The sequence below is a fragment of the Humibacillus xanthopallidus genome, assembly GCF_006716675.1.
In the GTDB taxonomy this organism is placed as follows: domain Bacteria; phylum Actinomycetota; class Actinomycetes; order Actinomycetales; family Dermatophilaceae; genus Humibacillus; species Humibacillus xanthopallidus_B.
Genome location: NZ_VFPM01000002.1, coordinates 1,486,540 through 1,542,619, shown reverse-complemented (window position 1 = coordinate 1,542,619; position 56,080 = coordinate 1,486,540). Strand labels below are relative to the sequence as shown.

The following is a 56,080-nucleotide window of genomic DNA, read 5'->3' as shown; positions in this document are numbered from 1 at the left end:
CGCGACGAGCGCCGCCTTGGAGGCGTCGCGCACGGTGTGGAACATCGACTCGCCCGCGAAGAGGCCACCGATGGCCACCCCGTAGAGGCCGCCGACGAGACGGTCGTCCTGCCACGTCTCGACGGAGTGCGCCCAGCCGGCCTCGTGCAGCGCGGCATACGCGTGCGCCACCTCGGGAGTGATCCAGCGGCCGTCGCGGTCGGGGTCGGCGCACGCGGCCACGACGGCCTCGAAGGCGGTGTCGACCCGCACCTCGAGGTGGCGCATCGACTTGCGCAGCGACCGGGGCACCCGGAGGTCGTCGAGCCGCAGCACGCCCCTGGGGTCGGGCGACCACCACCCGATCGGCGGGGCGCCGTGCTCACCGATGCCCATCGGGAAGACGCCCTGCGTGTAGGCGGCGTAGAGGGTGCTGACGTCGAGGTCGGCACCCACGCCGATCAGGTCGTCGCCGGGCGCGACCTGGTCGAGCGCGAAGTCCCAGTTCGTCGGGGGCGGCGGGATGGGCACGTCGTGGCGCGAGGGCGGCGGACCGGGGCGACTACGGCCGGTGGCAGACGATGTGCGGCTCGATCTCGGCGGCCGACTCCGGGCCGTAGGCCTCGGCGAGGCGCGCGAGGAAGTGCGCCTTGCTGAGGACGTACTCCTGGGTGCCCACCGTCTCGATGACGTAGGTGGCGAGCATCGAGCCGAGCTCGGCGCACCGCCGGGTGGTGAGGCCCGCTGCGAGGCCGGTGATGAAGCCGGCGCGGAACGCGTCGCCGACGCCCGTCGGGTCGGCGCGGCGCACCTCGCGGGCGACGGGGACGGTGATCGTCTCCGCGTCCTTGCGGTGGATCGTCACCCCGCCCGAGCCGCGGGTGATGACCCGCGTGCCGACCCGGTCGAGGATCTCGTCGTGGTTCCACCCGGTCTTCTGCTCGGTGAGGTGCGCCTCATACTCGTTGGTGAAGAGGATCGTCGCGCCGTCGATGAGGCCGCGGATGCCCTCGCCGTCGGAGAAGGCGAGCTGCTGGGAGGGGTCGGCGATGAAGGGGATGCCCCGCGAGCGGCACTCCTCCGTGTGGCGGGCCATCGCCTCGGGGTCGTCGGCGCCGACGAGCACGAGGTCGAGCCCTCCGACGCGGTCGGCGACGGGAGCGAGCTCGATGTCGCGGGCCTCGCTCATCGCCCCGGCGTAGAAGGTCGCGATCTGCGCCATGTCGTTGTCGGTCGTGCAGATGAAGCGAGCCGTGTGCTGGCTCTCGGAGTAGTGCACCGACGTGCAGTCGACGCCGTGGCGCTCCAGCCAGGACCGGTAGTCGGCGAAGTCCTCACCGACCGCGCCGACGAGGATCGGGCGCAGCCCGAGGCCGGCCATGCCGAAGGCGATGTTGGCGGCCACTCCCCCGCGCCTCACCTGGAGGTCGCCGGTGAGGAAGGAGAGCGAGATCTTGTCGAGCTGCTCGACGACGAGGGAGTCCTTGAAGGAGCCCTCGAACGTCATGAGGTGGTCGGTGGCGATGGATCCGGCAATTGCGATCTGCACACCGGAAACCTAGCGCGCGAAGGGCCCGACCGTGACGGTCGGGCCCTTCGGGAGGTGCTGGTGGTGCTGCTCGATCAGCTGAACGAGTCGCCGCACGCGCAGCTGCTGCCCGCGTTGGGGTTGTCGATCGTGAAGCCCTGCTTCTCGATCGTGTCGGCGAAGTCGATGGTCGCGCCCTCGAGGTAGGGAGAGCTCATCCGGTCGACGACGACCTCGACACCGTCGAAGTCGCGCACGAGGTCACCGTCGAGGCTGCGCTCGTCGAAGTAGAGCTGGTAGATCAGGCCGGAGCAGCCGCCGGGCTGCACGCCCACGCGCAGGCGCAGGTCGTCGCGACCCTCCTGCTCGAGCAGGCTCTTGACCTTCGTGGCGGCGACGTCGGTGAGGACGACACCGTGGGCGGGAGCCTCGGTCTGCACCTCGGCGGGAGAAGCGTTCGTCTCGACACTCATGTGTTGGTCCTTCACGTCGTGGAGCGTGGGTCAGGAGTGACAACCCACGCACTACCGGAAGTGTTCCCGGCTCGTTCAGGATACGACGCAGCCCGACAGATCGGTGCATCACCACCACGTGGGCGTGCTCAGGCGGGGCGGGGTGACCACGTGCGGGCCACCCGGGCGGCCCGGGCCGCGAGGGTGCCCACGGGGTCGGCGAGCGCGTCAGCCACCTGCTGCGGGCGTTCGGCGACGGCATACACGCCGGAGAGCCCGGCGGCCATCGCCTCCCGGCGACCGACGAGCGACTGGCCGGGGATGGCGATGGCGGGGATGCCGAGCCGTGCGGCCGCCTCGGCGACGCCGACGACGACCTTTCCCTGAAGCGACTGCCAGTCGAAGCGGCCCTCCCCCGTGACGACGAGGTCGGCGGTCGCGAGCACGTGGCCGAAGCCGACCGCGTCGAGCACCGCCCCGACGCCGGAGACCTGACGCGCGCCGAGCAGGTGCAACGCGTAGCCGAGCCCACCCGCGGCTCCGGCCCCCGGCTGGCGCTCCGGCCTGATGAGGGTGCCCGTCAGCAGGTCCTTGGCTGGCGGCCTGACCCGCGCGATGATGCTCGCGAAGTGGCCCAGGGCGTTCTCGAGGCGCTGGGCGTCCTCCTCCGAGGCACCCTTCTGCGGCCCGAAGACGGCGCTCGCTCCCTTGAGCCCGAGCAACGGCGAGTCGACGTCGCTCGCGACGACGAGGTCGGTGCCGCGCAGGCGCCCCCGGGCGGCGTCGAGGCCCTCGACGTCTCGCTCCGCGACCTCGGCGAGCGCGAGGCCGCCGAGGCCCAGTCGGTCGACCGGTCCGACGCCGAGCGCCGCGAGCAGTCCGGCTCCGGCGTCGTTGGTCCCCGAGCCGCCGAGCCCGATGACGACGCGCCTCGCGCCGGCGTCGAGCGCGGCGAGGAGCAGCGTGCCGACGCCGAGCGTCGTCGTGCGGGTGGGGTCGCGCTCCTCGGGGGCGAGCAGGTGCAGCCCCGCCGCCTGCGCCGACTCGAGGTATGCCGTGGGGCCGCCCTCGTCGTCGACGAGCAGGAAGGTCGCGGGCACCTCCCGTCCGAGCGGGTCGGTCGTCACGACGGCTCGCACCTCGCCGCGCAGGTTGGCGGAGAGCACGTCGACGAAGCCGGGGCCGCCGTCGGAGAGGGGGATGCGAGAGAGGACGTCGTGCGGCGCCGTGCGGGCCCAGCCCTCGGCGATCGCGTCGGCGGCCTGTCCGGCGGTGAGCGATCCCGTGTAGCAGTCCGGGGCGATGACGACGTGCACGAGCCGCATCCTCCCATCCCGGACGCCCCGGCGGTTCGAGGTGATCCCGCAGGGGACCCTGCTCCCGGGATCACCTCGAATCGGGGGTGGGGGCCGGACGGCATACGATCTGAGGATGAGCACCGACACCGCCTCGGCACCGGCCCCGCTGCCCCTGCTCGTGCTCGGGCAGGGCACCGACCTGCACACGGAGCGCGGTGTCGAGTGCCCCGGCGAGCTGCCGTCACCGTCCGACCCGGACCTCGTGGCGCGAGCCCGTGCCGCCAAGGCCGCGCTCGGCGACCGGGTCTTCGTGCTCGGCCACCACTACCAGCGCGACGAGGTCATCGAGTTCGCCGACGTCACCGGCGACTCCTTCAAGCTCGCGCGTGACGCGGCGGCCCGTCCCGACGCGCCCTACATCGTCTTCTGCGGCGTGCACTTCATGGCCGAGTCCGCCGACATCCTGACGAGCGACGAGCAGACCGTGATCCTGCCCGACCTCGCCGCCGGGTGCTCCATGGCCGACATGGCCGCCATCGCGCAGGTCGAGGACTGCTGGGAGCAGCTGAGCGCCGCCGGGGTCGCCGAGCAGACGATCCCCGTCACCTACATGAACTCCTCGGCCGCGATCAAGGCCTTCACCGGCCGCCACGGGGGCACGATCTGCACGAGCTCCAACGCCCGCACCGCCCTCGACTGGGCGTTCGAGCAGGTCGGCGGCGTCGACGGCACCGGCAAGGTGCTCTTCCTGCCCGACCAGCACCTCGGGCGCAACACCGCGGTGCGCGAGCTCGGACTCTCGCTCGACGACTGCGTCGTGTGGGACCCCCACCGCCCCAACGGCGGCCTCACCGGCGAGCAGCTCGGTCGCGCCCGGATGATCCTGTGGCGAGGGCACTGCTCGGTGCACGGCCGCTTCTCGGTCGACGCGGTGGAGACCGCCCGACGTGAGATCCCGGGCGTCAAGGTCATCGTCCACCCCGAATGCCAGTACGAGGTCGTCGAGCTCGCCGACGAGGTCGGCTCGACCGAGAAGATCATCCAGACCATCGCCGCGGCGCCGGCCGGCACCTCCTGGGTCGTCGGCACCGAGCTCAACCTCGTGCGCCGCCTCGCGACGCAGTTCCCCGAGCAGCGCATCGCCTTCCTCGAGAAGAACGTCTGCTACTGCTCGACGATGAACCGCATCGACCTGCCCCACCTCGTGTGGGCGCTCGAGTCGCTCGTCGACGGGCGCGTCGTCAACCCGATCCGCGTCGACCCGACGGTGGCCGCGGAGGCGCGGGCCGCGCTCGACCGGATGCTCGCCCTGCCCGGCACGACCCACAAGGACTGACTGCCTCGATGCCCGGCCGCATCGCCGTCGTCTCCGACGTGCACGGCAACACGACCGCGTTCGAGGCAGTGCTGGCCGACATCGAGGCGCGCGGGATCAGGCGCATCATCAACCTCGGCGACGTCGTCGGCAAGGGGCCGCGCGGCTCAGAGGCGATCGCCCTCACCCGGGCGCACTGCGAGGTCACGGTGCGCGGCAACTGGGACACCTTCATCGCGCGCGACGAGACCCAGCTCTGGCCGGCCGCGCAGTGGACCCACGACGAGCTCAGCCCCGACGACCGGGCCTGGCTGCTCGCCCTGCCGAACACCCATGACCTCGTCATGAGCGGTCAGCACGTCCGCTTCTTCCACGCCTCGCAGGTGCACGAGTTCCACCGCGTCAACTATGACCACACGCCGGAGGAGTTCCGGGGGATGTTCACCAACACCGACTTCACCGGCGACGGTCCGACGCCGACAGTCGTCGGATACGGCGACATCCACGGCACCTACCTCGAGGTCGACCTCGGCCTGACCCTCTTCAACGCCGGGTCGGTCGGCAACCCGCTCGACGCACCGGGAGCGCCGTACGTCATCCTCGAGGGCGACCCGGACACCGGGCCGGACAGCTTCCCGGGCACCTTCCCGGGCAGCTTCCCGGGCAGCGGGCCCGAAAGCGGGCCCGCTGTGGCGGCGCCGGGAGGCAGGGCCGGGCCGTCGATCACCTTCGTGCGGGTGCCCTACGACGTCGAGGCCGAGATCGCGGTCGCCCGCGAGCTCGGCATGCCCGACGTCGAGGCCTACGCCCTCGAGCTGCGTGAGCAGGTCTACCGCGGATCGGCCTTCCCGCCGCCGTCCTGAGCCCGCCGTCCTGAGCCCGCCGTCCTGAGCCCGCCGTCCTGAGCCCGGCGGCCATCAGGCGTGCAACGCGGCCACCAAGCATGCAACGCGGCCGTCAGCCGTGCAGCGCCCCCACTCGGGCGAGGAAGACTGCCTCGGCGACGCACACGTTCTCGAACTCGCCGAGGTGCAGCGACTCGTTGGCCCCGTGCGCGCGGGTGTCGGGGTCCTCGACGCCGGTGACGATGATCGCCGCATCCGGGAAGCGCTCGACGAAGCTCGCGATGAACGGGATCGACCCGCCGACGCCGATGTCGACGGGGTCGACGCCCCAGGCGTCGGCGAAGGAGGCCCGCGCCTCGTCGTAGAGCGGCCCGTCGGCCTGGGCTGCGAAGCCGGGACCGCTCTCCTCCAACGCCACCTCGACCTCGGCGCCCCACGGGGCGTGGCTCTCGAGGTGCGCCTTGACCAGCTCGAACGCCGCCGCGGGGTCCTGCGTCGGCGCGAGGCGCACGGAGATCTTCGCAGCGGCCGAGGCGGCGAGCGTGTTAGACGCCTTGTCGATGGACGTGGCGTCGATGCCGATCGTCGTGATCGACGGCTTGGTCCAGAGCCGCGACAGGATCGAGCCGGTGCCGATGAGCTCGACACCGTCGAGCAGTCCGCTCTCCTCGCGGAAGCGTGCCTCGTCGTAGTCGAGGTCGGCTGCCTCGCCCACGTCGAGCCCGGCGACGGCGACCGACCCGTCGTCGTCGTGCAGGCTCGCGAGCAACCGCACGAGCGCCGTGACCGCGTCGACGGCGGCGCCGCCGTACATGCCCGAGTGCACGGAGTGGTCGAGGGTGCGCACCGTGACGACGGCCCGCAGGCCGCCGCGAAGGGTCGTCGTCAGCGCCGGCGCGCCGACGGCCCAGTTGGTCGAGTCGGCGATGACGATGGCGTCGGCAGCGAGCCGGTCGCCGTGGCGCTCGAGGATCGTCTCGAGCGACGGGGAGCCCGACTCCTCCTCGCCCTCGACGAAGATCGTCAGACCGACCGGGAGGTTGCCCGAGTGCGCGCGCAGCGCCGCGATGTGGGCCATCACCCCGGCCTTGTCGTCGGCCGCACCGCGGCCGTAGAGGCGCCCGTCGCGCTCCGTCGGCTCGAAGGGCGCGGTGTGCCAGTCGGCCTCGTCACCGGGCGGCTGCACGTCGTGGTGGGCATAGAGGGTGACCGTCGGCGCGCCCTCGGGTCCGTCGACGTGCCCGATGACCGCCGGCCGTCCGCCTTCGGTGACGACCTCGACCTCGAGCCCCTCGGCACGCAGCAGCTCGGCGACGGCATCGGCGCTGCGGGCGACCTGTGACTGGTCGAAGCTGCTCGCCGAGACGCTGGGGATGCGCACGAGTGCCTCGAGGTCGGCCCGCACCTGCGGCATGAGCTCGGCCACGCGGGCGCGGATGGCCTCGATCTCGTCGGGCGTGAGGGCTGGGGTGCGGGCTGCGTCGGTCACACCGGTGACCCTACCGAGGCCGGCGGGCACCGACGAGGAGCCCGTATGCCGTCTGCCTCGTGTCAGGGGCCGCGGGTAGTTTCGGGGTCGTCGCCGCCAACTCCTTCCTCGCCGGACAGGACGCCTGGCTGCGCCGGCTCGGCAACCTGCGCAACGTCGTGCGGCAGGAGGTCGTGGCCCGACAGCTGGCGCAGCACCTGCCCGCGCCGCCCGCGACCGTGCTCGATGTCGGGGCGGGCCAGGGCACCCAGGCCCTGCGGCTCGCTGCCCTCGGGCACGTCGTGACGGCGGTCGAGCCCGACGAGGGCATGCGCGCGGCCTTCGACCGGAGCGCCGCAGACCTCGACCAGGTCGCGCGCGACCGGGTCACCCTCCTGGGCGGCGACCTCGACAGCCTGGCAGCCAGCGTCCGGTCGGCGACCTTCGACGTCGTGCTCTGCCACGGCGTGCTCATGTACCTTCCCGAGAGCCGGTCGGCGATCCGGTCGCTGGCCGAGCGACTGGCCCCCGGCGGGACGCTGTCGGTCCTGGCCCGCAACGGTGACGCACTGGCCTGGCGACCTGCCTCCCGACACGACTGGAGCGCAGCCATCCGGATGCTCGACGAGAGCACCGCTGCGCGAGTCGAGGGCCGAGATGCGTTCTACCGCAACGAGATCGGTGTCGACGCTCGCGCCGACACCCTGGCGTCGCTGACGTCGGCGTGCGCCGACGCGGGCCTCGACGTCGAGGCGTGGGGCGGGGTGCGCGTGGCGTCCGACGACGTGCCCGTCGACGAGCCCGCCCCGCGAGGCGCCGAGCTCGCGGAGCTGCTCGACGTCGAGGAGCGCCTGGGCGCCACCGACCCGTATCGCGCCCTCGGAACCCTCCTGCACGTCATCGCGCGCCGCCCGCGGCAGCCCGCGGGGTCGTAGGTCGGTGGTTCACTGACACGGTGGACGCCGTCGACGACGCCTTCGAGGCGGTCCCGCGAGCGGACTTCCTGCCGCGCGGGGTGCGCCGGCGCGCCGGCGTCGACGGACCACTGCCGATCGGGCACGGCGGCACGTGCTCGCAGCCACGCACCGTCGCCGACATGCTCCGCCTGCTCGACGTCCGTCCGGGCCAGCGGGTGCTCGACGTCGGCTCGGGGTCCGGGTGGACGACGGCCCTGCTCGGCCACCTCGTCGGCCCGGCCGGCCACGTCGTCGGCGTCGAGATCGAGCCCCACCTCGCCCGGTGGGGCGCCGAGAACGTCGCCCGGGCCGGTATGCCGTGGGCGCAGGCTCGCGCGGCCGACCCCGCCGTCCTCGGCCTGCCCGCCGAGGGTCCGTGGGACCGCATCCTCGTCTCGGCGCAGGCTGCTCGCCTGCCACAGGCGCTCGTCGACCAGCTCGCCGACCCCGGGCGGCTCGTCGTGCCCGTCGCCGGCCGGATGGCGCTCGTGGTCCTCGAGGCAGGAGCGACGCGGGTGAGCGAGCACGGCTACTACCGCTTCGTCCCGCTGCAGCCCGGCAGGTCACCCGCGGGCCACCTGATCCACGCGGCGGCGGCTACTACCGCTTCGTCCCGCTGCAGCCCCCGGCAGGTCACCCGCGGGCCACCTGATCCACGCGGCGGCGGCTACTCCAGTCACGGCCCCAGTCACAGCCCCGGTCTCACCCACGCTCACGATGCCGGCGACCCGCCCGCCAGCGCTTAGAGTGTGTCCGTGTTCGGACGCAAGAAGACCCTCAACGAAGAGCTCGCCCCGCCAGTCGAGCAGGACCAGGCGCGCCCCGGGGCCAAGAACCGCCCGACGCCGAAGCGTCGCGAGCAGGAGGCCCTCAACAAGCGTCCCCTCATCGTCACCGACCGCAAGGCGGCCCGCTCGACCGACAAGGCCGTGCGCCGGGAGCAGATGGCCAAGCAGCGAGCAGGCATGCTCGCCGGCGACGAGAAGTTCCTGCCGGCCCGCGACAAGGGGCCGCGTCGGCGCTTCATCCGCGACACGGTGGACGCCCGCTGGAACATCGGCGAGTTCATGCTGCCGATCATGCTCATCGTGCTGCTGCTCAGCTTCGTGCGCGCGAGCTGGGCGCTCATGGCCGTCTTCATCCTCGTCTACGGCCTCATCATCGTCGCGGTCATCGACGCCCTGCTCATGTGGCGGCGCACCCGCACGAAGATCGAGTCGAAGTTCGGCCAGTCCGAGAAGGGCGACGCGTGGTACGCCATCATGCGGGCCTTCCAGATGCGCCGCACCCGTATGCCGAAGCCCCAGGTCGCACGCGGCGACCACCCGTCCTGACCCCGGCTGAGGCCCCCGGTCAGAGCAGGTCGGCGAAGGCGAGCGGCGCGCGCGTCACGGCATACGTCGCGAAGTAGAGCCGGTCGACCGAACCGTCCTGCGCGCGCACCACCTCGAGGAGCTCGCCGCGCTCGCGGCCCTCGACGGCACGGAAGCGGTCGGCCACGACCTGACCGTCACGGCGCTCGGCGGCATACCGCGTCTCCGAGAGCGGGTCATCCTCGCCGAGGCGCGACCACAGCGCGCCGTCACGGACGAAGAAGGTGATGGGCGAGCCCTCCGACCACCAGAGCCCGAGCAGGTGCTCGAGCTCGGGACGGGGAGCCTCTGGCGCCCACGGAGCCGCCAGCGAGGGCTCGGCGTCGAGCACGGCCTCGACGAGGTCGGTGGCGAGGGCGAGCGAGAGCGCCCCCGAGCTCGCGTTCGCGAAGACGACTGCCCCCACGCCCTCGCGGCGGCGCACCCGGAGGCCGGTGAGGAAGCCGGGCATCGCTCCCCCGTGACCGACGTAGACACGCTCGCCGCGCCGGCCCATGCCGAAGCCGAGCCCGTAGGCGCCACCCCAGCTGTCGACGTCGGTCATGATGATCGGTCGGCACATCTCCTCGACCGTCTCGGCCGAGACGACGCGGCCGTCAGGGCGCGCGACGTAGGCCGCATAGCGAGCCATGTCGGCGACCGTCGACCACAGCCCACCGAGCGGAGCGGTCGCGCCCAGCTCGAAGAGGGGCTCCTCGCGGGCGGTGCCGGCGTAGGGGTCGATCTGGTAGCCGACCGCGCGGTCGTGCGCCGGCAGGAGGCCGGTGCGCGTCATGCCCAGCGGCCCCGTGACCCGGTCTCGGACGACGTGCTCCCAGTCCTGGCCGGTGACCCGTTCGATGACCTGGCCGAGCAGGCCGTAGGCGAGGTTGGAGTAGTGGAAGGCGTGGTGCGCGGGCAGCACCTGCTCGGCCTGCTCGACGCCGGCCACGAAGGCCTCGCGATCGGGGGCCTGCAGGCTCTCCCAGATGTTGCCGATCGGCTCGCGCTGGAGGCCGGAGGCGTGGGCGAGCATCTGCCGCAGCGGCACTCTGCCGTGCCGCGTGCCGGGCAGGTAGTCGCCCAGCACGTCGTCGAGGGTGAGCCGGCCCTCGTCACGCAGCGACATGACGGCGAGCGCCGTGAAGGTCTTGGTGACGGAGCCGATCATGAACTGCGTGTCGTCGTCAGCCGGCGCAGCCGACCCCGGCGAGACAGGCGCGCCGGGCTCACCCAGCCGCGCCGACCCGACGTGCGCCGACCACACGAGCTCGCCGTCACGGACGACACCGGCGCTGACGCCGGGTGAGCGCCACGAGCGCTGCGCCGTCAGCACCCGTCCGAGGAGGTCGCGCCCCAGCGCGTCGGACAGGCGTTCGCTCACTCCGCGGCCCGCAGGCTCATCGGGCCGTAGACGACGGCCTCGTTCTGGCGCAGCGTCACGGCCTCGACCCCGGCGGCGAGCAGCTCCTGCCACGACTCCCCGAGGAAGTTCTCGGCGTCGCTCTGGGTCGGGAAGCCGGCCGTCGGCAGACCCTCGCCCTCCATCGTGTTGCCGTGGGCGTCGAGGAACAGCCAGGACCAGTCAGCGCTCATGGCCTCACCCTAGCCAGCCGCCACGACAGCGGTCCGGACCGCCGCCCGACGTGCGGTTTGACGAGCGTGGGGGCCACGTGCCACGGTTCGCACGTACCGAAGGACGATGGGGCAAGCCGGTGTGACTCCGGCGCTGACCCGCAACCGTGATGCCGACGGCCGTTCCCCACCAGGGGGCCGGCTCGGGGCAAAGTCGGAAAACCCGCGTCCACTCGGCTCCTTTGTCAGTCTGTCGTGGAATGCGGACCGGAGTCGCCCGAAGGCACGGGGCCCCGGCCCCGCCTGCCCGCACGGTGTCCGACCGCGAGGAGGAAACCGTGTCCCTTGTTCGTCCTGGTCGCACGCCCCTGCGGGTCGTGCTGTCCCTGCTGCTCGCCGGCGCCTTCGCCGTCCTGACCATCGCCCCGGCGCAGGCTGCGGCCTACCGGTACTGGGGCTTCTACCAGCTGTCCGGCGGCGCCTGGGTCTTCGCCCAGAAGGGCCCGGACCAGACCGTGCCCGTCGACGGCAGCGTCGAGGGCTGGCGCTTCGCCGTGGGCGACGAGCAGTCGACCCGCCTCCCCCGCGCCGTGCTGACCTTCGACCAGCTGTGCGGGGCCACCCCCGCTGCTGCCGGACAGAAGCGGGTCGGGCTCGTCGTCGACTACGGCCGTCCGGCCGACTCCGGCGACGGGGCGACCCCGCCGCAGCCGGTCGCGCTCTGCGCCTCCGTGCCGACCGACGCGACGAGCACCGACGTGCTCGCCAAGGCGGGCAAGCTGCGCACCGAGAAGGGTCTCTTCTGCGCGGTCGCCGGCTACCCGGCCAAGGGCTGTGCCGACGAGGTCAAGGAGGTCAGTGCGGAGGCCAAGGCCGCCGACACCCCCGTGACCATCGCCGCCCCGGCTGAGGCGACCAAGACCCCTGCCGCCGTCGCGACGCCGATCTCGGCCCAGCCCGCCGCCCAGGACACGTCGACGAGTGCGGGAACCGTGGCGGCATACGTCGTAGCCGTCCTCGCGGTCCTCGCCCTCATCGGCTACCTCGTCGCACGCTCCCGCCGGGGGGCGGGCACCCGGTCCTGACCGGGCGACCGCGATGCCGCTCCGTCCGAGGCTCCTGCACCCCGCAGCCTGGTGGCTGTGGGGGCTGGGCCTCGCGACGGCTGCCTCGCGCACGACGAACCCCGTCGTGCTCCTGCTCGTCATCGGGGTCTGCATCGTCGTCGTGACGGAGCGACGCGATCCGGCGACGACCAACCCGCTGTGGGGCTTCCTCGCCATCGGAGCGATCATCATCGCCTTCCGCGTCGTCATGACGATGCTGCTCGGCAACGGCGTGCACGGCGAGACCGTCCTCTTCACGCTTCCGCGAGTTCCCTTGCCGGAGTGGGCTTCTGGCATCCGACTGGGTGGCCCGGTCACGCTCGAGTCGCTGCTGTATGCCGTCTACGACAGCCTGCGCCTCGCCGCGGTCCTCGCCTGCCTGGGGGCCGCCAACGCCCTCGCGAGCCCACGCCGGCTGCTGCGCTACCTGCCGGCGACGCTCTACGACGTCGGCACCGCCGTCGTCGTCGGCCTCACCTTCGCGCCCCAGCTCGTGACCGACGCCCGGGCGGTGCGCGCCGCGCGCACCCTGCGCGGCCACGAGGGCACCGGTGCGCGCGAGACGGCGCGGCTCGCCGTGCCCGTGCTCGAGACCGCCTTCGAGCGTTCCCTCGGCCTCGCGGCGTCGATGGAGTCCCGCGGCTACGGCCGGACCGTCCACGCCAGCACGCGCGACCGGCGACTCGCCTCGGGGCTCGCGCTCGTCGGCCTGCTCGGCGTGCTCGGCGGTCTCTACGGACTGCTCGACGCCTCGGCCGGGGGCGCTCTCGGCCTGCCGCTGCTCGCGGTCGGGGCCGCGCTCGCGGCCGCCAGCCTCGTCGTCGGCGCGTCGCGCGAGCGGCGCTCCGGGCACCGCCGGGACCGGTGGCAGTGGCCGGAGACGGTGACCGCGCTCGCTGGTGCCGTGCCCGCGGTCGTCCTCGTCGCCGGCTCCGTCCGGGGCTGGGACGGCATCATCGTCACGCCCGCACCGGGCCTGCCCGCGCTCCCCCTCCCCGTCGTGGCTGCCGTGCTCCTCGCCGCCGTGCCCGCGTGGCTCACCCCCCGACCTCGCGAGGAGGACCGATGATCACTTTCGACCACGTGTCGGTGACGTACGCCGGCGCGCCCGCTCCCAGCCTCCACGACGTGACGCTCGAGATCCCCGAGGGCGAGCTCGTGCTCGTCGTCGGCCCCACCGGCAGCGGCAAGTCGACCCTGCTGCGCACCATCAACGGCCTCGTGCCGCACTTCAGCGGGGGCACCCTGAGCGGGCGGGTCACCGTCGACGGGCTCGACACGGCGCGGCACCGCCCCCGCGACCTCGCGACCGTCGTCGGCCTCGTGGAGCAGAACCCGAGCACCACCTTCGTCACCGACGTCGTCGAGGACGAGGTGGCCTACGGCATGGAGACGATGGGCCTCGACCCGACCTCGATCCGCCGACGGGTCGAGGAGACGCTCGACCTCTTCGGGCTGACTCCCCTGCGCGGTCGGCCCCTCGGGGCCCTCTCAGGCGGCCAGCAGCAGCGCGCGGCGATCGCCGCCCTCTTCGCCGCCGGCCCGCGGGTGCTGGTGCTCGACGAGCCGACGTCGGCGCTCGACCCGGTCGCGGCCGAGGAGGTGCTCGCCTCGCTCCACCGGATCGTCCACGACCTCGGCGTGACCGTCGTGCTCGCGGAGCACCGTCTCGAGCGCGTCGTGCACCATGCCGACCGGGTCGTCCTCGTCGACGGCGGCCACACCTCCGACCTGCTCGACCCCGCCGAGGCGATGCTCGACTCGCAGATCTACCCGCCCGTCGTCGGGCTGTCGCGCCTCGCCGGGTGGGCTCCGACGCCGCTGTCGATCCGGGATGCCCGCCGCCGGGCCTCGGCGCTGCGTGAGCGGCTCGTCGAGGCGAGCTCGCGGTCGGTCCCCGAGCTGCGAGCAGTCGGTCCGGCCACGGCCCTGAGCGTCAGTGACCTGCGTGTCGTGCGGGCCGGCCGGATCGTCATCGACGAGCTCGACCTCGGGCTCGAGGCCGGCTCGGTGACGACCCTCATGGGCCGCAACGGCGCCGGCAAGTCGACCCTGCTCGGCGCCATCGCCGCGCAGCACCCGGTCGCCAAGGGGCGGGTGCGGCTCGGGGCGTCGTCGGTCGACCCGCACGCCGTGCCCCCGCGCGAGCGGGTGCGTGCGGTCGGGCTCGTGCCCCAGCAGCCCGAGCTGCTCCTCTACGCCGACTCCGTCGCGGCGGAGTGCGTGGCGGCCGATGCCGACTTCGGCGCGGCTCCTGGCACGACGGCCGCTCTGCTGCACCGCATCTCGGGAGGCATCGACGGGGCCCAGCACCCCCGCGACCTCTCCGAGGGCCAGCGCCTCGAGCTCGCGCTCGCCGTCATCCTCGCCGGCTCGCCCGAGGTGCTGCTCCTCGACGAGCCCACCCGGGGGCTCGACTACGGCGCCAAGCACCGGCTCGGCGAGGTCCTCTCGGGCCTGGCCGCCGAGGGCACGACCATCCTGCTCGCCACCCACGACGTCGAGCTCGCCGCCGAGGTGGCCGACCGGGTCGTCATCCTCGCCGACGGCGAGATCGTCACCGACGGCAAGGCCCGCGAGGTGCTGTCGGCCTCGCCCGCCTTCGCCCCCCAGGTCACCAAGGTGATGCTGCCGCAGACCTGGCTCACGGTCGCCGAGGTCGCCAACGCGATCGGGCGCTCGGCATGAGCTCCCGGCCGCCGGAGACGCCCGTCGCGACGGCACTCGGCGCCACACCAACCGGCTCGCGACGAGTCATCCCGCTGCGGTGGCCGGCCGTCGTGGCCGTCGCCGTCGTCGGCGTCGTCGGGCTCTTCGCCTTCATCTGGCCCTTCGTCGTCCCGGCCGAGGTGGCCATCGCGCACGGCAACGACGCTCCGTGGTTCTTCGCCGTGCTCATCGCCCTGCTCGCCGTCGTCTGCCTCGCCGAGGTCTCGGCGGGTCGCCTCGACGCCAAGACCGTGGCCGTGCTCGGTGTCGCTGCCGCGGCCGGCGGCGCGATGCGGCTGCTCAGCGCCGGCACGGCCGGGCTCGAGCCGATGTTCTTCGTCGTCATCGTCGCGGGGCGCGTGCTCGGTCCGGGGGTCGGCTTCGTGTCCGGTGCGCTCGCCGTGACGACCGGCGCCCTCCTCACCGGAGGGGTCGGGCCGTGGCTGCCCTTCCAGATGGTCTGCGCCGGCGGTATCGGGCTCGGCGCCGGGCTGCTCCCCGTCGCTGCCGGCAGCCGGGCCGAGCGGTGGGTCGTCGCGGCCTACGCCCTCGTCACCGGCCTCGTCTTCGGGCTCTTCATGAACCTGTGGTTCTGGCCCTTCCTCGGCGCCAACGCACCCACCGGCATGGGCTTCGTCCCCGGCGCCCCGGTCTCGGAGAACCTCGCCCACTACGCGCTCTTCTACCTCGCGACCTCCCTCGGGTGGGATCTCCCCCGCGGCGTGCTCAACGCCGTCCTCGTCGTCGTGGCCGGGCCGGCCCTGCTCCGCGTCTTCCGGCGAGCCGCGAGGCGTGCCGCCTTCGACGCCCCGGTGGCCTTCGAACCCCCGAGCGAGCAGGTGCGCCGGTGAGCCCCGCCACGCGGGCAACGGCGAGGGCCACGGCAAGGGCGTCGAGCACCACCCTCGTGACCGGTCCGGTGCGCAGCGGCAAGAGCCGCCACGCCGAGCAGCTGCTCGCGCACGAGCCCGCCGTGACCTACCTGGCGACGGGCCGTCGTGCCGACCTCGCCGATGCCGAGTGGACCCGTCGCGTCGAGGGCCACCGCGTGCGGCGCCCGATGTCGTGGACGACGGTCGAGACGAGCGACGTCGTGGGCGTCATCCGGTCGGCGCAAGGCCCGGTGCTCGTCGACTGCCTCGGCACCTGGATCACGGCGCTGGTCGACGAGAGCGGGTGGGACGACCTCGACGCCGCCGCCGAGCTCGTCGGGCGGCAGCGGCAGGCGCTCGTCGAGACGCTCTGCGCCACCCGCGTCCCCGTTGTCGTCGTCACCAACGAGGTCGGATGGTCACTCGTGGCGACGACCGCGTCGGGCCGCTTCTTCCACGACGAGCTCGGCCGGCTCAATGCCGCCGTCGCGGCCGCTGCCGCCCGCGTGCACCTCGTCGTCGTCGGGCGGGTCCTCGACCTCAGCGACGCCGCGGTCGTGCCCGAGGCGCTGCCGCCGGCCGTCCCCGATGCGTGACGCCTGGCGCCTCGCCGTCGGCACCTTCACCGCGGTGCCGGTAGGGGCGCCGCGCACCGTCGACCGTCGCAGTCTGGGGGGCGCGATGCTGCTCGCGCCCCTGACGACGGTCCCCGTCGTGCTGTCGTGGGTCGCCCTCGCACTGCTGACGGCTCGGGGCCTGCTGCCGTATGCCGTCGCCGCAGTCCTCGGGCTCGTCGTGCCCGCGCTGCTGTCGCGGGCCCTGCACCTCGACGGCCTGGCCGACCTCGCCGACGGCCTGACCTCGGGCCACGACCGCGAGCGATCGCTGGAGGTGATGCGTCGGGGCGACACCGGCCCGGCCGGGGCCACGGCACTCGTCCTCGTCCTCGGCCTCGACGCTGCCTGCCTCGCGGCCCTGCTCACCGACGCGGTCGGAGCGGTCCTCGCCGTGACCGCCCTCGTCGCGAGCCGGCTGGCTCCCGCGATCTGCGCGCGACACGGCATACCGCCTGCTCGGGAGGAGGGGCTCGGCCAAGGGGTGGCCGGCACCGTGTCGCGGCGAGCACTTGCGGCCCTCGTCCTGGTCGTCTGCGTCGCGGCGGGAGCCATAGCCGCGCTCCCACCGGTGGCGGCCGGGCGCCCGTGGGGGACGACGGCACTCGCCAGCGCGGCGGTCGCGCTGGCGGCCGCGGCCGGAGCGCTGGCGACGCGTCATCACGCCGTGCGCCGCCTCGGAGGCGTGACCGGCGACGTCATCGGAGCGGCCATCGAGATCGCCATGGCGACCGGCCTCGTCGTCGCGTCGGCCCTGCACGCAGCAACCTGACACGAGCGGCGGCGCGGGGCCGCCGCTCAGGCGACGGACGACCGTTGGTCGAGGGTCAGCTCGGGAGGAGCCGGGCCACTCTCGAGGGGAGGCGGTCGCGCCAGCCGGCCGCGGGAACGTCGCGCCGCACCTCCGCGATGCGCTCGCGGCGGGCCCGCTCGACCGCGGGTGACTCGAGCCTCGGCCACGGCTCCTCGCGGGCCAGGGCGCGGGCGAGGACGAGGTCGGCGAGCTCCGGGTTGAGTGCGAGCAACGGGCCGTGCAGGCGCGTTCCGAGCACGTTGCCGGCGAGGACCCCCTCGCCTGCGCCTTCGCCGCGGTTGCCCCGGCCCGCCTCGAGCGTGAAGAGCGGGCGGGCGCCGGGGTGGAGCTCGGTGCGCAGGTCGTTGGCCTCCCACCCGATGAGGGCTGGCAGGTCGAGGCTCGCGTCCGGACGGGTGACGACCGTGCCGGTGGCCTCGTGATCGGGGTGCACGGTGACCGGAGCGAGGCCCAGACCCTCCTGCGCCGCTCCGCCGGCGTCGACCCACGCGTGGCTCACGGCGTCGAGGCCGGCGTCGACGGCGAGCAGGACGGCCTGGCCGTCACGCACCCGGACGACGAGGTCGGTGTCGGCAACGCTGTCGACCAGCGCCTGCACCCCTCCGCGGCCGGTGCCGCCGAGGAGGTAGACGTGGGCGTCGACGAAGGCCCCGGGGCGGTCGACGGTCACGAGCTCGACCGAGACGCCACGGGCCGCGCCGCGGCGCGCCAGCGCAGCGGCATTCGCCTCGTCGGCGGCCGCGACGGTTGCGAGCGGGAAGAGCGTCGCGACGGTGAGGGACGGCTGCGGGCTCAATGGGTGCTCCCTCGGAACTGCTTCGAGATGCGGCGGAAGGCCGGGTAGTTGCAGGCGACGACCACCTCGCCGGGGGCGTGGCCCGTCACGGCCGACTCGAGGTCGGGCGCCTCGCGGACCGTCACCCCCGCGGCGTCGAGGATGGCGAGGCCGTCGGCCCGTCGCCCTCCGGTGACGTAGACCTCGCGCCCGGCCAGGCGGTGGAAGGGCGCCTCCCACATCGTCGCGGTGTCCTTCGGCCCGAAGGGGTCGAGCGCCACGACGAGCGGACGGCCGGTCGACACGGCGACGTCGATGGCCTCGGCCCATCCGGCAGGGTTCTTGAGCATGAGCAGGCGCGCCTGGTGCTCGCCCACGCGGTAGGGCGCATACCGCCCGTCGACGTCCGCGACGGCGCTGATGCGCTCGGCGGCCGCGTCGACGTCGACCCCCAGCGCGTCGGCGGCAGCGAGCGCGAACGCGCCACCGACCGGCCCGGTGCGACCCGGCACCGTGACGTGCAGACGGGTGCGCCCGCCGGCGTGCTCGACGGCCCACCCGTCACCGTCCTGCACGACGGTCCAGTCGGGCTCGGGCCGCGAGCGGTGGCAGCCGGGGCAGCTCCACGAGGTGTCGGTGAAGTCCTGCACCGTGCCGCACGCCGGGCAGACGAGCGCGTCGTCACGCCAGTAGAGCCCGCCGCTGACGCCGATGCGGCGAGGCGCCGTCTCGAAGGCCCAGCTGACGAGGGGGTCATCGACGTTGACGATCGCCACGCAGTCGTCGGGCAGGGTCGCGGCCGTGTGCCGCCAGTGCTCCAGCGTGCTCTTGAGCGAGACGCCGCGGGTGTACTCGCGAGAGGAGTTGAGCACGACGACGGCCTTGGGGCGCGTGCCGCGCGCGACCGGCCCGAGATAGACCTCGTCGCACTCGATCGCGGCCAGACCGCTCTCGCGGTCGGCCGCCATGGCGGTGACGATGCCGTCGGTCATGTTGGCGCCGGTGGAGTTGGACACGACGGCACCACCCGGCGAGAGGGCAGCAGCGACGAGGGCCGTGACCGTGCTCTTGCCGTTGGTGCCGGTGACGACGACGGTGCGTCGGTCGCCCGCCACCGCACGCAGCACCTCCGGGTCGACGCGCAGGGCGAGGCGGCCCCCGATCATCGAGCCGGAGCCGCGGCCGAGCGCCTGGGACAGCCGCCCGGCGGCCTTCCCGGTGGCGAGCGCCGCGCGGGCACGGAGCGGATCGCGTGCGTGAGTCAAAGCGGCTACCCTTCTGGACGGCGTGGGGTCGCCAGACATCTCGGTCGGCGACTGCCCGAGGACATGCCAGATCGTAGCCGCAGGCCGACCGCCGCCCGCGGGTGGATGAGGAGAGACCCCCGTGCGAGCGAGCGACGTCGGCATCGAGATCGGCACCGGTCAGGCCGGTCCCCACAACGCCATCACCGACGTCGCGGGCGTCCGGGTCGGCTACAGCACCATCGTCCACGGCGAGGGCGACCTCACCGTCGGACAGGGCCCCGTCCGCACCGGGGTGACCGTCGTGCGCCCCCACGGGGGTCGACCCTCGACGGAGCCGGTCTTCGCGGGCTACCACCGGCTCAACGGCTTCGGGGAGCTCACCGGCCTCGAGTGGCTCCACGAGTCGGGCATGCTCTCGAGCCCCATCGCCCTGACCAACACCGACAGCGTCGGCGTCGTGCGCGACACCCTCATCCGGCGGGAGACCCGCGTGCCCGGTCGGATGCCGATCATGCTGCCCGTCGTCGGCGAGACGTGGGACGGCATCCTCAACGACATCAGCGGTCAGCACGTCACCGCTGAGCACGTCCACGCCGCCCACGACGACGCCCGCGGTGGGCCGATCGCCGAGGGCAATGTCGGCGGCGGCACCGGCACCCAGTGCTACGGCTTCAAGGGCGGCACCGGCACCGCCTCCCGCGTCGTCGAGCTCGGCGAGCGACGCTTCACCATCGGCGTGCTCGTGCAGGCCAACCACGGCGACCGCAAGCACTTCGAGGTCAACGGTGTGCCGATCGGGCACGTCCTCACCAAGAAGGACGTCCCCTTCCCGAGGATGTCGGAGATCACCCGCGTCCCGCCGCCGGGCACTGGCTCGGTGCTCGCCGTCGTCGCCACCGACGCCCCCCTGCTGCCGCACCAGCTCAACCGGCTCGCCCAGCGGGCGGGGCTCGGCATCGCGAAGTTCGGCGCTCGCGGCGACAACTACTCCGGTGACCTCATGATCGCCTTCTCGACCGCCGCCCACGGCATGCCCGACCAGGGCCCCGGCGCCCGCACCGCGGTCGGGTTGCAGGTCGAGATGCTCGCGCTCGAGTACTTCGACACGCTCTTCGGGGCCGTCATCGAGGCGACCGCCGAGGCGATCCTCAACGCGATGCTCCAGGCCGAGACGATGACCGGTCGCGACGGGCTGACCGTCCACGCGCTCGACGGCGAACGGCTCGCCGGCATCCTCGACCGCTACGGCCGCCGCCGCTTCTCGCTGCGCTGACGACCGTCCCCACCGGGCTCTCGCCCGGCCGGGTCAGGTCAGGGCCGCCTCGACCTTGGCGATGGCGGCCTGCTCGTTGCCCGACGTGTCGTCGGCCGCCGCCGCGGCGTCACGGCAGCTCGCGAGCACCATGGCCCGATAGCCGTCGACGAGGTCGGGAGCCTTGGCGCGCAGGATCGCGACGGCCTGGCCGAGCAGCTCGAGCGTGCGTGCCTCGACCTGCTCCGGCGTGCCCTTGGGCAGCTCGGGAAAGCCGCCCTTGCCGACGAGAGCCGCGATCTGGGGAGGTGAGCCGGCGATCGCCTTCGAGGCCGCGAACGACTCCTTGAGGCTGTCGAACATGCCCTTCTCGGCCCGCGACACCAGCGCGCCGGCCAGCAGGGCGGCCGAGCGCAGCGTGCCGTGCTCGTCGTCGGTGAAGGTGGCGCCCGGTGCGCCCGTCGTGGCGGGCTGGTCCGCGGGGGTCTCGGTCATGGTCAGCTCCTCAGGGTGGGGTCAGGACGGAGGTCGTCCGCCTCCGATCCTGCCCCCTCGAGCCCGCGGTATGCCGTCCGGCGCGCCCCCGATCTCGGTGACGCGCCGTCGTGGTCACCCTCAGGACTCGCGGACCTGCACCTGCACGAAGGGCGGCTTGACGACGGTGGCCTCGACGCCACGACCGCGGACGTCCACGGAGACCGTCTCGCCGTCGGCGACGTCGGGAGCCAGCAGTGCCAAGGCGATTCCCTGCTTGAGGGTCGGCGAGAACGTGCCCGAGGTGACCTCGCCGACGGTCTCGCCGTCGCGGCTGACCACGCAGTGGGCCCGCGGGATGCCACGACCGGTGACGAGCAGGCCGCGGATGAGCCGGGTCGGGTTCGCGCGCTCGGCCTCCAGTGCGGCCTTGCCCCAGAAGGCGTCCTTCTTCCAGCCGACGGCCCAGCCGGCGCGGGCCTGGACGGGCGAGATGTCGAGCGAGAGGTCCTGGCCGTGCAGGGGGTAGCCCATCTCGGTGCGCAGCGTGTCACGCGCGCCGAGGCCACACGGCATACCGCCCCAGGGCTCGAGGGCGGCGACGAGGGCGTCCCACAGCGCGGGGGCGTCGTCCCAGCGGGGCACGAGCTCGTAGCCGCGCTCGCCGGTGTAGCCGGTGCGGCAGACGATGACCGGACGGCCCTGCCAGTCGGCCTCGACGAAGGACATGTAGTCGTGGCCCGTGGGCAGACCGAGGCTGCCCAGCACCTCGTCGCTCTTCGTGCCCTGCACGGCGATGACGCCGTAGTCACGGTGCAGGTTGGTGACGGTGATCCCGTCCGGCGCGGCCGCCGCGAGGCGCCGGACCACCTCGGCCGTGTTGGCCGCGTTGGGGATGAGGAAGACCTCGTCGTCGGACTTGAGGTAGGCGATGAGGTCGTCGACGACGCCGCCCGACTCGTCACAGCACAGGGTGTACTGCGCCGAGCCCGGCTGGATGCGCCGCAGGTCGTTGGTGAGGCAGGCGTTGACGAAGTCGGCCGCGCCCGGCCCGGCCACGGAGGCCTTGCCGAGATGGCTGACGTCGAAGATGCCGACGCGCTCGCGGACCGCGGTGTGCTCGGCGACGACACCACCGCCGGGGTACTCGATCGGCATGTCCCAGCCGCCGAAGTCGGCCATCTTCGCCCCGAGGGCGACGTGGCGGGCGTGCAGGGGTGAGAGGAGCGGGGAGGTCGTCCCCGACTGCGCTGTCGTCATGCTCGCCAACCTACCGTTCCGGCGGGCACGCGACGGCCCGGTTACGATCGAGCGCGCACGCCTGTCGTGCTGCCGCGCCCCGCCTGCCGGCCGGGCACCAGCCCGACGGTCGCACCCGCGCGAGCACCGACACCCCCGCGACGCCACGTCCCACAAGGAGCACTTCCGTGACCACCCTGACTCTCTCCTCCCGCTCGGCGGGAGATGCCGCGGTCGACGCCCTCGTCGTCGCCATCGTATCCGGCGACAAGGGCGCGGCCCTCGCCCCGGGGCACGGACTCGCCCGCCGCACGGTGACGCACCTCGGCTCCGTCATCGGCGACCTCGAGCTCGCCGGCAAGGTGGGCGAGGTCACGGCGCTGGCGTCGGTGCCCGACGTCAAGGCGCGCGTCGTCGTGCTCGCCGGCGTCGGCGCGCTCGGCACCGGCACGCCCGACGCGACCGCCCTCGAGGACGTCCGCAAGGGGATCGGGGCCGCGGTCCGCGGTCTCGCCAAGAAGAAGAAGGCCGCCGTCATCGTGCCGGGCACGTCCGCCGAGCTCGTCGCCGCAGTCGCCGAGGGCGTCAGCCTCGGGGCGTATGCCGTGTCGAAGGCCGGCACGACGAGCACCGACGCCGTCGAGTCCGTCTCGATCATCGGCCCCGGAGACGCCGCCTCGCGCAAGGCCGTCAAGCGGGCCGCCGCACTGGGCGAGGCGGTCGCCTACACCCGCGACCTCGTCAACCTGCCGCCGAACCTGCTCTACCCCGAGACCTTCGTCGACTCGGTCGCGGCGAAGATCAAGGGCAGCAAGGTCAAGCTCAAGTCCTACGACATGAAGGCCCTGCGCGCGGGTGGCTTCGGCGGCACGGTCGGCGTGGGCCAGGGCTCGGCCAACGAGCCTCGCATCGCGGTGCTCACCTACTCCCCCGCCCGTCCCAAGGCGACCCTCGCCTTCGTCGGCAAGGGCATCACCTTCGACTCAGGCGGCCTGTGCATCAAGCCTGCCGCGGGCATGCTGACGATGAAGTGCGACATGGCCGGAGCGGCGGCCGTCGCGGGCGCGGTGCTCGCCATCGCCGAGCTCGGGCTACCGATCGCCGTCACCGGCTACCTCGGCCTGGCGGAGAACATGCCGAGCTCGACCGCCCAGCGGCCGAGCGACGTCGTGACGATGCGCGGCGGCAAGACGGTCGAGGTGCTCAACACCGACGCCGAGGGCCGCATGGTGCTCGGTGACTGCATCGCCCTCGCCTCCGAGACGAAGCCCGACGCGATCGTCGACGTGGCGACGCTCACCGGCGCGCAGGTCATCGCACTCGCCAACACGGCAGCGGTCATGGGCAACGACGACGCCTTCCGCACGCGCGTGCTCGACGCCGCCGAGGCGGTGGGTGAGGCGATGTGGCCGATGCCGCTGCCGAAGGAGCTGCGCCCGGTCCTCGAGTCGATCAACGCCGACCTCGCACACAAGGGTGGGTCCGAGGGCGGCATGCTGACGGCGGGCATCTTCCTCAGCGAGTTCGTCGGCGAGGGCATCCCGTGGAGCCACCTCGACATCGCGGGCCCGGCCTTCAACGACAAGGGCCCGACAGGCTACTGGCCCAAGGGTGGCACCGGCTTCGGCGTGCGCACCCTCGTCGGCCTCGCCGAGTCCTACCTCTGACCGTCCCCCACCGTCGAGGGGCGACTCCTCGAGGGGTGGGCAACGTCGAAGGGCCAGAACGCGCGACGCGTTCTGGCCCTTCGACATGCCGGCGGCGACGGGTCGTGGCGACCCGGCCGGCCCGGGAGCCGTGCTGGTCAGCCGCCGGACTTGCGGCGGAACATCTGCTGCGCCTTGGCCGGCCCGTGGGCGCCGTGGACCTTCGAGCGCTCACCGTCGTCGGAGACGTCCTTGCCGCCGTGCGCGTGCTTCTTGTCGAGTGCGGCGCGGAACTTCGCCTTCATGTCCTCACTCGGGCCGGCCTTGGCTCCATCCCTGGCGCCCTTCTCCTGCGCCGATGTGTCCCCATCCTTCGTGGACATCGAGTACCTCCTTCTCGTTGGTGCCGAATCCGGCGTGGACGGAACGGGTTTCACTGTGTCAGCGACCCGGCATACGTGCCAGTGCTTTTGGCAGTCAGGCATCTCCCTGACGCTTGCGCTTGCTCCACTCACGCATGCGGTTGGGGTAGCCGGTCTGGTTGACGTCGTAGACGGGGATGCCGAGCTTGCGGCTCACCTCGAAGGCCTCCTTGGGAGACGGCACCGCCCGGCGGGTCCACTCGCCGTCCCACGCGATGAGCACGATCGTCGTGTTGGTGACGCTCGTCGCCGGCTCGACGTAGGCCTCGACGCCGCGCTTGGTCGCGACGAACGTCTGCAGGTGGGTCTCGACCTCCTTGCGGTCGATCTCCATCGCGGGCCCGTCGGATCGCCCCGGGAACTTCACGGTCTTCCGGGAGCTGCGGCGAGAGAACCAGCCCATGGCGGCACTGTACGTGCTCCACCCGTCATGACGCCTCGTGCTCGGGTCGGCGTGCCCTGCTTGTGACGTGCCCCTCGATCAATGACAAGATGCTCTTGCAGTCCACCCCGAATGCCCAGCACCAGCGCCACGAGCCCCACAAGGAGCATCAACTCATGTCGGCTGACGCCGCAGACGACTACGACGTCGTCATCCTCGGTGGAGGGTCGGGCGGCTACGCCTGCGCCCTGCGATCGGCAGAGCTGGGCCTCTCGGTGGCCCTCGTCGAGAAGGGCAAGCTCGGCGGCACGTGCCTGCACGTCGGGTGCATCCCGACGAAGGCCCTGCTCCACGCCGCCGAGATCGCCGACGTCGCCCGCGAGGGTGAGCGGTTCGGTGTCCGCACGACGCTCGAGGCGGTCGACATGCCCGGCGTCAACGCATACAAGGACGGCGTCGTCGGGCGGCTCCACAAGGGCCTGCAGGGCCTCGTCAAGGCCGCGGCCATCGAGTACGTCGAGGGCGCCGGTCGCCTCGACGGCCCGCACACCGTCGTCGTCGGCGACCGCCGCCTCACCGGCAAGAACGTCGTCCTCGCCACCGGCAGCTACGCGAAGTCGCTGCCGGGCCTCGAGATCGGCGGCCGCATCATGACCAGCGAGCAGGCCCTCTCGCTCGACCACGTCCCGGACCGCGTCGTCGTGCTCGGTGGCGGCGTCATCGGTGTCGAGTTCGCCTCCGTCTTCCGCAGCTTCGGCTCGGAGGTCACCATCGTCGAGGCACTGCCGCGGCTCGTCGCGGCCGAGGACGAGGCACTGAGCAAGCAGCTCGAGCGTGCCTTCCGCAAGCGCAAGATCGGATTCAAGACCGGGGTGCGCTTTGCCGGCGCGAGCCAGAGCGACGACGCCGTCACGGTCTCCCTCGAGTCGGGCGAGACCATCGAGGCCGACCTGCTGCTCGTCGCGGTGGGCCGCGGGCCCGTCACCGAGGGCCTCGGCTACGAGGAGGCGGGTGTCACCGTCGACCGCGGCTTCGTGCCCACCGACGAGCGACTGCGCACCAACGTCGACGGCGTCTACGCCGTCGGCGACATCGTGCCGGGTCTGCAGCTCGCCCACCGCGGCTTCGCCCAGGGCATCTTCGTCGCGGAGCAGATCGCCGGCCTGTCGCCGGCCCCCATCGTCGAGTCGGGCATTCCGCGCGTCACCTACTGCGACCCCGAGATCGCCAGCGTCGGCCTCACCGAGGCGCAGGCCCGCGAGCGGCACGGCGAGGTCGAGACCTACGAATACAACCTCGGCGGCAACGGCAAGTCTCAGATCCTCGGCACGCAGGGCTTCGTCAAGCTCGTCCGCGCAAAGGGTGGACCCATCGTCGGCGTGCACATGATCGGCGCGAGGATGGGCGAGCAGATCGGCGAGGCACAGCTCATCGTCAACTGGGAGGCGCACCCGGAGGACGTCGCCGGTCTCGTCCACGCGCACCCCACACAGAACGAGGCGCTCGGCGAGGCACACTTGGCCTTGGCGGGTAAGCCCCTTCACGCACACGCTTGAGCCAGTAACTCGGAAGAGGAGAGAACACGTCATGTCAGAACGCGTGACCATGCCGGCCCTGGGTGAGTCAGTCACCGAGGGGACCGTCACCCGCTGGCTGAAGAACGTCGGTGACAAGGTCGAGGTCGACGAGCCACTGCTCGAGGTCTCGACCGACAAGGTCGACACCGAGATCCCCTCTCCCGTCGCCGGGACGCTGCAGGAGATCCTTGCCCAGGAGGACGACACCGTGCCGGTCGGCGCCGACCTCGCCGTCATCGGCGACGGTGACGCTCCCGCCCCGCAGCAGTCCGCGCCGGAGCCGGCGGAGGAGCCGGCGGAGGAGCAGGCCGCAGCACCGGCACCCGAGGCCCCGAGCACCGAGCAGGAGCCCCAGCCGGCCACGAGCGAGCCGGAGGCCGAGCAGGCCGCGGCACCGCAGGCTGCCTCCTCGGGCAGCGCCGGCGGAGGCGGCCAGACGGTGACGATGCCCGCGCTGGGCGAGTCGGTCACCGAGGGCACCGTGACCCGCTGGCTCAAGGCCGAGGGCGACGAGGTCGCCGTCGACGAGCCGCTCCTCGAGGTCTCGACCGACAAGGTCGACACCGAGATCCCCTCCCCCGTCGCCGGCACGCTGACCAAGATCCTCGTCCAGGAGGACGACACGGTGCCCGTGGGTGCCGACCTCGCCGTCATCGGCGGAAGTGCCGACAGCGCCCCCGCGGCGCCGGCCCAGGCCGAGCAGGCCGCCCCCGCGGAGCAGCCGAGGGCCGAGGAGCCCCGGGCAGAGGAGCCCCAGGCCGAGGAGCCCCAGGCCGAAGAGCCCACGGCCGAGGCACAGAAGGCCCCCGAGCCTGCCGGTGCCCCCGCCGACGCCCCGCGGCCCCCGGCCCAGCAGTCGCCCGAGGCCGCCGAGCCCGCCCAGTCCGCCCAGTCCGCCCAGTCCGCAGCTGCGCCCGAGCAGCGTGACGACGCAGCGGCCTACGTCACCCCGCTCGTGCGCAAGCTCGCGACGCAGCACGGCGTCGACCTCGGATCGATCACGGGCACCGGCGTCGGTGGCCGCATCCGCAAGCAGGACGTCCTCGACGCCGCTGAGGCGGCCAAGGCGCCCGCCCCCGAGCCGGCCGCCCCGGTCGCGGCTGCGAGCGCACCCTCTGCCCCGGCACCCGCAGCCGCCGCTCCCGCCACGGTCTCCCCCAAGCGGGGCACGCGCGAGAAGATGACCCGACTGCGCAAGGTGATCGCCACGCGCATGGTCGAGTCGCTGCAGGTCTCGGCCCAGCTGACCACCGTCGTCGAGGTCGACCTGACGAAGGTCGCCCGCCTCCGTGCGAAGGTCAAGAGCGACTTCGAGGCCCGCGAAGGCACGAAGCTGAGCTTCCTGCCCTTCCTCGCCCTGGCCGCCACCGAGGCGCTCAAGGCGCACCCGATGGTCAACGCGAGTGTCGAGGGCGACGAGATCGTCTACCACGGCACCGAGAACCTCGCGATCGCCGTCGACACCGAGAAGGGCCTGCTCGTCCCGGTCGTCAAGAACGCCGGCGACCTCAACATCGCCGGCCTCGCCCGTGCCATCGCCGACCTCGCCGACCGCACGCGCAACAACAAGATCGCTCCCGACGACCTCGCCGGTGGCACGTTCACCATCACCAACACCGGCAGCCGCGGTGCGCTCTTCGACACGCCGATCATCAACCAGCCGCAGGTGGCGATCCTCGGCACCGGCGCGATCGTCAAGCGTCCCGTCGTCGTCACCGACGCCGACGGCGGCGAGACGATCGCGATCCGCTCGATGATGTACCTCGCGCTGTCCTACGACCACCGCATCGTCGACGGTGCCGACGCCGCACGCTTCCTCGGCACGATGAAGGCCCGCCTCGAGGAGGGACGCTTCGAGGCATGATCGCCGCACCCCACGTAGGGTGAGACGCATGGGCAAGCGCGTCGCCGTCACCGGCTCCTCCGGACTGATCGGCGGCGCGCTTAGCCGTCACCTCACCGATCGAGGTGACACGGTGCTGCGCATCGTGCGACGCGACCCCCAGGGGCCCGATGAGATCCGCTGGGACCCCGCGCGCGGCCAGCTCGACGCGGGAGCTCTCGAGGGTGTCGACGCCGTCGTCAACCTCGCTGGCGTCGGCATCGGTGACAAGCGCTGGAACGCCGAGCACAAGCGCGAGGTCGAGCGCAGCCGCACCGACGCCACCGGAACGGTGGCCCAGGCGCTCGTGCGGGTCGCCGAGGAGTCGGGTCGGCGGATCCGCCTCGTCAACGCCTCCGCCGTCGGCTTCTACGGTGACCGGGGTGACGAGGTCCTCACCGAGGAGAGCGCTCCGGGCCAGGACTTCCTCGCCGGCGTCGTCACCCGGTGGGAGGAGGCCACGCAGCCCGCCGTCGACGCCGGGCTCTCGGTCGCGTGGGCGCGCACCGGGCTCGTCATGTCGCCCGACGGCGGCGCGTTCTCGCCTCTGCTCCTGCTCGGCCGCCTCGGGCTCGGCGGACCCATGGGGTCGGGCCGAGAGTGGTGGCCCTGGATCACGATCGTCGACGAGGTGGGCGCCCTCACGCACCTCATCGACCACGACGAGATCGTCGGCCCGGTCAACCTCGTCGCCCCGACGCCCGCGCGCCAGAAGGACATCGCGCGCGAGCTCGGCCGGGCGCTGCACCGGCCGGCCTTCGTGCCCGCACCGCGCTTCGCCCTGCGCCTCGTCATCGGCGAGTTCGCCGACTCGATCATCGCCAGCCAGCGCCTCGAGCCGCAGGTGCTGACCCGGGCCGGCTTCGCCTTCGAGCACGCCGACCTCGGCAGCGCCGTCAGCTGGCTGGTGCGCTGACCGCTGCGATCCGCCACCCCTCGGAGCCGCGCACGAGGGTGAAGTCGAGCACCTCACCCGTCGCAGCCGGCCGCTCGACCCGCTCGCCCGCGCTCACGAGGGTGTATGCCGTCCAGTCCACCCGCGCCCGCACCACGGACCCGGCGCCCTCCGCCGACACCACGGCGGCGTGGGCGACCTCGAGCGACAGACCCTCCCAGCGTGCCTCCGCGGCGCGCAGTCTCGCGATGACGGCCACATCGGCGGCGTGCGCGGGTGAGGAGCGCTCGTCGACCCCCGCCAGACGCCCCGGGTCGCGCCTCACCAGTGCCTCTGCGCGGCGGTCGCTGAGCGCCTGGATGAGGTCCTGGGGAGACGTCCGCGGTGCGTCGACCTGGCGCAGCAGCGCCTCCACACCGCTTGTCGCGGTGGGCGATGCCGGCGACGGGGTGGGTGTCGCGCTGGTGCCCGGCCCGGGGGTGACGCCCTTGCCGATGACCACCGAGGGTCGCGACGATCCCTCGGAGCCCGCTGGCCGGACGGTCTCACTCGCCGTTGCCCTGGACAGGGCCGACACCACCCCGGCTGCGAGCGCCACGACGACCACCCCGACCAGCACGGCGAACAGCGCGGCTGCCCCCGCGGACCGACCCGACCACGACCGACGGGCCCTCGAGACCCGCCACCAGCCCGGGGTGGCCTCGGGCGCGGCCGCGGCAGCCTCGTCGGCGGCCTCGGCGCGGATCCGATGGGTGAGCGCAGAGGCCTGGTCGGCGCCGACGACCACCTCGACCGCCTCGGCCGGGGCCGCCTCGTAGAAGAGCCGAGCGGCCTCGGGCGCGGACGGCCGCCGCGCGGGATCGGGATCGATGCAGGCACCGATCACCTCGGCGAGCTGGCTGCCGACATGACTGCGGATGACCTCCGGGTCGAGCCGCAGCATGGTGTCCGGAGCGCCGTTGCCCGTGAGGCAGAACCATGCCAGCGCACCGAGCGAGAAGACGTCGCTGGCCTCGGTGGGGGCGAACCCCTGCCGCACCTCCGGCGCGAGGAAGCCCTCGGTGCCGTGGATCGGCGCATCCGGCGAGGCCCCGGCGAGGCGAGCCGCTCCGAGGTCGAGAAGGAGGGGCTTGCCGTCGGCGGTGAGCATGACGTTGGACGGCGAGATGTCACCGTGGAGCCCGCCCGCACCGTGCAGGGCCTCGACCGCCTCGCACATCGGCGTGACGACCGTGACGGTCTCGCCGGGCCGGAGCCGGCCCCTCGCGCTCACCGTGCTCCGCACGGAGGCCCCGATGACGAGGTCGAAGACGAGGGCCACGCGGCCGTCGGCCATGGCCACGACGTCTCGCAGGGTGACGAGATGCTCGTGGCGCACCGCCATGAGCACGTGCGCCTCGGTGCGGGTCGCGTCCTCGTCGGCCAGCCAGCCGACCTCGTGGGCCACCTTGATCGCCACGGCCTGCCCCATCGCGTCGCGGCCCTGCCAGACGGTGCCGGAGGCGCCTCGACCGAGCACGGACTCGACCCGGTGCCCGGGCACCTCGGGACGTGCAGGGTTCCTGTCGCTCACCCGTCCATCGTCACAGCGTCGTCGACTCCGGCGCGGGCGTCATCCACAGGGCACCGACGACAGTGCTGCCACGCAGGTCAGGTCGGCGTGACGACCTCGACGACGCGCCCCTCGCCGGCACTGACCCGGGCTGCGTCGATGACCGCGAGCACGTGCACTGCGTCGCGGGGGTCGACAGGCATCGCCGCCTGGGGGTCCTCGGAGGCGAGCGCCGCAGCCACAGCGCGGTAGAAGTCGGACTCGTCGGCGTCGGTCACGACGGGGCCCGGCTCCCGCTCGTCCCCACGCACGATCCAGCCGACCGCATCGCCCTCGTTGGCGAACTCCGTGAACGCGCTGACGTCGTCGAACTGCTTGCCGATGACGTAGGCCCCCTCCGAGCCGTTGACCCGCGCCCGCGGCCCCGGCGCGCCGTTGACCGAGCTCGACCACACGTGGCTGACGACCCCGGAGGCGTGCCGCAGCGCGACGAACGTGTCGTCCTCGGCGACCGTGGTGCGCGCGTCGATCTCGGCATAGACCGTGGCGACCGGGCCGTGCAGGATGACGGCCTGGTCGATGAGATGCGTGTGCAGGTCGAGGAGCAGTCCGCCCCCCTGCTCAGCCGTGACCTTCTCGCGCCACCGCTGCTTGGGCACGGGACGCCAACGGTCCCAACGGTATTCGGCCCGCCAGATCTCACCGATGAGGCCTTCGTCGCGCACCCGGAGCAGCGCCGGCAGTTCGGGGTCGAAGCGCCGGTTGTTGAAGACCGTCAGCGGCACGCCAGCCCGCTCCGCCAGCTCCACGACCTCGAGCGCGAGCGGGGCATCGGTCGCCAGCGGCTTGTCGACGACGAGCGGCAACCCCGCGGCGATGACGGCCTCGGCCTGCTCCCGGTGAACCCCGCTGGGCGAGGCGAGCACGACGACGTCGACGCCTCCGCCCGAGAGCAGCGACTCCAGGTCGCCGACGATCCGTGCCTGCGGATGATCCTCGTGCACCTGCGCCACGCGCTCCGGGTTGCCCGTCACGACGGCCCCGACCTCGAGCCCCGCGCTCGCGATGAGCCGGGCGTGGATGCCGCGCCCGGCGGAGCCGTAGCCCACGAGGCCGACGCGGACGGGTGGGCGAGGCTGCGACGTGGCGGACGGCATACCGCCTTCCTAAGGGGCGGATGCCGTCCGGCGCAACCCGGCCCACCGCTGGCTCCCGCGGCACGCCGTAGGCTGGCGCCATGCGCTTCGTGCACCTCGGCCTCGACCCGGACTTCGTGGACTACGAGCAGGCCTGGCAGGTCCAGCGCGACATGCACGCCAAGGTCGTGAGCGGCGAGGAGCCCGACACCGTGTTCCTGCTCGAGCACGCGCCCGTCTACACGGCCGGGAAGCGCACCGAGCCGCAGGAGCGCCCCACCGACGGCACGCCAGTCGTCGACGTCGACCGCGGCGGCAAGATCACGTGGCACGGGCCGGGCCAGATCACCGGCTACCCGATCGTGCGGCTTCCCGCGCCCATCGACGTCGTCGGCTACGTGCGCCACCTCGAGGAGATGATGATCCGGGTGTGCGCCGACTTCGGCATCGAGGCAGGGCGCGTCCACGGCGAGAGCGGCACGTGGATCGCCGAGGACGACCGCGGCCCGCGGCGCAAGATCGGCGCCATCGGCATCCGGGTCAGTCGTCAGGTCGCCATGCACGGCTTCGCCTTCAACTGCAACCCCGACCTGTCGTGGGGTGAGGTCATCATCCCGTGCGGCATCGTCGGCGCCGGCGTCACCTCGCTGTCCTTCGAGCTCGGCCGTGACGTGCCGGTGACCGAGGTGCTCCCCCACGTCGAGAAGCACCTCGCCGACATCCTCCCGACGCTCCAGCCCAACCGTCGGGTCCTCGAGCAGGCGTAACCCCCGCTGCTGCGCGGGGGAACGGGGCGGCCGGTTCGTTGACCAGTCTCCTCGGGCGGGTCTACCGTCGAGATGCGTCGCCGCGTGCCGATCCACATCCGTGGTCGGCCGGTCTGTTTCTGGCCAGGAGGCGATCGTGCGGAAGCTCGTGGTACCTCTCGCGGTGGCGGCGAGCGTCGCGGCCGCGGGGATGATGACCGGGGGCGCGGCATCGGCCGTGACTCCCATCTACGACATCACCACGCTTGCGGGCAAGGTGGCGTCGGTGAACGGCACGGCCGGGCTGCAGATCCGGTTCTCCTCCTACGTCGAGGAGGAGTCGGTCGACGGTCCCTACACGGGCGCGGTGACCCCACCCATGACGCCCGCTTTCGTGCTGTCGAGCCCGCTCGACGGCACGTCCGTGCAGGGCCCGGCCGTGACGGTCAACCGCGACACGGCGGCGGCACCCCAGAACGAGACGGCGATCGCCGTCGACCCCAACAACTCGCAGCGAGTCGTGGCAGGAGCCAACGACTACGTGACGCGCACCTGGTCGTGCGACGTCGGCGGCACGCCGTGCAGCGCCCTCGGTGACGGCTACTCAGGCACCTACTACTCCAACGACGGCGGCTCGACGTGGCAGGGCGTCTCGTCCGACCCGGCGCACCTCGGCACGCTCATCCCCGGCGTCACCCACCTGACCGGGGGCCCGTACGACGCCGGCGGCGACCCCGCTCTGACGTTCGACAGCCGGGGGGCTGCCTACTTCGCCGGCCTCGGCTTCGACCGAAACACGCCGCCCAACACCGTGACCGTCAACCGCGGCACGTTCAACGGGTCCGGTGCGCTGACGTGGAGCGCTCCGACGTTCATCAACCCGACGACGTCGCCCTCGGTCTTCAACGACAAGGAGTGGATCGCAGCCGACGCCCACGCGAGCAGCCCGTTCCGCGACCGTGTCTACCTCACGTGGACCCGCTTCCTCTTCAATCCCCAGAACGGCGCCTACGTCCAGTCCCCCATCTTCTTCGCCTCCTCGAGCGACCACGGGCACACGTTCACGACGCCGAAGTCCATCTCGGGCACCGTTCTCTACGACCAGGGCTCGAGGCCCGTCGTGGGTCCGGACGGCTCGCTCTACGTGTTCTTCGAAGGGTCGACCCGGCTTGCGACCCACAGCTCGACCTACGTCGTGAAGTCGACGGACGGCGGCGCGAGCTGGGGCAAGCCTGTCGCGATCGCGCAGCTCACGGACAGTGACTCCCTCAAGGACACCGCCTTCCGCGTCAACAGCTTCCCGGCCGCGGCCGTCGCTCCCGACGGACGCCTCTACGCGACGTGGACGACCGCCGAAAGTGGTGCATCGACGGCGGTCTACAGCACGTCGACCGACGGCGGGGCGACGTGGTCGGAACCCAGCCGCGTCTTCGCCGAGGCCAACCGGACTGCGGTCGGCTACCCGGTCACCCAGCCCGGCGGTGGCACGCTCGACGCACCCGCCGCAGCTCCCGTCGAGGACATCTTCCCCGCCGTCGGTGTCGGGCCGGACGGCCACGTCTACCTCGGCGCCTACCGCGGTGACGTCGTGTCGCCGTGGCAGACGTGCACGAGCGCACCGGCCCCGCCCGTCGGGCGCATCAGCTGCGACACGCTCGGCCCCTACGTGCACAACACCCGGCTCGACTACGTCGTGACGGACCTCGACCAGACCCAGGTCATGAGCACGCACCCGATCAACACCCGCTACGGCTTCGGTGGCGCCTTCTTCGGCGACTACACCGACGTCACGGTCGGCGCCGACGGCGAGGCGCACGCCCTCTGGACCGACAGCAACAACGTCCAGAACGTCGTGTGGTTCTACGGTGTCCAGTTCGTCCCGACGCCCATCCACCAGCAGGACGCCGTGATCCGTTCGGCCCACTTCTGACGCCCACCGCACGGCACCCACGTATGCCGCCGGGCCGGGCCCGGCGGCATACGCGCGTCACGTGTCGCACGTGCGGCGCTCGGGGGACGCTGGGGGGACGCTCGGTGCGAGCGGCGACACGAGCGCGCAGAGCCCCGGGCGTCGGCCCCGACCCCTAGGGTGTCGCTGACACATCCCGGGGACCACAGGGGGGTTCATGGACGTCGCCGTCCGCACCGTCAACCTTCGCAAGACCTATCTCAGCCGCGGTTCGAGGCGCGTCGCCGTCGGCGGCCTGACGATGAGCGTGCCCCACGGTGGGGTGCACGGCTTCCTCGGCCCCAACGGCTCGGGCAAGACGACGACGATCCGCATGCTGCTCGGGCTCATCCGCGCCGACTCCGGCACGGCCGAAGTCTTCGGGGAGGAGGTCCCCCGGCGGCTGCCGCACGTCATCGACCGGGTCGGCGCCATCGTCGAGTCCCCCAAGTTCTTCCCCACCTTCACGGCCAGGCAGAACCTCGCGCTGCTCGCGGGCGCCATCGGCAGCCCTGCGGCTCGCGTCGACGAGGTGCTCGAGGCCACCCACCTGCGCGACCGCGGGCGCGACCGGTATGCCGGCTTCTCCCTCGGCATGAAGCAGCGCCTCGCGATCGCGGCGACCCTGCTCAAGGACCCCGACCTGCTCATCTTCGACGAGCCGACCAACGGGCTCGACCCGGCGGGCATCCGCGAGGTTCGCGACACGATGAGATCGCTTGGCGCGCAAGGCAAGACGGTCCTCGTGAGCTCGCACATCCTCGCGGAGGTCGAGCAGGTCGCCGACACCGTATCGATCATCGGGCACGGGTCCCTGCTCGCGGAGGGCAACGTGCGCGACATCCTCGGCGGCTCCGGGGTCTCCCAGGTGCGCGTCGGCGTGGCCTCCCCCGACCGGGCGCAACAGGTGCTCGAAGCCGCCGGATTCGCCCTCACCCGCGACGGACAGCACCTGCTCGTCGGCACCGACGACCCGTCCGCGATCACCCGGGCGCTCGCTGGGCACGGCCTCTACGTGGCGGAGCTCGTGCCGGTGCGTCCCGACCTCGAGTCGGCGTTCCTCGCGCTGACGGCCGACGAGGGGCTCGGCAGCGAGTCCGACCGGTTGGCCGGCGGTCACGCGCCCGGGGGTGCCTCGTGAGCGGCACGCTCCTCACCCCGGAGTCAGGCCCCCGCACCCGGGTGCGACCCACCGGAACGTCCTTCGTCGGACTCGTCGGGGTCGAGCTGCGCCGGCTGTGGTGGCGTCGGATGGCCAAGGTGGTGCTCGTCGCCGTGGTCGCGTTCGTCGGGGTCTCGGCCTACGCCGCCTACCAGCAGACCCGACCCGAGGCGCTCGCCGAGCGCATCGAGGACTACTCCTCCATCGTCGCCGAGACGACGCGGCAGAACGCCTCGATCCCGGCCGACGAGAAGGCAGCCCAGATCGAGGCCTGCCAGCGCGACGAGGCCGCCACCGGCGCAGACACCTCCGGCGGCGCGCCCGTCGACTTCAGGTGCGAGCAGATGTTCGACCCACCGTCACCGGAGTCCTTCGGCATCGTGGCCGCCGAGCGCACCGCGATCACCTCGTCGATCGTCGAGAGCGGCCTCTGGATCTTCGGCTTCCTGGCCTTCATCCTCGGGGCGAGCTTCGTCGCCGCAGAGTTCGCTGCCGGGTCGATGGGCAACTGGCTGACCTTCGAGCCGCGACGAGTGCGGGTCGGCACCTCCAAGCTCGTCGCCGCCGGCCTGGGCGGCCTGGCCGTCGGAGGTCTCGGGGTCGGCCTCGCGACGCTCGGGGCCACCCTCGTCACCACCGTCAACCGGCCGGGCGCGGACCTCCCGGTCGCCGCGGCGCCGATCGTGCCCGGCGACACGGCAGCCCAGTCGTTGCTGCGCGTCGTGGCGATCGTCGGGCTCGGCGGCCTGGGGGGTGCGGTCATCGGGTTGCTCCTGCGCTCGACGGCCGGCGTCATCGGACTGGTCGTCGGTTGGCTCGTCCTCGTCGAAGCCTTCGTCGCCAGTGCCTTCGCGGAGGGCCGGCTGCAGCCGTGGTTCCTGCGCACCAACATCGAGGGCTTCGTGAGCGACGGCACCACCTACTTCGCGACCCGGTGCGGCGTCGACGGGTGTCAGACGGTGTCGATGCCGCACTCCTACACCGCCTCGTGGATCTACCTGCTCGTCGTCACCTCGCTGGGGGTGACGGCAGCCCTGCTTGCCTTCCGCGCCCGCGACGTCACCTGACCGCGCGGCTGCGGAGCCGCGAGTGGCCGCGAGTGGCCGCGCCTGGCCGCGCCTGGCCGCGCCTGGCCGCGCGGAGTCCCGGGAGTCCCGCGGAGCCGGCCGGACGGCATACGCCAGCGGGTGACGCCGGCGTCGAGGGTTGTCCCCGCGGGGGCGTAACCTGTGCGGAGCAGCAAATCCCGACCAAGGAGCCCCTGTGTCTGTCGTTCCCGACGGCCGTCGTCTGCTGCGCGTCGAGGCGCGCAACGCCGAGACCCCCATCGAGCGCAAGCCGTCGTGGATCCGCACGACCGCCAAGATGGGGCCGGAGTTCACCGCCCTGCACTCGATGGTCAAGAGCGAGGGCCTGCACACGGTGTGCCAGGAGGCCGGCTGCCCCAACATCTTCGAGTGCTGGGAGGACCGCGAGGCGACCTTCCTCATCGGCGGTGACGTGTGCACCCGGCGCTGCGACTTCTGCGACATCGCGACCGGCCGGCCCACCACGCTCGACCTCGACGAGCCGCGCCGCGTGGCCGAGTCGGTGCGCCAGATGGGACTGCGCTACTCGACCGTGACCGGTGTCGCGCGTGACGACCAGCCCGACGGCGCTGCCGGCCTCTATGCCGAGACGATCCGCCAGATCCACCTGCTCAACCCCACCACGGGCGTCGAGATCCTGCCGCCCGACTTCGGCGCCAAGCCCGAGCTCGTCAGCCAGGTCTTCGACGCGCGACCCGAGGTCTTCGCCCACAACCTCGAGACGGTGCCGCGCATCTTCAAGCGGATCCGCCCCGCCTTCACCTACGAGAAGTCGCTCCAGGTGCTGACGATGGCGCGCGACGCCGAGCTCGTCACGAAGTCCAACCTCATCCTCGGCATGGGCGAGACCGACGCCGAGATCGAGGAGGCGATCCGCGACCTGCACGACGCCGGGTGCGACATCCTCACGATCACGCAGTACCTCCGCCCCTCCAAGCTGCACCACCCGATCGACCGGTGGGTCAAGCCCGAGGAGTTCGTGCACTGGTCCGACGTCGCCGAGGAGATGGGTTTCAAGGGCGTCATGGCCGGCCCGCTCGTGCGCTCGTCCTACCGTGCCGGGCGCCTGTGGGCCACCGCGATGGGCAAGTGGGGACGCCCGATCCCCGGGCACCTCTCGCACCTCGCCGAGGCTGCGACGGCACCGGCCCGCCAGGAGGCGGCGTCATTGGTGGCGCGCGCCGCTGGCGCCGTATCCTGACCCCATGGCACGCAACCCCTTCGCACGCAACAAGGGCGGCGACAGCACGCCCGCCGAGAAGAAGCAGGGACGACTGTCCCAGATCATCGATGTCTACCGCGTCTCCAAGGAGACCGACCCGGTCATCGGGTGGTGGATGTTGCTGGCCTTCCTCGGCACCTTCGCCGTGCTGCTGGTCGTCGGGATCCTGCTCAAGCTGCCGTGGATCTTCGGCATCTTCGGTGTCCTCTTCGGCATCCTCGCCGCCACCATCATCATGAGCCGCCGTGCCGAGCGTGCTGCCTACTCGCGCATCGACGGGCAGGCCGGGGCCGTCGGCGCCGCGCTCACCTCGATCCGCCGCGGGTGGTACACCGACCGCGAGCCGGTCGCTGCCGATGTCGCCCGTCCCGGTGACATCCGCTCCGCCGCGATGGTCTACCGCGCGCTCGGTCGCCCGGGCGTCGTCCTCGTCGGGGAGGGCCCTTCGGGCCGCGTGCAGAAGCTGCTCGCCGCCGAGAAGAAGCGCGTCGAGCGCGTCGCACCGGGCGTACCGGTGACGACGATGCGGGTCGGAAACGGCGAGGGTGAGGTGCCCCTGCCCAAGCTCGCGAGCAAGGTGCAGCGCCTCAAGGCCACGATCACCAAGGACGAGATAGCCCTCGTCAACAAGCGCCTGAAGTCGCTCGGAGGCATCCGCGCTCCCCTGCCGCCCGGTGTCGACCCGATGAAGGCCCGCATGGACCGCAAGGCCCTGCGCGGCAAGTGAGCCCCGCTCGCCCCTGACCGGTTCGACAACCTGACGGGCCGACAGGCACCCCCCCCCAATCGAAAGAGCAGTTCGTCGTTTCCGGCGAACTGCTCTTGTCGGATATATCCGTCCGACGGAGTGCTCTTTCGATTGGAGCGGACCCGACGGAGTGCTCTTTCGATTGGGGCGAGCCTCTTCGGGTGCTCTCCGGTCTTCGCAGCGGTCTTCTCAGCGGACTTCTCAGCGGACTTCTCAGCGGGTGCGGATGACGACGGTGTTGGGCACCTTGTCGTGCAGGCCGCGCCCGTCGCGGTCCCAGATGATCGCGGGGACGAAGAGGCAGAGGAGGATGGTGCGGACGAGTGCCTGGACGAAGGTCGCCCGCCCACCCATCACCGACTGCACGCGCAGCCCCATGATGCGGTGACCGAACGACGTGCCCACGGTCCCCACGAGCAGGACGTGCATGACGGCGAGCACCCCGAGCACGATGAAACCCTGGCCGCCCGTGGCGGGTGGGTCGGAGAAGGGCAGGGGCACGCCGAAGAGCCCGCGCGCGATGACCACCGCGATCGCCCAGTCGATGAGGATGCCGACCAGGCGCACCCCGAAGGACGCGATCGAGCCAGGACCGCTCTGCGGCAGGCCGAGGCGCTGACCTCGCCACTGCCCGTCAGCCGTGCGCTCGCCGGGCCCACTCAGCCACGACCCGAAATCTCTGCGGTCCACCACGGCACCAGCCTAACGAGACACGCCCCGTCTGCTTGACCAGCCCCTGCCCATCCGTAACACCGCCGAAACATCCGAGTCATGGCCGAGTAATCGGGCCTCGCTAGGGTCATCCCTGACAGCACGAGGCCGTCGGTCACTCCTTCGCGCGATGTGACGCGCGCAGGACCCCCCCACCGACGACCTCGACTCACATTCAGGAGGTTGGATGTTCAGCTCAGCCGACGAGGTCCTTGCTTTCATCAAGGACGAAGACGTCAAGTTCGTCGACATTCGGTTCTGTGATCTGCCCGGAGTCATGCAGCACTTCAACGTGCCGGCAGAGACGGTCGACGAGGACTTCTTCAGTGTTGGCCAGATGTTCGACGGATCCTCGATCCGCGGCTTCCAGGCGATCCACGAGTCCGACATGAAGCTCGTCCCCGACCCCGCCACCGCGTTCATCGACCCCTACCGGGCCGAGAAGACGCTGGTCATGAACTTCTCGATCCTCGACCCCTTCACCGACGAGCGCTACAGCCGCGACCCGCGCAACATCGCGACGAAGGCCGAGGAGTACCTCAAGTCCACCGGCATCGCCGACACCGCCTACTTCGGTGCCGAGGCCGAGTTCTACGTCTTCGACGACGTGCGCTTCGAGACCAAGTCGAACGCCGGCTACTACTACATCGACTCCATCGAGGCCGCGTGGAACACCGGTCGCGAGGAGGAGGGCGGCAACAAGGGGTACAAGACCCGCTACAAGGGCGGCTACTTCCCCGTCTCGCCGGTCGACCACTTCGCCGACTTCCGCGACAAGATCTGCCTCGAGCTCAAGGAGGTCGGTCTCAACGTCGAGCGCAGCCACCACGAGGTCGGCACCGCCGGCCAGATGGAGATCAACTACCGGTTCAACACGCTGCTGCACTCCGGCGATGACCTGATGAAGTTCAAGTACGTCGTCAAGAACTCCGCCTGGGCGCAGGGCCACACCGCGACCTTCATGCCGAAGCCGCTCTTCGGTGACAACGGCTCGGGCATGCACACGCACCAGTCGCTCTGGAAGGACGGCGAGCCCCTCTTCTACGACGAGCGTGGCTACGGCGGTCTCTCGGACCTCGCGCGCTGGTACATCGGTGGCCTGCTCAAGCACGCCCCCTCGCTGCTCGCCTTCACGAACCCGACGGTGAACTCCTACCACCGCCTGGTCCCGGGCTATGAGGCACCGGTCAACCTCGTCTACTCCGCCCGCAACCGTTCGGCCTGCGTCCGCATCCCGATCACGGGCACCTCGCCGAAGGCCAAGCGCATCGAGTTCCGCGTCCCCGACCCGTCGGCGAACCCGTACCTCTGCTTCGCCGCGCAGCTGATGGCCGGTCTCGACGGCATCAAGAACCGCATCGAGCCCCCGGAGCCGGTCGACAAGGACCTCTACGAGCTGCCGCCCGAGGAGCACGCCGCGATCCAGCAGGTCCCCGGCTCGCTGCCGGCCGTCCTCGACGCCCTCGAGGCCGACCACGCATACCTGCTCGAGGGTGACGTCTTCACCGAGGACCTCATCGCGACGTGGATCGACTACAAGCGCAAGAACGAGGTCGACCCGATCCGCTTCCGCCCGCACCCTCACGAGTTCGAGATGTACTACGACATCTGAGCCTCACAGGGCGCTGACGTGCTCAAACGTCATGTGCTCACCTCCTTTGTCCTTGACTTGTCCTCACGGGCAGCCAGAGCCACGGCGACGGCAGCCCGTGAGGACTCGTCTTTGTCCGGCCACATGTGCCCGTAGGTGTTGAGGGTCGTCATGGCCGACGCATGCCGCAAACGCGTCTGCACGACCTTGACGTCTAGCCCGGCGCTGATGAGCAGCGAAGCGAAGTAGTGGCGGCAGTCGTGGAAGCGGAAGCCCTCGGGGAGTGCCTTGATGCTGCCGCGCACCTCACGCATGGCCCGCTCGATCGCCCACGGTGTAGCGGGGCGCATGATCGCATCCGTTACCAGGACGTCGGCACCAGTTCGCGCAACCTCAGCCGAGAGCATCAGTGCGAGCTCGGCCGGGATCGGCACCGCAGTGCGCGACGTGTCCGACTTCAACGGCTTGTCGGGGTACTGAATCGCCGGGTGGACGATGCCTCGCATGAAGTCCATGTCTGTGACGCGCAACGCAGCCGCTTCGGCCAGCCGTAAACCGGCGAACGCGCCGAGCAGCACGGCGGGGCGCAGACCCTCGGGAAACGCTTCGTAGAGCGCCCATATCTGCTCGGTGGTCGCCACGTAGGGCCGCTGCTCCCCCGTCTTTGGTGCTGTCTTACGGGAGCACGGAGAGCGCGGGATGATGCCATCGGCCACCGCGTCACCCATCACCTGAGCCAGCCGTCGATACACGGCGTAGACATAGGACGGCTCATAGCCCTCAGCGGTCAGCCGCGCGGTCCAAGCCTTGACGCTAGACGGCCGCACCGACGACAGCTGCATGGTGCCGAACTCCTGCCGGATCAGACGCAGATGCACCTTCGCCTGCCGCAGAGTGGACGGCGCGCGGGACGCGTAGCCCTCGAGCCATGTGTCGCACCACTGGTCCACCGTCTGGCGCGCGGTCCGCGGGTCGACGTGCGTGCCGGCGACCAGGGCCGCGGTCTGCTCGTCGATCCACCGCTGCCCGTCCACTTTGCGATCGAACCGGCGCGCGTGCTGCTTGCCCGTGCTGTCGTAGTAACGAGCCTGCCATCGGCCGTTCGGCTGCTTCCTGATGCTGGCCACCGCTAGACCTCTTCCCTCTCGCGCTTGCGCGCGCGCCATGATGCTTGGTTGCGGCGTCGCTGCTCCCGTTTGCACTCTGCCCGGTCGCAGTAGACAGCCTCTCCGCCGCGCGGTGGTCTGCTGCGCTGCACGCGGGAACCGCACGAGGCGCACTCGTAGTGCCTGCGCCTCACGTCGTCGACCTGCCGTCCCATTCGGCAGGTCGACGACCCCACCCCACCGGACGCGGCATGACCAACCAGGGGGGATGGCCCTCCCGCCCCTACCGCCTGCGACCCGCCAGTCCACCTGTCGCTCCCCGTGTGACCCGAACGCATCCGAAAAAGTGAGGCCCCTATGTCCGAGAAAGTGAAGATCCCACCGACCCCGCCTGGCACCGGTCCGGCGGGCCGGCGGCTGTGGAGGTCAGTGCTGAGTGACTACGAACTCGCCGAGCATGAGCTGCAGCTGCTCGCGCGCGCGTGCCGTGTCGCGGACACCTGTTCATCCCTGCAGGCGACCGTGGACACCGATGGGCCGCTGACGACGTCGCGGCTCGGTGAGCAGCGTGCGCATCCGGCGCTGGTCGAGCTGCGGCAGCAGTCGGCGCTCCTGGCCCGCTTGATCGTCGCGCTGCGGGTGCCGATCGGTGAGCAGGAGATGGATACGCAGCGCACGCGGCGCCGGGCCACCCGCGGCGTCTACAGGCTCGGGAGTGCGTCGTGAGGCGCCGACACCCCGCCGCCGAGCTGCCCGAGCCGCTGCGGGTGTTCGTCCGCGAGGACTGGCCCGGCCGTGACGACGCCGAGGCATACGGGGCGTTCATCGACGCCCGGCATATCTGGCGGGACGAGCGCGGTCTCGACTTCCTGCCTGACGACCCGGAGGTCTGGGCTGCCTTTCCTGATGGGGAATTCCGAGTGGAGGACATCTGATGAGGCGCCGCAAACCGACCGGCCGCGCGCTGACCCCGGACGAGCTCGTGGCGCTGCGCACCCATGTCGAGACGCGGGTCGCGCACCTGCCGGTCGAGGATCGGAGCGCGGCTATGCGGGCGCGGCTGGCTGAGGCCGGGACGAACTCGCTCGAGTGCATCTGGGCCGAGTACTGGATCCGCCGCGGACGGCCGGCGCACTACTCCCCCGCGATCGAGATGGGGTGGGTCCCGTGAGGCGCCGTCCAAGGCCCCAAACCGGCAACGACCTGCCGCCGACGTTGGCGCACTTCGACGAGCGTGACTGGCCGGATAGCCGACCGGACGGAGCGCCCGGGACCGACCGGCAGTGGGCGCGTCTGCGCTGGAACCGAGCTCGCGGACAGTGGCGCTCTCAACCGAAAGAAGGCTAGGCATGCTCGACATCTCCACCAGCGAGGCCGTGGCAGGACTGAGCGTCACCACGACGACATACGACACAACCTACGGCGGGCGCGACCAGTGCCCGCTCGGATACTGAAAGGAACCCCCACATGGGCACTGACCCTGTTGCGTCCACCTTCTCCGCCGGCGAGAAAGTTGGTGTGGCCGCGAAGTTGAATTTGCTTGTTGCCACGGTGAACTTCGCCAACAACCCGCCGCAGTGCTACGCCTACCAGACAGCCACGCAGACCCTCACGTCGAGCGTGTGGGGACTCGTGCCGCTCGCGGGCGAGTTGTTTGATGTGGTGCAGTCGGGCGACTCCCCGATGCACGACATCACGACGAACAACTCGCGCATCTACTTCCGCACCGCCGGCAAGTACGAGGTGACCGGGCAGGGCTACTTCGTCGCCAATGCGACCGGCACCCGCCTCGCCCAGATCCGGCTGAACTCGGGTGGCAGCGACACCGGAGGCACGCAGGTCAACGTGTCGCAGCAGTCGGCAGGCGGTGGCGCCGCTATTGCGGTTCCGATGCCGTCCCCTGTGATCTCGGTCTCGGCCGGCGACTACGTCGAGATGTTCCTATTCCAGAACAGCGGCAGCAACCTCGCCACGAGCACGCCAGGTCAGGCCGTCAACTTCATGCGCGTCCGGTTCGTGGGGGCGTAGCGGGCCGACTCACCGCAGAGACCGCTAGGGGTCGTCGCCTGGGTCTTGACGCACCCCGGGTGGGTCGGAGGGGTCCCAGGCCCTCTGCGGGGCCGTCGGGCCTACAGTGCCGGTATGGCGTTGAGGCTCGACGAACTGATGACGGAATCGGTCCGAACGAACTTCCATCATGACGTCCAGGTGGTCAATGGACTGCTCAGTGACGATCCGCAGCTCGGGCAGTGGCCAATCCATCCGGATAGTGCGCTGGCCAAGGATGACCTTGCGACTGCCGGCTACGAGCCTATTTCTCACCAAGTTATCCGTCTCGTGCACGCCTCGACCGACTTTCTACACGGAGTCAGTTCGATGATCCTCGAGGCCAAGTCCGTCCACACCTACGCCGAGTACGCCATGATCCGTGGCGGGATCGAGTGCGCCGCGGTCGCGTGGTGGCTGCTGGAGCCTCCCTCACAGCGTGAGCGCGTCTCCCGGTCGCTGCGCGTCTTCTGGGCGGATACGAAGGACATGGGGCTCGTCTACCAAGACGCGTCGTCGTGGCGCCGCACCAAGCGACAGCGGCTTGAGTGGCGGAACGCCGTTGCTCTGGCGAACGGCATCGACAGTGGAACCCTCGACGGTGGCTACAACATGACGAGCGTGCTGACGACGATGTCGACCAAGATGGGGAGCGGCGTGCTCACAGCCTGGCGCGTGGCGTCGGGGATGACCCACGGACGGTCCTGGGCCATGCTCGCGATGAGTGCTCAGGAGTTCGGGGTAGCCGGCGACGACAACACCATCCCAGTGCGGATCAGCGCTGACCTCGACTCGCTGGGGATGATCTTCCACAACGCGGCCGTTGCGATGCAGGACGCCTACAGCATGTTCCACCGCCGCCGAGCCCCCACTCAGCGCACAGCTCTCGGTCTGCCGCTCCAATGACTTAGAAACCCTGTTTCGCTCCCGGAGGGCGGCCGCGCATCTCCTGCGCAATTTCGTGGACCTCGGTACCGTTCCCGGATGGGCGTACCGACGCCCAGCAAATCGCTGATCTTGCCCACCGCAGGTGCGTCCGACCGAAGTCCACTCGCCCGAGCCGCGTGCGCGTCGCTCAACTTCTCTTCGTCTGTGACGTCGTACTCCACTGCCACCAGGATCACCACGCGGATGGGGCAAGTATGCCAACAAACCACGCTTCGCCGTCGGGTGCTAGCGCGAGTTTGGAGTCATTCGAACCTGAGCGTGTGGGTCGCCTCGTGGTGGCCGAGCTCGTCGTCCCAAGTCATCCGGACAGGGATCGGGTCGAGCATGTCCGACTCGCTCAGATCGAACCCACGCCGGTAGGCCGCATCGGGCTCGAGCGTGCCGACCTCGACCACCTCGTCCATCCACTGTGGCTTGACGGCGAGGTCCGCGACCACCACCCGCGCGTTAGTCGCCCTGGCCTTGCCGGAGTTGCGCAGTGTCCACGAACGAAACGCGTTGCCGCCCTCACCGCCTCCAGATATGGACAGCCGTGCCCTACGCAGCTCATCGGCCTGACGCCGTCGGTCATCTAGCTCTTCTTCCCGGCGCGCCTCCTCGATGGCTAGGACGGCCGCAGCGGCGTCAGCTTGCCTCTTGCTGTAGACCGCTGACGCGCCGGCCGCGATGATTGCGACTACTGACAGGACGAGAGCGGCTATCTCCATGGCCAAAGGATCGCAGGTGCTGCACGAGTCCCCGGGGAGTCGCCACCCGACCGGCCGCAACAGGCCGGCGTCGAGCCAACTGCATCACGAGCGCCCCGTCTGACTCGACATGCACGAGCTGGCATCGGCCCCGGGCTGTCGACGCGCGCCATCGCGCCAGTGGTCGGAGTCTCACAGCGGACGGCAGTCAACGACGTCGCTTCTCAGGTGGGAAGTCTTTCCCGCGTCGACACCGGCGAGACCGGCGAGGTCTGCGACGACTGCCCCGCGCCCGAGGTCCTTCTCGCGGGGTTCGGTGAGGCCGCTGTCACCTCACCAACCGAGGGGCGGGTCGAGTCCCCCACTCCCCGCCCCTCGGTCACCGGCATGGGCCTGCACCGAGCGAACCTAGACGGACTCCATGCCTCGAGTCTCATAGACGCTCCCACTCTGTGACACGTCAACCCATCGCCAGTGATGTGGCGAATAGAGCGTCTCAGCGCCATCGGGTGACTTCACGACCAGCACGCCGCCTTCCTCGACGTCCAAGTCGGACCCCTCGTACTCGATGGATTGAACGGCGGTGTGGACGGTGAAGTTCCTCATGACAGGAGAGCGTGCCACCAACACCACCGAATAGGGCAGATCGACTCGCCCCCACGCCCGCTTGCTTGCCGATTTCTAGGTAGCGTGTGAGCACCGTCTGTGTCTCGGGGGGGCTCCCCTGACTGGTCGAGACGCCCAAGCGCTCCCCCGCTCGGGGATTGAGCGGGGGGCGCTTGCCCTCCGGTCGCCCAAAGGCGTCAGCCGCGCTTGAGGTTGCCACTCCCCTCGACGAGCAGAGCCGCATAGTCGTGCGCTTCGTCTGGCGCGCCTGGACCGGCGTCCGGGCACTCATGGGGCCGACGCCTTGACCCACGCCACGGCGTCGTCCCACGCGATGAGACGGCGCCCGCTGTCGTCGTCTTCCTCGCGGTGCGCGAGGCAGCCGGCTGCCATGGCCTGCCTGACGTCGACCGCGGACGTCCCGGCCATCAGTGCCACGTGCTCGGCGTAGAGGTAGCCGTCTGGGGGTGATCCTGCCTGTCGTGCGCCGGCTCGGTAGCCGGTTCGGTAGCCGGCCCGGAATGCCTCGGACTCGTCGCCGTTGGGGGCGGCGTCGTCGATCCGGTTGCCGAGGCGCATGAGGCTCTGACCGAGGTCGCTGATGGCGGAAGCGAGCTGGATTCGGGGGTGCGTGATCCACCACTCGAGGGCCGTTGCGTCGTCGCTCTCGATGTGAGCCGACAGACGGGCGCGCGCTGTATCAAGAGCTGCGTAGGGAAGACTGGTGTGCATGATCGTTCTGCCTTTCTAGGGAAGGTTGTTCGGTCCAGGCCCTGCTCGGCGTGCCCGCGCCGAGTGGGGCCGTCCTGCATTCCTACTCCATGGCTATGGCGGTCGCCACTCCCAGGGCGTTGTCCTTGCGGTGTCCTTGGGACATTCACAAGCGCCCATCGTTTCTCAACGGTCAGAGTCGGAGTTTCTGCACGTCAGACGGCTAATGCCTAGGCGTCCAACGGTTTCCAACTATGCGTGCAGAGTTCGAGATGTACTACGACATCTGATCGACCGTCGGCGCCCCGCGCCAACGGAGCTCGACCCTGAACGGCGGCTGGCCTGCGTCGGTGTCCCCCGACACCCCGCAGCGCCGGTCGCCGTTTCACCGTGTCGGCGCACCGGCGCACCAATCCGCCGCTCGGAGTCGTCAGGCCTCGAGCACGTCGACGCCGCGGCGAAGCACCCGGAGCGGAGTCCCCAGGGCGCGGGCGTCGAGATCGAGGCGGCCCGCGACGACGAGGAGGTCCGCTGCGCGACCGGCCGCCAGCCTGCCCGCCTCGTCGCCGATCTCCAGCGCGTCGGCAGCACGAGACGTGCACATCGCGAGCGCCTGCTCCACGGGCACCCCGACCATCTCGTACGCCTGGAGGACCGCGAGGACGAGCACGTCGTGCGGCTTGGGCGGACCGATGCCGGCATCCGTGGCAAGCACGCAGCGCACACCCGCGTCGAGCATCACGCGGATGTGGGCGAGCAGCGCCGGCAACCGTGCCGCGAGGGCCGGCAGCATCGGCCCCGGGAGGCTTCCTGCCGTCAGCACGACCGGAGTGCCGTATGCGGCCAGCCGGTCGATGAGGGCCTGGTCCTGCGCGACTCCCTCGGCGGTCATGAAGGTGCAGTGCTCGATCGTGTCGACGCCGGCGTCGAGCGCGTTGACCACCCCGCCGGTGCCGTGAGCGTGGGCGGCCACGGGGAGCCCACGGGCGTGGGCCGCGTCGACGACGGCACGCAGATCGGCAGGCCCGAACTGGGCTTCGTGGGGCAGCGACCCCGGCGTGACGTTCCCGCCGGTGGCCATCACCTTGATGACGTCCACACCGGCCTCGGCAAGGCGGGTCACCGCTGCGAGGAGCTCGTCGCGGTCGGCGCACTCGCCACCGAGGAAGTGGCAGTGACCACCAGGGGTCGTCAGGGCCGGGCCAGAGGCGAGGATGCGCGGTCCGGACGACGGGTCGGTGGCGATCCCATCCCTCAGCCCCAGAGCGACGCTGCCGCGCGACCCGAGGTCTCTAACCGTCGTGATGCCGGCGGTGAGGGCACGTCGCGCGTTCGCTCTCGCCGTGTCGAGGAGCGTCGCGTCGTCGTTCGACGCGTGCCAGCCGAGCGGGTCGGGCGAGCAGTCCCAGCTGAGGTGCTGGTGGGCGTCGACGAGCCCCGGCAGGATCGTGACGTCGCCGAGGTCCTCCAGATCCACAGCACTGCCGTGCTCTCGCCACGGCGACACCTCGGCGATGCGCCCTTCGTGGTCCAGGACGACATCGACCGGCCCGATGAAGCGCTCGCCGTCGAACGCCTGGCTCGCCCGCAGCGCACGCATGTGGCCCTCCCGCTCACCGTCTCCATCACAGACTCTGACGTTGGCTCCGAAGTGTCCTCGCCCCCGCGGCAGGGGGTCAAGGACATGGCGCCTTTCACGCAGCGGTGAGGCGGACCCGCCTGCGCCGCAGGCGAGTCCGCCTCTGTGTCACGGACGGGTCACTTCAGTCGCGACCGAGGTTCGCCTTCGCCAGGCCCCAGATGACGAAGACGTTGAGCGCGATGATGACGAGCGCCCAGAGGGGGTAGTACGGCAGCCACAGGAAGTTCGCGATCGCCGAGAGCACCGCCAGTGCGATGCCGACCGAACGAGCGACGATGTTGCCGCTGAGGATGGCCCCTCCGGCGACGGCGATGATGACACCCAGGATGAGGTGGATCCATCCCCACGTCGACGCGTTGAAGGTGAAGACGTAGTTGGGACCCTTGATGAGGAAGTCGGTGCCGTTGACGATGGCGACGAGGCCCTCCACCGCCTGGAAGATGCCGACCATGAGCATGATGCAGGCAGCGAAGGTGCTGGCTCCGACAGCCCAGGCAGAGCCGGGGGCCGGCTTTGCGGATCGAGGTGACGATGAGTTGGCCATGGAAGTCCTCCTGAGGGTGAGGTGCTGATGATCTCGACGCTAGGCACGCGCGAGCTCGCGCACTACACCCGGATGAGGTGAGCCGGTTACCGAGCCGCGTGGCCCGAGCTGTCGGGGTCGGACGGAAGCTGCCCGACCCCGCGGCAGAACCGCACCTGTCACATCTGGGTGATCTCGCCACACGTCGGGCTCCTCCCCTCGCCTCGAGACGCCCGGCGGGGTAGGAACAAGGCATGACGGACCCCTTCGACCTCGAGCGCTTCGTGCGCGCCCAGGAGGACTCGGGCACCTACGAGCAGGCCCTCGCCGAGCTGCGCGCCGGCCGCAAGAGAAGCCACTGGATGTGGTTCGTCCTCCCCCAGGTCGCCGGGCTGGGTCACAGCGCCACGGCGCAGCGGTATGCCGTCTCGGGCCTTGACGAGGCACGCGCGCTCCTCGCGCACCCGGTGCTGGGGCCCCGCCTCATCGAGTGCGCCCGTGCCCTCGAGCAGCTCGACGAGCACGACCCCCGGAAGGTGCTGGGCGACATCGACGCGGTGAAGCTGCGCTCGAGCATGACGCTCTTCGAGCGCGCCGCCGCCGACGCTGCGGACGCCCACCCCGACTCCGAGTCCAGCTCTGACGCTGACGTCCACCGCGCCGCGGCCGAGCTCTTCGGGAGGGTGCTCGACCACTACTTCGACGGGCGACGTGACGACGCGACCCTCGCCATCGTCGGCCGGCCGTCGTGACCGACGACCGGAGGACCCACGTCGTCGACGACGCCCACCCGGCCGCGCAGGACGAGCCGCCGGACCCACGGCGGTGGCGAGCCCTCGCCGTCTGCCTCGTCGCAGGCTTCATGACCTTGCTCGACGTCAGCATCGTCAACGTGGCGCTGCCCTCGATCCAGCAGGGCGTGGGAGCATCGCCCAGCGACCTCCAGTGGATCGTCTCGGGCTATGCGCTCGCCTTCGGGCTCACCCTCGTCGGGGCCGGACGCGTCGGCGACATCGTCGGACGGCGACCCGTCTTCATCGCGGGTGTCGTGCTCTTCGGCGCCGCCAGCCTGGCGTGCGGGCTCGCCTCCAGCAGTGCGGTTCTCGTCGTCGCCCGGCTCGTCCAGGGCGCGGCGGGGGGCATCCTCAACCCACAGGTCTCCGGGCTCATCCAGCAGATGTTCTCGGGCCGCGAGCGCGGTCGTGCCTTCGGCATGCTCGGGGCGACCATCGGCATCTCGACGGCGGTCGGGCCCATCGTCGGCGGGCTCATCATCAACGCTCTCGGCCCTGATGCCGGGTGGCGCTGGATCTTCTTCGTCAACCTCCCCATCGCGGTCGTCGCGGTGATCCTGGCCAGACGCTGGCTCCCCGCGCCGCGCCGGGCAAGGTCGGCGCGTCTCGATCTCGACCCGGTGGGCGTCGTCCTGCTCGGCGGCACGGTGCTGGCCCTGCTGCTGCCGCTCGTCGAGACGGGCCGGGGGTCCGGCCCGTCGGGGTCCCGTTCCGGCGCCATCCCGTGGTGGGTGGCGATGATCGGGCTCGTCCTCGCTGCTGCCTTCATCGCCTGGGAGCGCAGCTACACCCGGCGTGGCCGCAGCCCCCTCGTCGACCTCGACCTCTTCCGCGTGCCGGGATACAGCCCGGGCGCGACCGTCGGGCTCATCTACTTCGGCGGCTTCACCGGCATCTTCTTCGTCCTGACGATCTACTTCCAGGACGCCCTCGGCTACTCGCCGCTGCTCGCAGGGCTGGCGGTCACGCCCTTCGCCGCCGGCTCGGCCGTGGCCGCCGCGATCGGCGGCTACCTCGTGGGGCGTTTCGGTCGCCTGCTCGTCACGGCCGGGCTCACGACCGTGCTCGTCGGGCTCGTCGTCGTCGACCTCGTCCTCGCGCACGTCAGCGGCCCCCAGCTGGGCTGGGCCTTGCTCGTACCGCTCCTCGTCGCCGGTCTCGGCAGTGGTCTCGTCATCTCACCCAACGTGACGCTGACGCTGGCGGCGGTCCCCGTCAAGAGGGCGGGCACCGCAGGCGGGCTGCTCCAGACCGGTCAGCGCATTGGCACCGCCGCCGGCATCGCCCTCATCGGGGCGGTGTACTTCGCGGTCTCGGCGACGCACGACAGCACGAGGGGTGCGGTCTGGGCCCTGCGGGTCGCTGCGGGTCTCGTCGCCGTCGCCCTGCTTGCGAGCGGGCTCGACCTTCGTTCTCGCCGGCGTCAGCCTCAACCCACGCGCGACGACGAGGATGAGGCAGCAGGTGACGCAACGGGTGACGGTGAGGGCGTCGCCACCGGGCCGTAGGCGCGGTCGACGGCCCGGCTGACCCGGTGGTGGGGCCACGTGAGGGCGAGCAGGCCGACGAGCACGACGGTGATGGCAGCGCAGATGGCGACGGCGAGGTAGGGGTTGGCGGTGTGCCGACCGAACCAGCCGGCCACGAGGAAGGAGACGCCGGCCGCGGCGACCGACACCGAGCCGGCGAGGCTGAAGATCCTGCCGCGCAGCTCCGGCTGCGTCACGAGGGTGAAGGTCGCCTGCAGGGGCACCATGAAGGCCTGGAGGAGTCCGCTCACGACGAAGAGGGCCACGACCAGCCAGATCGGCGGGTGGAGCGCCAGAGCCAGCAGCGGCACCGGCATCGCCAGCGCGAGCGGCACGATGAGCTGGTTCTGCCGCTGCACGTGCAGGCGTCCGATGAGCACGATGCCGACGAAGGCGCCGACGATCGGTGCGGCCATGAGCACGCCGCCGAAGCCGCCCCAGCCGTTCTCGTTGGCGATCGGGATGGCCAGGGCCTCCGGGGCGGAGATGGCGAGGCCGGCAACAGCGCTGAGCGTGACGAGCCGAGCCAGCACCGGGTGGCCGGCCAGGTCGCGCGCTGCGGTCTGCAGGTCACGGGCGAATCCACGTAGCCCGCGCCCGCGCACCCCCGACACGGGCACCAGCGGCGCGACGACGAAGATGACGGCGGCAGCGACGAGGAAGGTGACGAGGTCGAAGACGAGGCCCACGCCCGACCCCACGAGGGCGACGAGCCCACCACCGATGGCCAGACCGATCGCCTGGTTGAACTGCTCTGACATGGCCCCCAGACCCACGGCCCGCGCGTAGAGGTGACGGTCCTCGAAGAGGTCGGTGAGCAGCACCATGTTGGACGCCGTCGAGGCGCCCCCGATCGCCTCCAGCGCGAAGAGCACGATGAACAGGCCCCAGATGGGCGACTGCGTCACCGTGAGGCCGATGAGGCCGACCACGCAGAGCGCACGGAGCAGGTGCGACCAGATGAGCACCCACTTGTACGGGAAGCGGTCGACGACCGGCCCGACGAGACTGCGGCCGAAGAAGGTGGGCACGAGGCTGACGGCAAGGGTCGCCGCCGTCGCGAGAGGCGACCTGGTGCGCTCGTAGACGACGGCCGCGACGGTCACGCGAGCGATGTAGTCACCCCAGAGCGACAGCGCGTTCGCGACGAAGATGGGGAGGTAGTGCGGAGCCCGGAGGACGGCGGCATACGTCGGAGCGGTGCCGCTTCGCCCTTGGCTCGGAATCACGTGTTGACGCTACCCCTAGGTGGCGAGTCGTAAAAGTTGAAATCAGTGGCCTGCCTTGCACGCCGCGCGACACGCCGCCACATCTCGCCGAGAGCCGACGCCTCGCCGGCGGGGCGACCCATGATCCGGCCGATCCCCTCGGCGTCACGAAGGTCGGTCGGAACGCTCTCGACGGGGCGACCGCGCCACAGCACACCGGCGTTGCGCATGAGCGAGCCGAAGCGCCAGGCCTCGCGCAGGGCGCGGACGTCCTCGGCCGACAGGAGACCGGCGCTGCCCAGTGCCTCGAGGGCCGCCATCGTGCCCGTGACCCGCAGGGCGGGCTTCGCATGGGCGTGCTGGAGCTGGAGCAGCTGCACGGTCCACTCGACGTCGGTGAGGCCGCCCCGGCCGAGCTTGAGGTGCGTGTGCGGGTCGGCGCCGCGGGGCAGCCGCTCGGCCTCGACCCTCGCCTTGAGCGTGCGGATGTCTCGCACCTGCGTGGGGGTGAGCCCCTCCTCGCGGTAGCGCAGGGGGTCGATGAGTGCCGTGAAGTCGCGCGCGAGCGCCTCGGAGCCGGCGACGGGCGCGGCTCGGAGGAGCGCCTGGAACTCCCAGGTCAGGGCCCAGCGCTCGTAGTACGTGCGGTAGGAGTCCAGGCTGCGCACGAGGGGGCCGTTCTTGCCCTCCGGCCGCAGGTCGGCGTCGAGGCTGACCGCGGGGTCGGGGCCGGTGCTCGACAGCTGACGGGTCAGCTCCTGCACGACGGTGGTGACCCGGGCCTGCACCTCGGCCTCGGACTCACCCGGGTGCGGCCGGTGGACGAAGAGCACGTCGGCGTCGGAGGCGTAGCCGAGCTCGCCACCCCCGAGGCTGCCCATCCCGACGACGAGAACCTCGCCCCCGAGTGGTCGCTCCTCACGCCGCTCGAGGTCGGCGATCGCAGCGCCCAGCGACGCCTCGATCGTCGCGGCAGTGAGGTCGGTGAGGGCGGCCCCCACTCCCTTGAGGTCGATCGTGCCCAGCAGGTCGGCCAGCGTCACGCGGAGCAGCTCGTGGCGGCGGATGGTGCGCACGGCCGCGATGGCCTCGGCCACGGTGTCACGGCGGCCGGCTGCCGACCGCATCGTCGACACGAGGGCCTCACGGGTGCGGGGCGTCAGCCCGTTGGGGTCACCGAGCATCGAGACGCTCTCCGGTGACCTCGCGAGGAGGTCGGCGGCATACCGGCTGCGCGCCAGCGCGTGCGCCAGACGCTCGGCTGCGCGGCCCTCGTCGCGCAGCATCTTGAGGAACCAGTGCGTCGAGCCCAGCTCGTCGGAGACCCGGCGGAAGGACAGCAGGCCGGCGTCCGGGTCGGCCTCGTCGGCGAACCAGCCGAGCATGACGGGCAGCAGCGTGCGCTGGATCGCGGCGCGGCGGCTGACCCCGGCCGTCAGGGCCTCGATGTGGCGCAGGGCACCGGCGGGGTCACGGAAGCCGAGCGCGAGCAGGCGCTGCCGCGCCGCGTCGGGCGAGAGGCGCACCTCGCTCGGGCTGAGCTTCGCGGCGGCGGCGAGCAGCGGCCGGTAGAAGAGCCGCTCGTGGAGGCGGCGCACCTCGCGGGCCGACGCCTGGCGGTCGGCGACGACCGCCTCCTGCGGCTTGGTGCGGTGCCCCATCGCCCGCCCGAGCCGGCGGAGCTCCGGGTCCGCGACGGGCATGAGGTGGGTGCGGCGCAGCCGGTGCAGCTGGATGCGGTGCTCGAGGCAGCGCAGGTGCCGGTAGGCGTGGTCGAGGATCGCGGCGTCGTCGCGCCCGACGTAGCCGTTGCGGGCGAGGGCGGAGAGCGCCTCGAGCGTCGTGGCTGAGCGCAGCGACTCGTCACTGCGCCCGTGCACGAGCTGGAGCAGCTGCACGCTGAACTCGACGTCGCGCAGGCCTCCGGGCCCGAGCTTGAGCTGGCGCGCCGCCTCGCCCGCGGGAACGTGCTGCTCGACCCGACGCCGCATCGCCTGCACGTCCTCGACGAAGTGGTCGCGGCCGGCCGCCGCCCACACCATGGGCGAGATCTCCGCCTTGTAGCGCAGGCCGATCTCCTTGTCTCCCGCGGAGACCCACGCCTTGAGCAGCGCCTGGAACTCCCACGTCTTGGCCCAGCGCTCGTAGTAGGCCTTGTGGCTGCTGATGGTGCGCACGAGCGGCCCGTTCTTGCCCTCGGGCCGCAGGGCCGGGTCGACGGGCCACAGGGTGCCCTCCGACGTGGGGGTCGAGCAGGCGCGCATCGTCGCCGTCGCGAGCGTCGTGCCGATGCGCAGGGCGGTGTCCTCGTCGACGCCGTCGGCGGGCTCCGCGACGAAGATGACGTCGACGTCGCTGACGTAGTTGAGCTCGCCGCCGCCGGTCTTGCCCATGCCGATGATCGCGAGGCGGCACTGCTCGTGACCGGGGCCATGCTCCTCGCGGGCGATCGCCAGACCCGCCTCGAGCGCGGCCTCGGCGAGCTCGGCGAGGGCCTCGCCGACCGCGGGCATCGACGCGATCGGGTCGGGCGCGGTGAGGTCGAGGGCCGCGATGCGCATGAGGCCGCGGCGGTAGGCGACGCGCAGCGCGTCGTAGGGTCGCACGTCGCCGCGCTCGGTCGTGACGGCGCGCACGAGCTCCTCGCGCACCCGTTCCCCCGTATGCCGGGTGGCCCGCGAGGCGTCGAGCCAGTGCTCCGGGTGCCGCACGAGGTGGTCGACGAGCGCCGTCGAACCACCGAGGACGGCGAGCACGCGGTTGCGCGACTCGCCGGGGGTGACGAGGTCGGTGCAGAGCGCGGTGATGCCCCACTCGGGGTCGTCGTCGCGACGAGCGAGCGACTCGAGCACCCGCACGAGGGCGAGCAGCGCCTCGTCCGGGTCGGCCGTGTCGCCGATCGCGCCGACGACCTCGTCGACCTGCCCGTCGGGGATGACCGAGCGCAGCGGCAGCAGCGCCGCGTCAGCGAGGAGCCCGACCGCCCGCTCGGGGTCGGCGAAGCCGAGACGGGCGAGGGCTCCGGTCGTGGTCGTCGTGCGCGATGACATCGGTGTCAGGTCCTGCCCGTCGTCGGGAGTCGGCCCGCTGCGCGGTGTGCGTCAGAGACGCGGGAGGTAGCGGTCCAGCTCGAACTGGCTGACCTCGTGCCGGTAGTCCTGCCACTCCTGCCGCTTGTTGCGCAGGAAGAAGTCGAAGACGTGCTCACCGAGGATGTCGGCGACGAGCTCGCTCTCCTCCATCACCTCGAGCGCGCGCCCGAGCGAGCTCGGCAACGGCTTGATGCCCATCGCGCGGCGCTCCGCGTCGGTGAGGCTCCACACGTCGTCCTCGGTCTCGGGTGGCAGCTCGTAGCCCTCCTCGATGCCCTTGAGGCCGGCGCCGAGCAGCACGGCGAAGGCGAGGTAAGGGTTGCACGCCGCGTCGAGCGAGCGCACCTCGATGCGCGTCGACTGGCCCTTGTTGGGCTTGTGCATCGGCACGCGCACGAGGGCGGAGCGGTTGTTGTGGCCCCACGTCAGGTGCGCCGGGGCCTCTCCCCCACCCCAGAGGCGCTTGTAGGAGTTGACCCACTGGTTGGTGATGGCAGTCGTCTCGGCGCCGTGGCGCAGCAGCCCCGCGATGAACTGCCGTCCGACCTTGCTCAGCTGGTAGGGCGCACCGGCCTCGTAGAAGGCGTTGGCGTCGCCCTCGAAGAGCGAGA

Annotated in this window: 54 protein-coding genes and 1 riboswitch (2 of these 55 running past the window's edge); of the genes, 30 read left to right on the top strand and 24 right to left on the bottom strand. The window is 71.7% G+C overall.

What is annotated here, in order from left to right:
* The 4 genes from aat to FBY41_RS14990 form a co-directional block, all read right to left on the bottom strand.
* On the bottom strand, positions 1–510 hold the 5' portion of the coding sequence (gene aat / locus FBY41_RS15005) for a leucyl/phenylalanyl-tRNA--protein transferase (RefSeq protein WP_141844990.1). Its footprint begins 165 nt before the window's first position; only the first 510 of its 675 coding nucleotides appear in the window; its start codon is at positions 508–510; its stop codon lies beyond the left edge, outside the window.
* A 31-nt stretch (positions 511–541) separates the two neighbouring features.
* Complete coding sequence (locus FBY41_RS15000) at positions 542–1,528, bottom strand: carbohydrate kinase family protein (protein ID WP_141844989.1); 987 nt, start codon at positions 1,526–1,528, stop codon at positions 542–544.
* Positions 1,529–1,602: 74 nt separating this feature from the next.
* Positions 1,603–1,980, bottom strand: coding sequence for an iron-sulfur cluster insertion protein ErpA (gene erpA / locus FBY41_RS14995; RefSeq protein ID WP_020145450.1), 378 nt, complete (start codon positions 1,978–1,980; stop codon positions 1,603–1,605).
* Between the two features lie 128 nt (positions 1,981–2,108).
* Positions 2,109–3,275, bottom strand: a complete 1,167-nt coding sequence (locus tag FBY41_RS14990; protein WP_141845158.1) for a glycerate kinase family protein — start codon at positions 3,273–3,275, stop codon at positions 2,109–2,111.
* Positions 3,276–3,390: 115 nt separating this feature from the next.
* On the opposite strand from FBY41_RS14990, the gene nadA reads away from it, so the two are divergent.
* Together nadA and FBY41_RS14980 are read left to right on the top strand one after the other, a co-directional pair.
* Positions 3,391–4,593, top strand: coding sequence for a quinolinate synthase NadA (gene nadA / locus FBY41_RS14985; protein ID WP_141844988.1), 1,203 nt, complete (start codon positions 3,391–3,393; stop codon positions 4,591–4,593).
* 8 nt (positions 4,594–4,601) lie between these two features.
* Positions 4,602–5,435: a metallophosphoesterase family protein gene (locus tag FBY41_RS14980; protein WP_141844987.1), complete on the top strand. Its 834-nt coding sequence runs from the start codon at positions 4,602–4,604 to the stop codon at positions 5,433–5,435.
* Between the two features lie 94 nt (positions 5,436–5,529).
* Here the strand turns inward: FBY41_RS14980 and FBY41_RS14975 are convergent, their stop codons facing one another.
* Positions 5,530–6,906 (bottom strand): dipeptidase, encoded by a 1,377-nt coding sequence (locus tag FBY41_RS14975; RefSeq protein WP_141844986.1) that lies wholly within the window; start codon positions 6,904–6,906, stop codon positions 5,530–5,532.
* A 59-nt stretch (positions 6,907–6,965) separates the two neighbouring features.
* Here FBY41_RS14975 and FBY41_RS14970 point away from each other — a divergent pair, with 59 nt between their 5' ends.
* Genes FBY41_RS14970 through FBY41_RS14960 form a run of 3 tightly spaced genes read left to right on the top strand, consistent with a single transcriptional unit; the run spans position 6,966 to position 9,175 of the window.
* On the top strand, positions 6,966–7,820 hold the full coding sequence (locus FBY41_RS14970; RefSeq protein WP_221629284.1) for a methyltransferase domain-containing protein: 855 nt from the start codon (positions 6,966–6,968) through the stop codon (positions 7,818–7,820).
* Positions 7,821–7,840: 20 nt separating this feature from the next.
* Complete coding sequence (locus FBY41_RS14965) at positions 7,841–8,587, top strand: protein-L-isoaspartate O-methyltransferase family protein (RefSeq protein WP_141844985.1); 747 nt, start codon at positions 7,841–7,843, stop codon at positions 8,585–8,587.
* A gap of 9 nt (positions 8,588–8,596) precedes the next feature.
* Positions 8,597–9,175 carry a DUF3043 domain-containing protein gene (locus FBY41_RS14960; RefSeq protein ID WP_141844984.1) on the top strand — a complete coding sequence of 193 codons (579 nt, stop codon included), beginning with the start codon at positions 8,597–8,599 and terminating at the stop codon, positions 9,173–9,175.
* A 19-nt stretch (positions 9,176–9,194) separates the two neighbouring features.
* Here the strand turns inward: FBY41_RS14960 and FBY41_RS14955 are convergent, their stop codons facing one another.
* Both FBY41_RS14955 and FBY41_RS14950 read right to left on the bottom strand, forming a co-directional pair.
* Entirely contained in the window at positions 9,195–10,577 is a 1,383-nt protein-coding gene (locus FBY41_RS14955) for a serine hydrolase domain-containing protein (protein WP_141844983.1), read from the bottom strand.
* Positions 10,574–10,789: a hypothetical protein gene (locus tag FBY41_RS14950; protein ID WP_141844982.1), complete on the bottom strand. Its 216-nt coding sequence runs from the start codon at positions 10,787–10,789 to the stop codon at positions 10,574–10,576. The genes FBY41_RS14955 and FBY41_RS14950 overlap by 4 nt, the downstream gene beginning before the upstream one ends.
* A 74-nt stretch (positions 10,790–10,863) precedes the next feature.
* A riboswitch (cobalamin riboswitch) is annotated at positions 10,864–11,013 on the top strand.
* A 93-nt stretch (positions 11,014–11,106) separates the two neighbouring features.
* Between FBY41_RS14950 and FBY41_RS14945 the strand changes: the two genes are divergently transcribed.
* The 6 genes from FBY41_RS14945 to FBY41_RS14920 are packed head-to-tail and all read left to right on the top strand — an operon-like array spanning position 11,107 to position 16,841.
* Positions 11,107–11,853 carry an SCO2322 family protein gene (locus FBY41_RS14945; protein ID WP_260439790.1) on the top strand — a complete coding sequence of 249 codons (747 nt, stop codon included), beginning with the start codon at positions 11,107–11,109 and terminating at the stop codon, positions 11,851–11,853.
* Between the two features lie 13 nt (positions 11,854–11,866).
* Positions 11,867–12,943: an energy-coupling factor transporter transmembrane component T gene (locus FBY41_RS14940; RefSeq protein ID WP_141844980.1), complete on the top strand. Its 1,077-nt coding sequence runs from the start codon at positions 11,867–11,869 to the stop codon at positions 12,941–12,943.
* Positions 12,940–14,562, top strand: a complete 1,623-nt coding sequence (locus tag FBY41_RS14935; protein ID WP_141844979.1) for an ABC transporter ATP-binding protein — start codon at positions 12,940–12,942, stop codon at positions 14,560–14,562. The genes FBY41_RS14940 and FBY41_RS14935 overlap by 4 nt, the downstream gene beginning before the upstream one ends.
* On the top strand, positions 14,559–15,434 hold the full coding sequence (locus FBY41_RS14930; protein WP_141844978.1) for an ECF transporter S component: 876 nt from the start codon (positions 14,559–14,561) through the stop codon (positions 15,432–15,434). The genes FBY41_RS14935 and FBY41_RS14930 overlap by 4 nt, the downstream gene beginning before the upstream one ends.
* Positions 15,431–16,051, top strand: coding sequence for a bifunctional adenosylcobinamide kinase/adenosylcobinamide-phosphate guanylyltransferase (locus FBY41_RS14925; RefSeq protein WP_141844977.1), 621 nt, complete (start codon positions 15,431–15,433; stop codon positions 16,049–16,051). Before FBY41_RS14930 ends, FBY41_RS14925 begins: the two co-directional genes overlap by 4 nt.
* Positions 16,044–16,841: an adenosylcobinamide-GDP ribazoletransferase gene (locus FBY41_RS14920; RefSeq protein WP_141844976.1), complete on the top strand. Its 798-nt coding sequence runs from the start codon at positions 16,044–16,046 to the stop codon at positions 16,839–16,841. Before FBY41_RS14925 ends, FBY41_RS14920 begins: the two co-directional genes overlap by 8 nt.
* Positions 16,842–16,896: 55 nt before the next feature.
* On the opposite strand, the gene FBY41_RS14915 is transcribed toward FBY41_RS14920, so the two are convergent.
* Both FBY41_RS14915 and FBY41_RS14910 read right to left on the bottom strand, forming a co-directional pair.
* The gene (locus FBY41_RS14915; protein WP_185749070.1) at positions 16,897–17,679 is read right to left on the bottom strand and encodes a hypothetical protein; all 783 of its coding nucleotides are present in this window, start codon (positions 17,677–17,679) and stop codon (positions 16,897–16,899) included.
* On the bottom strand, positions 17,676–18,923 hold the full coding sequence (locus tag FBY41_RS14910; RefSeq protein WP_185749069.1) for a Mur ligase family protein: 1,248 nt from the start codon (positions 18,921–18,923) through the stop codon (positions 17,676–17,678). The genes FBY41_RS14915 and FBY41_RS14910 overlap by 4 nt, the downstream gene beginning before the upstream one ends.
* A 121-nt stretch (positions 18,924–19,044) precedes the next feature.
* On the opposite strand from FBY41_RS14910, the gene FBY41_RS14905 reads away from it, so the two are divergent.
* Positions 19,045–20,178 (top strand): DmpA family aminopeptidase, encoded by a 1,134-nt coding sequence (locus FBY41_RS14905; protein WP_141844973.1) that lies wholly within the window; start codon positions 19,045–19,047, stop codon positions 20,176–20,178.
* Positions 20,179–20,211: 33 nt separating this feature from the next.
* On the opposite strand, the gene FBY41_RS14900 is transcribed toward FBY41_RS14905, so the two are convergent.
* Together FBY41_RS14900 and gcvT are read right to left on the bottom strand one after the other, a co-directional pair.
* The gene (locus FBY41_RS14900) at positions 20,212–20,652 is read right to left on the bottom strand and encodes a hypothetical protein (protein WP_141844972.1); all 441 of its coding nucleotides are present in this window, start codon (positions 20,650–20,652) and stop codon (positions 20,212–20,214) included.
* Positions 20,653–20,772: 120 nt separating this feature from the next.
* The gene (gene gcvT / locus FBY41_RS14895) at positions 20,773–21,891 is read right to left on the bottom strand and encodes a glycine cleavage system aminomethyltransferase GcvT (RefSeq protein ID WP_185749068.1); all 1,119 of its coding nucleotides are present in this window, start codon (positions 21,889–21,891) and stop codon (positions 20,773–20,775) included.
* 167 nt (positions 21,892–22,058) lie between these two features.
* On the opposite strand from gcvT, the gene FBY41_RS14890 reads away from it, so the two are divergent.
* Positions 22,059–23,537 (top strand): leucyl aminopeptidase, encoded by a 1,479-nt coding sequence (locus tag FBY41_RS14890; RefSeq protein ID WP_141844971.1) that lies wholly within the window; start codon positions 22,059–22,061, stop codon positions 23,535–23,537.
* A 137-nt stretch (positions 23,538–23,674) separates the two neighbouring features.
* Here FBY41_RS14890 and FBY41_RS14885 read toward each other — a convergent pair whose 3' ends face one another.
* Positions 23,675–23,899, bottom strand: a complete 225-nt coding sequence (locus FBY41_RS14885; RefSeq protein WP_141844970.1) for a DUF5302 domain-containing protein — start codon at positions 23,897–23,899, stop codon at positions 23,675–23,677.
* A 94-nt stretch (positions 23,900–23,993) separates the two neighbouring features.
* On the bottom strand, positions 23,994–24,341 hold the full coding sequence (locus tag FBY41_RS14880) for a hypothetical protein (RefSeq protein ID WP_260439789.1): 348 nt from the start codon (positions 24,339–24,341) through the stop codon (positions 23,994–23,996).
* 155 nt (positions 24,342–24,496) lie between these two features.
* On the opposite strand from FBY41_RS14880, the gene lpdA reads away from it, so the two are divergent.
* From lpdA to FBY41_RS14865, 3 genes are read left to right on the top strand one after another with little or no spacing between them, the layout of a single operon-like run.
* Positions 24,497–25,876: a dihydrolipoyl dehydrogenase gene (gene lpdA, locus FBY41_RS14875; RefSeq protein ID WP_141844969.1), complete on the top strand. Its 1,380-nt coding sequence runs from the start codon at positions 24,497–24,499 to the stop codon at positions 25,874–25,876.
* 31 nt (positions 25,877–25,907) lie between these two features.
* A complete protein-coding gene (gene sucB / locus FBY41_RS14870) occupies positions 25,908–27,761 on the top strand; it encodes a 2-oxoglutarate dehydrogenase, E2 component, dihydrolipoamide succinyltransferase (RefSeq protein WP_141844968.1) in 1,854 nt (617 codons plus the stop codon).
* Positions 27,762–27,789: 28 nt separating this feature from the next.
* Complete coding sequence (locus tag FBY41_RS14865; RefSeq protein ID WP_141844967.1) at positions 27,790–28,695, top strand: TIGR01777 family oxidoreductase; 906 nt, start codon at positions 27,790–27,792, stop codon at positions 28,693–28,695.
* Here the strand turns inward: FBY41_RS14865 and FBY41_RS14860 are convergent.
* Positions 28,676–30,247, bottom strand: a complete 1,572-nt coding sequence (locus FBY41_RS14860; RefSeq protein ID WP_141844966.1) for a serine/threonine-protein kinase — start codon at positions 30,245–30,247, stop codon at positions 28,676–28,678. The genes FBY41_RS14865 and FBY41_RS14860 overlap by 20 nt on opposite strands.
* Before the next feature lie 77 nt (positions 30,248–30,324).
* Entirely contained in the window at positions 30,325–31,383 is a 1,059-nt protein-coding gene (locus FBY41_RS14855; RefSeq protein WP_141844965.1) for a Gfo/Idh/MocA family protein, read from the bottom strand.
* A gap of 80 nt (positions 31,384–31,463) precedes the next feature.
* Between FBY41_RS14855 and lipB the strand changes: the two genes are divergently transcribed.
* The 6 genes from lipB (at position 31,464) to FBY41_RS14825 (ending at position 38,255) form a co-directional block, all read left to right on the top strand.
* Positions 31,464–32,129 carry a lipoyl(octanoyl) transferase LipB gene (gene lipB / locus FBY41_RS14850; RefSeq protein WP_141844964.1) on the top strand — a complete coding sequence of 222 codons (666 nt, stop codon included), beginning with the start codon at positions 31,464–31,466 and terminating at the stop codon, positions 32,127–32,129.
* Positions 32,130–32,265: 136 nt separating this feature from the next.
* Positions 32,266–34,038: a sialidase family protein gene (locus tag FBY41_RS14845; protein ID WP_141844963.1), complete on the top strand. Its 1,773-nt coding sequence runs from the start codon at positions 32,266–32,268 to the stop codon at positions 34,036–34,038.
* A gap of 196 nt (positions 34,039–34,234) precedes the next feature.
* Positions 34,235–35,197, top strand: coding sequence for an ABC transporter ATP-binding protein (locus tag FBY41_RS14840; protein ID WP_141844962.1), 963 nt, complete (start codon positions 34,235–34,237; stop codon positions 35,195–35,197).
* On the top strand, positions 35,194–36,285 hold the full coding sequence (locus FBY41_RS14835; protein ID WP_141844961.1) for a hypothetical protein: 1,092 nt from the start codon (positions 35,194–35,196) through the stop codon (positions 36,283–36,285). The genes FBY41_RS14840 and FBY41_RS14835 overlap by 4 nt, the downstream gene beginning before the upstream one ends.
* Positions 36,286–36,481: 196 nt before the next feature.
* Positions 36,482–37,507 carry a lipoyl synthase gene (lipA, locus tag FBY41_RS14830; protein WP_141844960.1) on the top strand — a complete coding sequence of 342 codons (1,026 nt, stop codon included), beginning with the start codon at positions 36,482–36,484 and terminating at the stop codon, positions 37,505–37,507.
* A 4-nt stretch (positions 37,508–37,511) separates the two neighbouring features.
* The gene (locus tag FBY41_RS14825; RefSeq protein WP_141844959.1) at positions 37,512–38,255 is read left to right on the top strand and encodes a DUF4191 domain-containing protein; all 744 of its coding nucleotides are present in this window, start codon (positions 37,512–37,514) and stop codon (positions 38,253–38,255) included.
* 234 nt (positions 38,256–38,489) lie between these two features.
* On the opposite strand, the gene FBY41_RS14820 is transcribed toward FBY41_RS14825, so the two are convergent.
* Positions 38,490–38,969, bottom strand: coding sequence for an RDD family protein (locus tag FBY41_RS14820; RefSeq protein WP_141844958.1), 480 nt, complete (start codon positions 38,967–38,969; stop codon positions 38,490–38,492).
* A gap of 205 nt (positions 38,970–39,174) precedes the next feature.
* On the opposite strand from FBY41_RS14820, the gene glnA reads away from it, so the two are divergent.
* Complete coding sequence (gene glnA / locus FBY41_RS14815) at positions 39,175–40,599, top strand: type I glutamate--ammonia ligase (protein WP_141844957.1); 1,425 nt, start codon at positions 39,175–39,177, stop codon at positions 40,597–40,599.
* Between the two features lie 29 nt (positions 40,600–40,628).
* On the opposite strand, the gene FBY41_RS14810 is transcribed toward glnA, so the two are convergent.
* Positions 40,629–41,705, bottom strand: a complete 1,077-nt coding sequence (locus FBY41_RS14810; RefSeq protein ID WP_260439788.1) for a tyrosine-type recombinase/integrase — start codon at positions 41,703–41,705, stop codon at positions 40,629–40,631.
* Between the two features lie 408 nt (positions 41,706–42,113).
* Between FBY41_RS14810 and FBY41_RS14805 the strand changes: the two genes are divergently transcribed.
* From FBY41_RS14805 to FBY41_RS14785, 5 genes are all read left to right on the top strand, one after another.
* On the top strand, positions 42,114–42,410 hold the full coding sequence (locus tag FBY41_RS14805) for a terminase (protein WP_221629283.1): 297 nt from the start codon (positions 42,114–42,116) through the stop codon (positions 42,408–42,410).
* A complete protein-coding gene (locus FBY41_RS14800; RefSeq protein ID WP_141844954.1) occupies positions 42,407–42,619 on the top strand; it encodes a hypothetical protein in 213 nt (70 codons plus the stop codon). The genes FBY41_RS14805 and FBY41_RS14800 overlap by 4 nt, the downstream gene beginning before the upstream one ends.
* Positions 42,619–42,855 carry a hypothetical protein gene (locus FBY41_RS14795; protein ID WP_141844953.1) on the top strand — a complete coding sequence of 79 codons (237 nt, stop codon included), beginning with the start codon at positions 42,619–42,621 and terminating at the stop codon, positions 42,853–42,855. Before FBY41_RS14800 ends, FBY41_RS14795 begins: the two co-directional genes overlap by 1 nt.
* 296 nt (positions 42,856–43,151) lie before the next feature.
* A complete protein-coding gene (locus FBY41_RS14790) occupies positions 43,152–43,712 on the top strand; it encodes a hypothetical protein (RefSeq protein WP_141844952.1) in 561 nt (186 codons plus the stop codon).
* 114 nt (positions 43,713–43,826) lie between these two features.
* A complete protein-coding gene (locus FBY41_RS14785) occupies positions 43,827–44,636 on the top strand; it encodes a hypothetical protein (RefSeq protein ID WP_141844951.1) in 810 nt (269 codons plus the stop codon).
* 284 nt (positions 44,637–44,920) lie between these two features.
* Here FBY41_RS14785 and FBY41_RS14780 read toward each other — a convergent pair whose 3' ends face one another.
* From FBY41_RS14780 to FBY41_RS14765, 4 genes are all read right to left on the bottom strand, one after another.
* A complete protein-coding gene (locus FBY41_RS14780) occupies positions 44,921–45,385 on the bottom strand; it encodes a hypothetical protein (protein WP_141844950.1) in 465 nt (154 codons plus the stop codon).
* An 873-nt stretch (positions 45,386–46,258) separates the two neighbouring features.
* Complete coding sequence (locus FBY41_RS14775; RefSeq protein ID WP_141844949.1) at positions 46,259–46,702, bottom strand: 5'-nucleotidase; 444 nt, start codon at positions 46,700–46,702, stop codon at positions 46,259–46,261.
* 409 nt (positions 46,703–47,111) lie between these two features.
* Positions 47,112–48,281 (bottom strand): amidohydrolase family protein, encoded by a 1,170-nt coding sequence (locus FBY41_RS14770; protein WP_141844948.1) that lies wholly within the window; start codon positions 48,279–48,281, stop codon positions 47,112–47,114.
* A gap of 163 nt (positions 48,282–48,444) precedes the next feature.
* Complete coding sequence (locus FBY41_RS14765) at positions 48,445–48,867, bottom strand: DUF7144 family membrane protein (protein ID WP_141844947.1); 423 nt, start codon at positions 48,865–48,867, stop codon at positions 48,445–48,447.
* A 233-nt stretch (positions 48,868–49,100) separates the two neighbouring features.
* Here FBY41_RS14765 and FBY41_RS14760 point away from each other — a divergent pair, with 233 nt between their 5' ends.
* Positions 49,101–49,598: a DUF1810 domain-containing protein gene (locus FBY41_RS14760; RefSeq protein WP_141844946.1), complete on the top strand. Its 498-nt coding sequence runs from the start codon at positions 49,101–49,103 to the stop codon at positions 49,596–49,598.
* A complete protein-coding gene (locus FBY41_RS14755; protein ID WP_260439787.1) occupies positions 49,595–51,148 on the top strand; it encodes an MFS transporter in 1,554 nt (517 codons plus the stop codon). Before FBY41_RS14760 ends, FBY41_RS14755 begins: the two co-directional genes overlap by 4 nt.
* On the opposite strand, the gene FBY41_RS14750 is transcribed toward FBY41_RS14755, so the two are convergent.
* The 3 genes in view from FBY41_RS14750 to FBY41_RS14740 are tightly spaced (at most 51 nt apart) and all read right to left on the bottom strand, a layout consistent with a single transcriptional unit that may run on beyond the window.
* Positions 51,070–52,398: an MFS transporter gene (locus tag FBY41_RS14750; RefSeq protein WP_141844945.1), complete on the bottom strand. Its 1,329-nt coding sequence runs from the start codon at positions 52,396–52,398 to the stop codon at positions 51,070–51,072. The genes FBY41_RS14755 and FBY41_RS14750 overlap by 79 nt on opposite strands.
* Positions 52,395–55,427, bottom strand: a complete 3,033-nt coding sequence (locus FBY41_RS14745; protein WP_141844944.1) for a bifunctional [glutamine synthetase] adenylyltransferase/[glutamine synthetase]-adenylyl-L-tyrosine phosphorylase — start codon at positions 55,425–55,427, stop codon at positions 52,395–52,397. Before FBY41_RS14745 ends, FBY41_RS14750 begins: the two co-directional genes overlap by 4 nt.
* A 51-nt stretch (positions 55,428–55,478) precedes the next feature.
* On the bottom strand, positions 55,479–56,080 hold the 3' end of the coding sequence (locus tag FBY41_RS14740; RefSeq protein ID WP_141844943.1) for a glutamine synthetase family protein. Its footprint extends 736 nt past the window's final position; only the last 602 of its 1,338 coding nucleotides appear in the window; the start codon falls outside the window, past its right edge; the stop codon is at positions 55,479–55,481.

Excerpts from the sequence above, each read along its gene's own strand:
- FBY41_RS14760 (WP_141844946.1), top strand. The coding sequence starts at position 49,101 with ATGACGGACCCCTTCGACCTCGAGCGCTTCGTGCGCGCCCAGGAGGAC.
- FBY41_RS14855 (WP_141844965.1), bottom strand. The coding sequence starts at position 31,383 with ATGCCGTCCGCCACGTCGCAGCCTCGCCCACCCGTCCGCGTCGGCCTC.
- lpdA (WP_141844969.1), top strand. The coding sequence starts at position 24,497 with ATGTCGGCTGACGCCGCAGACGACTACGACGTCGTCATCCTCGGTGGA.
- FBY41_RS14865 (WP_141844967.1), top strand. The coding sequence starts at position 27,790 with ATGGGCAAGCGCGTCGCCGTCACCGGCTCCTCCGGACTGATCGGCGGC.
- nadA (WP_141844988.1), top strand. The coding sequence starts at position 3,391 with ATGAGCACCGACACCGCCTCGGCACCGGCCCCGCTGCCCCTGCTCGTG.
- FBY41_RS14935 (WP_141844979.1), top strand. The coding sequence starts at position 12,940 with ATGATCACTTTCGACCACGTGTCGGTGACGTACGCCGGCGCGCCCGCT.
- FBY41_RS14920 (WP_141844976.1), top strand. The coding sequence starts at position 16,044 with ATGCGTGACGCCTGGCGCCTCGCCGTCGGCACCTTCACCGCGGTGCCG.
- FBY41_RS14880 (WP_260439789.1), bottom strand. The coding sequence starts at position 24,341 with ATGGGCTGGTTCTCTCGCCGCAGCTCCCGGAAGACCGTGAAGTTCCCG.
- FBY41_RS14930 (WP_141844978.1), top strand. The coding sequence starts at position 14,559 with ATGAGCTCCCGGCCGCCGGAGACGCCCGTCGCGACGGCACTCGGCGCC.
- gcvT (WP_185749068.1), bottom strand. The coding sequence starts at position 21,891 with ATGACGACAGCGCAGTCGGGGACGACCTCCCCGCTCCTCTCACCCCTG.
- FBY41_RS14980 (WP_141844987.1), top strand. The coding sequence starts at position 4,602 with ATGCCCGGCCGCATCGCCGTCGTCTCCGACGTGCACGGCAACACGACC.
- glnA (WP_141844957.1), top strand. The coding sequence starts at position 39,175 with ATGTTCAGCTCAGCCGACGAGGTCCTTGCTTTCATCAAGGACGAAGAC.
- FBY41_RS14770 (WP_141844948.1), bottom strand. The coding sequence starts at position 48,281 with ATGCGTGCGCTGCGGGCGAGCCAGGCGTTCGACGGCGAGCGCTTCATC.
- FBY41_RS14825 (WP_141844959.1), top strand. The coding sequence starts at position 37,512 with ATGGCACGCAACCCCTTCGCACGCAACAAGGGCGGCGACAGCACGCCC.
- FBY41_RS14780 (WP_141844950.1), bottom strand. The coding sequence starts at position 45,385 with ATGGAGATAGCCGCTCTCGTCCTGTCAGTAGTCGCAATCATCGCGGCC.
- FBY41_RS14885 (WP_141844970.1), bottom strand. The coding sequence starts at position 23,899 with ATGTCCACGAAGGATGGGGACACATCGGCGCAGGAGAAGGGCGCCAGG.
- FBY41_RS14950 (WP_141844982.1), bottom strand. The coding sequence starts at position 10,789 with ATGAGCGCTGACTGGTCCTGGCTGTTCCTCGACGCCCACGGCAACACG.
- FBY41_RS14795 (WP_141844953.1), top strand. The coding sequence starts at position 42,619 with ATGAGGCGCCGCAAACCGACCGGCCGCGCGCTGACCCCGGACGAGCTC.
- erpA (WP_020145450.1), bottom strand. The coding sequence starts at position 1,980 with ATGAGTGTCGAGACGAACGCTTCTCCCGCCGAGGTGCAGACCGAGGCT.
- FBY41_RS14785 (WP_141844951.1), top strand. The coding sequence starts at position 43,827 with ATGGCGTTGAGGCTCGACGAACTGATGACGGAATCGGTCCGAACGAAC.
- FBY41_RS14940 (WP_141844980.1), top strand. The coding sequence starts at position 11,867 with ATGCCGCTCCGTCCGAGGCTCCTGCACCCCGCAGCCTGGTGGCTGTGG.
- sucB (WP_141844968.1), top strand. The coding sequence starts at position 25,908 with ATGTCAGAACGCGTGACCATGCCGGCCCTGGGTGAGTCAGTCACCGAG.
- FBY41_RS14900 (WP_141844972.1), bottom strand. The coding sequence starts at position 20,652 with ATGACCGAGACCCCCGCGGACCAGCCCGCCACGACGGGCGCACCGGGC.
- FBY41_RS14745 (WP_141844944.1), bottom strand. The coding sequence starts at position 55,427 with ATGTCATCGCGCACGACGACCACGACCGGAGCCCTCGCCCGTCTCGGC.
- lipB (WP_141844964.1), top strand. The coding sequence starts at position 31,464 with ATGCGCTTCGTGCACCTCGGCCTCGACCCGGACTTCGTGGACTACGAG.
- FBY41_RS14775 (WP_141844949.1), bottom strand. The coding sequence starts at position 46,702 with ATGCACACCAGTCTTCCCTACGCAGCTCTTGATACAGCGCGCGCCCGT.
- FBY41_RS14840 (WP_141844962.1), top strand. The coding sequence starts at position 34,235 with ATGGACGTCGCCGTCCGCACCGTCAACCTTCGCAAGACCTATCTCAGC.
- FBY41_RS14765 (WP_141844947.1), bottom strand. The coding sequence starts at position 48,867 with ATGGCCAACTCATCGTCACCTCGATCCGCAAAGCCGGCCCCCGGCTCT.
- FBY41_RS14790 (WP_141844952.1), top strand. The coding sequence starts at position 43,152 with ATGGGCACTGACCCTGTTGCGTCCACCTTCTCCGCCGGCGAGAAAGTT.